The 55,963-nt window shown below is 75.1% G+C and carries 37 protein-coding genes; 24 read left to right on the forward strand and 13 right to left on the reverse strand.

From position 1 onward, the window contains the following. On the reverse strand, positions 1 to 881 hold an 881-nt coding region (locus tag ACLQ2U_RS29205; protein ID WP_425754115.1), incomplete at its 3' end, for an FG-GAP repeat domain-containing protein. A gap of 340 nt (positions 882 to 1,221) precedes the next feature. On the opposite strand from ACLQ2U_RS29205, the gene ACLQ2U_RS29210 reads away from it, so the two are divergent. Continuing rightward, positions 1,222 to 3,069, forward strand: a complete 1,848-nt coding sequence (locus ACLQ2U_RS29210) for an acyl-CoA dehydrogenase (protein ID WP_425754116.1) — start codon at positions 1,222 to 1,224, stop codon at positions 3,067 to 3,069. 42 nt (positions 3,070 to 3,111) lie between these two features. Here the strand turns inward: ACLQ2U_RS29210 and ACLQ2U_RS29215 are convergent, their stop codons facing one another. The 3 genes from ACLQ2U_RS29215 to ACLQ2U_RS29225 form a co-directional block, all read right to left on the reverse strand. Further along, on the reverse strand, positions 3,112 to 4,794 hold the full coding sequence (locus ACLQ2U_RS29215; RefSeq protein ID WP_425754117.1) for a long-chain-fatty-acid--CoA ligase: 1,683 nt from the start codon (positions 4,792 to 4,794) through the stop codon (positions 3,112 to 3,114). A 115-nt stretch (positions 4,795 to 4,909) separates the two neighbouring features. After that, positions 4,910 to 5,623 (reverse strand): spermidine synthase, encoded by a 714-nt coding sequence (locus ACLQ2U_RS29220; RefSeq protein WP_425754118.1) that lies wholly within the window; start codon positions 5,621 to 5,623, stop codon positions 4,910 to 4,912. A 247-nt stretch (positions 5,624 to 5,870) separates the two neighbouring features. Further along, positions 5,871 to 6,473, reverse strand: a complete 603-nt coding sequence (locus ACLQ2U_RS29225) for a class I SAM-dependent methyltransferase (protein WP_425754119.1) — start codon at positions 6,471 to 6,473, stop codon at positions 5,871 to 5,873. Positions 6,474 to 6,542: 69 nt separating this feature from the next. Between ACLQ2U_RS29225 and ACLQ2U_RS29230 the strand changes: the two genes are divergently transcribed. Further along, positions 6,543 to 7,235, forward strand: coding sequence for a hypothetical protein (locus ACLQ2U_RS29230; protein WP_425754120.1), 693 nt, complete (start codon positions 6,543 to 6,545; stop codon positions 7,233 to 7,235). A gap of 78 nt (positions 7,236 to 7,313) precedes the next feature. Then, the gene (gene eccB, locus ACLQ2U_RS29235; protein WP_425754121.1) at positions 7,314 to 8,699 is read left to right on the forward strand and encodes a type VII secretion protein EccB; all 1,386 of its coding nucleotides are present in this window, start codon (positions 7,314 to 7,316) and stop codon (positions 8,697 to 8,699) included. 40 nt (positions 8,700 to 8,739) lie between these two features. On the opposite strand, the gene ACLQ2U_RS29240 is transcribed toward eccB, so the two are convergent. From ACLQ2U_RS29240 to ACLQ2U_RS29255, 4 genes are all read right to left on the reverse strand, one after another. After that, a complete protein-coding gene (locus ACLQ2U_RS29240) occupies positions 8,740 to 9,345 on the reverse strand; it encodes a class I SAM-dependent methyltransferase (RefSeq protein WP_425754122.1) in 606 nt (201 codons plus the stop codon). A 271-nt stretch (positions 9,346 to 9,616) separates the two neighbouring features. Then, the gene (locus ACLQ2U_RS29245; protein WP_425754123.1) at positions 9,617 to 10,483 is read right to left on the reverse strand and encodes a carbohydrate ABC transporter permease; all 867 of its coding nucleotides are present in this window, start codon (positions 10,481 to 10,483) and stop codon (positions 9,617 to 9,619) included. Beyond that, a complete protein-coding gene (locus tag ACLQ2U_RS29250; protein ID WP_425754124.1) occupies positions 10,483 to 11,442 on the reverse strand; it encodes a carbohydrate ABC transporter permease in 960 nt (319 codons plus the stop codon). The genes ACLQ2U_RS29245 and ACLQ2U_RS29250 overlap by 1 nt, the downstream gene beginning before the upstream one ends. Next, positions 11,439 to 12,833 carry an ABC transporter substrate-binding protein gene (locus tag ACLQ2U_RS29255; RefSeq protein WP_425754125.1) on the reverse strand — a complete coding sequence of 465 codons (1,395 nt, stop codon included), beginning with the start codon at positions 12,831 to 12,833 and terminating at the stop codon, positions 11,439 to 11,441. The genes ACLQ2U_RS29250 and ACLQ2U_RS29255 overlap by 4 nt, the downstream gene beginning before the upstream one ends. 116 nt (positions 12,834 to 12,949) lie before the next feature. Between ACLQ2U_RS29255 and ACLQ2U_RS29260 the strand changes: the two genes are divergently transcribed. From ACLQ2U_RS29260 to ACLQ2U_RS29270, 3 genes are all read left to right on the forward strand, one after another. Then, positions 12,950 to 13,987 carry a zinc-dependent alcohol dehydrogenase gene (locus ACLQ2U_RS29260; RefSeq protein WP_425754126.1) on the forward strand — a complete coding sequence of 346 codons (1,038 nt, stop codon included), beginning with the start codon at positions 12,950 to 12,952 and terminating at the stop codon, positions 13,985 to 13,987. Position 13,988: 1 nt separating this feature from the next. Next, positions 13,989 to 14,807 (forward strand): sugar phosphate isomerase/epimerase family protein, encoded by an 819-nt coding sequence (locus ACLQ2U_RS29265; protein ID WP_425754127.1) that lies wholly within the window; start codon positions 13,989 to 13,991, stop codon positions 14,805 to 14,807. 107 nt (positions 14,808 to 14,914) lie between these two features. After that, a complete protein-coding gene (locus tag ACLQ2U_RS29270; protein WP_425754150.1) occupies positions 14,915 to 16,213 on the forward strand; it encodes an MGH1-like glycoside hydrolase domain-containing protein in 1,299 nt (432 codons plus the stop codon). Positions 16,214 to 16,222: 9 nt separating this feature from the next. On the opposite strand, the gene ACLQ2U_RS29275 is transcribed toward ACLQ2U_RS29270, so the two are convergent. After that, positions 16,223 to 16,501, reverse strand: coding sequence for a hypothetical protein (locus tag ACLQ2U_RS29275; RefSeq protein ID WP_425754128.1), 279 nt, complete (start codon positions 16,499 to 16,501; stop codon positions 16,223 to 16,225). A 154-nt stretch (positions 16,502 to 16,655) separates the two neighbouring features. On the opposite strand from ACLQ2U_RS29275, the gene ACLQ2U_RS29280 reads away from it, so the two are divergent. The 10 genes from ACLQ2U_RS29280 to ACLQ2U_RS29325 all read left to right on the forward strand — a co-directional run bounded on the left by ACLQ2U_RS29280 (position 16,656) and on the right by ACLQ2U_RS29325 (position 45,347). After that, a complete protein-coding gene (locus ACLQ2U_RS29280) occupies positions 16,656 to 17,066 on the forward strand; it encodes a DUF2267 domain-containing protein (protein ID WP_425754129.1) in 411 nt (136 codons plus the stop codon). Positions 17,067 to 17,398: 332 nt separating this feature from the next. Beyond that, a complete protein-coding gene (locus tag ACLQ2U_RS29285) occupies positions 17,399 to 20,872 on the forward strand; it encodes an AMP-binding protein (RefSeq protein WP_425754130.1) in 3,474 nt (1,157 codons plus the stop codon). Continuing rightward, complete coding sequence (locus ACLQ2U_RS29290; RefSeq protein ID WP_425754131.1) at positions 20,869 to 24,141, forward strand: thioesterase domain-containing protein; 3,273 nt, start codon at positions 20,869 to 20,871, stop codon at positions 24,139 to 24,141. The genes ACLQ2U_RS29285 and ACLQ2U_RS29290 overlap by 4 nt, the downstream gene beginning before the upstream one ends. After that, on the forward strand, positions 24,138 to 26,441 hold the full coding sequence (locus tag ACLQ2U_RS29295) for a lantibiotic dehydratase (RefSeq protein ID WP_425754132.1): 2,304 nt from the start codon (positions 24,138 to 24,140) through the stop codon (positions 26,439 to 26,441). Before ACLQ2U_RS29290 ends, ACLQ2U_RS29295 begins: the two co-directional genes overlap by 4 nt. Continuing rightward, complete coding sequence (locus ACLQ2U_RS29300) at positions 26,438 to 29,959, forward strand: amino acid adenylation domain-containing protein (RefSeq protein WP_425754133.1); 3,522 nt, start codon at positions 26,438 to 26,440, stop codon at positions 29,957 to 29,959. Before ACLQ2U_RS29295 ends, ACLQ2U_RS29300 begins: the two co-directional genes overlap by 4 nt. Before the next feature lie 11 nt (positions 29,960 to 29,970). After that, positions 29,971 to 35,439: an SDR family NAD(P)-dependent oxidoreductase gene (locus tag ACLQ2U_RS29305; protein ID WP_425754134.1), complete on the forward strand. Its 5,469-nt coding sequence runs from the start codon at positions 29,971 to 29,973 to the stop codon at positions 35,437 to 35,439. 26 nt (positions 35,440 to 35,465) lie between these two features. Further along, positions 35,466 to 36,419, forward strand: coding sequence for a TauD/TfdA family dioxygenase (locus ACLQ2U_RS29310; protein WP_425754135.1), 954 nt, complete (start codon positions 35,466 to 35,468; stop codon positions 36,417 to 36,419). Continuing rightward, a complete protein-coding gene (locus ACLQ2U_RS29315) occupies positions 36,419 to 36,607 on the forward strand; it encodes an MbtH family protein (RefSeq protein ID WP_425754136.1) in 189 nt (62 codons plus the stop codon). The genes ACLQ2U_RS29310 and ACLQ2U_RS29315 overlap by 1 nt, the downstream gene beginning before the upstream one ends. Continuing rightward, positions 36,604 to 39,726 (forward strand): non-ribosomal peptide synthetase, encoded by a 3,123-nt coding sequence (locus ACLQ2U_RS29320; protein WP_425754137.1) that lies wholly within the window; start codon positions 36,604 to 36,606, stop codon positions 39,724 to 39,726. The genes ACLQ2U_RS29315 and ACLQ2U_RS29320 overlap by 4 nt, the downstream gene beginning before the upstream one ends. Beyond that, entirely contained in the window at positions 39,726 to 45,347 is a 5,622-nt protein-coding gene (locus ACLQ2U_RS29325; protein ID WP_425754138.1) for an amino acid adenylation domain-containing protein, read from the forward strand. The genes ACLQ2U_RS29320 and ACLQ2U_RS29325 overlap by 1 nt, the downstream gene beginning before the upstream one ends. Before the next feature lie 62 nt (positions 45,348 to 45,409). Here ACLQ2U_RS29325 and ACLQ2U_RS29330 read toward each other — a convergent pair whose 3' ends face one another. Together ACLQ2U_RS29330 and ACLQ2U_RS29335 are read right to left on the reverse strand one after the other, a co-directional pair. Beyond that, entirely contained in the window at positions 45,410 to 46,654 is a 1,245-nt protein-coding gene (locus ACLQ2U_RS29330; protein ID WP_425754139.1) for a hypothetical protein, read from the reverse strand. A 37-nt stretch (positions 46,655 to 46,691) separates the two neighbouring features. Further along, positions 46,692 to 47,207, reverse strand: a complete 516-nt coding sequence (locus ACLQ2U_RS29335; RefSeq protein ID WP_425754140.1) for an NUDIX hydrolase — start codon at positions 47,205 to 47,207, stop codon at positions 46,692 to 46,694. Between the two features lie 52 nt (positions 47,208 to 47,259). Between ACLQ2U_RS29335 and ACLQ2U_RS29340 the strand changes: the two genes are divergently transcribed. Then, positions 47,260 to 47,997: a class I SAM-dependent methyltransferase gene (locus ACLQ2U_RS29340; protein ID WP_425754141.1), complete on the forward strand. Its 738-nt coding sequence runs from the start codon at positions 47,260 to 47,262 to the stop codon at positions 47,995 to 47,997. A 32-nt stretch (positions 47,998 to 48,029) separates the two neighbouring features. Here the strand turns inward: ACLQ2U_RS29340 and ACLQ2U_RS29345 are convergent, their stop codons facing one another. After that, positions 48,030 to 48,452, reverse strand: coding sequence for an OsmC family protein (locus tag ACLQ2U_RS29345; protein WP_425754142.1), 423 nt, complete (start codon positions 48,450 to 48,452; stop codon positions 48,030 to 48,032). 149 nt (positions 48,453 to 48,601) lie between these two features. Between ACLQ2U_RS29345 and ACLQ2U_RS29350 the strand changes: the two genes are divergently transcribed. Then, positions 48,602 to 49,096, forward strand: a complete 495-nt coding sequence (locus tag ACLQ2U_RS29350; RefSeq protein WP_425754143.1) for a type II toxin-antitoxin system PemK/MazF family toxin — start codon at positions 48,602 to 48,604, stop codon at positions 49,094 to 49,096. 87 nt (positions 49,097 to 49,183) lie between these two features. Continuing rightward, positions 49,184 to 50,212, forward strand: a complete 1,029-nt coding sequence (locus ACLQ2U_RS29355; RefSeq protein WP_425754144.1) for a phosphotransferase — start codon at positions 49,184 to 49,186, stop codon at positions 50,210 to 50,212. A 1-nt stretch (position 50,213) separates the two neighbouring features. Here ACLQ2U_RS29355 and ACLQ2U_RS29360 read toward each other — a convergent pair whose 3' ends face one another. Continuing rightward, positions 50,214 to 50,864, reverse strand: a complete 651-nt coding sequence (locus ACLQ2U_RS29360) for a GGDEF domain-containing protein (RefSeq protein WP_425754145.1) — start codon at positions 50,862 to 50,864, stop codon at positions 50,214 to 50,216. A gap of 254 nt (positions 50,865 to 51,118) precedes the next feature. On the opposite strand from ACLQ2U_RS29360, the gene ACLQ2U_RS29365 reads away from it, so the two are divergent. The 5 genes from ACLQ2U_RS29365 to ACLQ2U_RS29385 all read left to right on the forward strand — a co-directional run bounded on the left by ACLQ2U_RS29365 (position 51,119) and on the right by ACLQ2U_RS29385 (position 55,419). After that, positions 51,119 to 51,358 carry a DUF397 domain-containing protein gene (locus ACLQ2U_RS29365; RefSeq protein ID WP_425754146.1) on the forward strand — a complete coding sequence of 80 codons (240 nt, stop codon included), beginning with the start codon at positions 51,119 to 51,121 and terminating at the stop codon, positions 51,356 to 51,358. 185 nt (positions 51,359 to 51,543) lie between these two features. Next, positions 51,544 to 52,377, forward strand: coding sequence for a helix-turn-helix domain-containing protein (locus ACLQ2U_RS29370; protein ID WP_425754151.1), 834 nt, complete (start codon positions 51,544 to 51,546; stop codon positions 52,375 to 52,377). Positions 52,378 to 52,544: 167 nt separating this feature from the next. After that, positions 52,545 to 53,600 (forward strand): LacI family DNA-binding transcriptional regulator, encoded by a 1,056-nt coding sequence (locus tag ACLQ2U_RS29375; protein ID WP_425754147.1) that lies wholly within the window; start codon positions 52,545 to 52,547, stop codon positions 53,598 to 53,600. Between the two features lie 2 nt (positions 53,601 to 53,602). Further along, on the forward strand, positions 53,603 to 53,806 hold the full coding sequence (locus ACLQ2U_RS29380; protein ID WP_425754148.1) for a hypothetical protein: 204 nt from the start codon (positions 53,603 to 53,605) through the stop codon (positions 53,804 to 53,806). Between the two features lie 128 nt (positions 53,807 to 53,934). Then, on the forward strand, positions 53,935 to 55,419 hold the full coding sequence (locus ACLQ2U_RS29385; RefSeq protein ID WP_425754149.1) for a serine/threonine-protein kinase: 1,485 nt from the start codon (positions 53,935 to 53,937) through the stop codon (positions 55,417 to 55,419). Positions 55,420 to 55,963 lie beyond the last annotated feature (544 nt).

A 55,963-nucleotide genomic window follows, 5' to 3' on the forward strand; every position in this document is an offset into this window, starting at 1 on the left:
CCGTTGGTCAGGTACCAGGTGGAGTTGCCGGGGCGGAACACGCCGACGGTGTCCTTGCCGTCGTTGTTCCAGTCGCCCGCCACCGGAATGTCGCCCGACGGGCCGTGGCCGAACTTGAAGACGCTGGTCGCGACTCCGCTGTTGGTGTCGCGCAGGTAGAACGTCGAGTTGCTCGGGCGGAAGACGCCGACGGTGTCGACACCGTCACCATTCCAGTCACCCGAGATCGGAACGTCCTCGAGGCGAGCGCCCGCAGAGTTCCAGAGGGCGTCGACGATGATCTGTGCGTCCGGCGCCTGAACCTGGTACTTGCTGGGGTAGGCCGACACCTGCACCCTCTGGCAGACATCGCCGATCGCGGCGGTGGCCCAGGTGCCATTGGGGTACTTGTCCTCCATGGCGTTGAGGAAGGCATTCGTGGCCCAGGTCGGGTTGAGCCGCTGAGCGCGGGTGCCCCACCATTCCTGCTGTTGGAACAGACCAAGACTGGTGTGGTCCACCTCCTCGCTGATGTTCTGCAGATGAGTTTCGACGATCACGGTGGTGACCGCGATGACAGCGGCGCGCGAGGCGAGGCCACGTGCTCGTACCGCCTCGACCACCTCCCTTGCGCAGGAGACGCGGTACGCCGTCAGGTTGTTCCGCATATCGGAATTCAGCTGCGGATTCAGCTGGGTAGCGAGGGCCGCATCGGTTGCGGTGGGGCCGTCGGGATCACAAGGGTCCGTCTGGTACAGCGCGTTCACCGAGGCGAGGGCCGGCGGCAGGTCCGGCTGCTCGCCGACTTCGGCGCCGAATGCGGGGGACGCTCCCAACAGTGCGGTCGTGGCCAGCGCGACCGTGGCGCAGAGGGGCGCTACTTTCGAGAGAACGTTGTTCACCAGTGGTAATCCATTCGCCGAGGACCTCCAACTACAGGCCCGGGTCCCACTGACCGGGCTTGTGCCCTAGAGGCTCCTGCACGCCCCTTACGAGGGGCTGAAGCATGACTTTCAGGACCGATCCCGTACCTGGCCGGCACAGCCGGCGCCGCCGTGCCGGCTACAGCGAGTGACGCCTCTCGGCGGCGTCAACAGGAGCAGCAGTCGCGCTGCAAAGTCAGCCCGCTATCAGAGACCAGAGGCGGCGGAAGGTGCGCCGGCCGGCCCGATCAGCCAGGATGACCTCCGGGAGGCCGTCGCCGGGCTGCGCCGCGGCTGACCGACCGATGGAAGGAGAGCCGTGTCGTCCACCCTGCTGTCCCGGCGTGACCTGCGCTTCCTGCTCCACGAGTGGCTGGACGTGACCCGGTTGACCGAGCGCCCCCGCTACGCCGAGCACTCCCGGGAGACCTTCGACGACGTCCTCGACCTCGCCGAGCGGGTCGCCACCGAGCACTTCGCCCCGCACAACCGGGCCGCCGACACCACCGAGCCGACCTTCGACGGCCGCCGGGTGCACACCATCCCGCAGGTCAAGGCGGCGTTGGACGTGTTCGGCCGGACGGGGCTGCTGGCCGCCAGCCTGGACTCCTCCGTCGGCGGGATGCAGCTGCCGCACGTGGTCTCCGCCGCCGCCTTCGCCTTCTTCCAGGCCGCGAACGTGGGGACGTCGGCGTACCCGTTCCTCACCCTGGGCAACGCCAACCTGCTGCTCACCCACGGCAGCGCGGAGCAGATCGACACCTACGTCCGGCCGATGGTCGAGGGCCGGTTCTTCGGCACGATGTGCCTGTCCGAGCCGCAGGCCGGCAGCTCGCTGGCCGACATCACCACCCGGGCCGAGCCGCAGGACGACGGGACGTACCGGCTCTTCGGCACCAAGATGTGGATCTCCGGCGGCGAGCACGAGCTGGCTGGGAACATCGTCCACCTGGTGCTCGCCCGGATCCCCGGCGGTCCGCCCGGGGTCAAGGGGATCTCCCTGTTCATCGTGCCCAAGGTCCTGGTCGGAGCGGACGGCACGCTCGGCGCGCGCAACGACGTGGTGCTGGTCGGCCTCAACCACAAGATGGGCTACCGGGGCACCACCAACACCTTGCTCAACTTCGGCGAGGGGGTGCACCGCCCGGACGGGCGCCCCGGCGCGGTCGGCCACCTGGTGGGGGAGCCGCACCAGGGCCTCGCCCAGATGTTCCACATGATGAACGAGGCGCGCATCGGCGTCGGGGCCGGCGCCACCGCGCTCGGCTACACCGGCTACCTGAAGTCCCTGGCGTACGCCCGCCAGCGCCCGCAGGGCCGCCCCGCCACCGACAAGGACCCGACGGCGCCGCAGGTGCCGATCGTCACCCACCCCGACGTGCGGCGGATGCTGCTGGCCCAGAAGAGCTACACGGAGGGTGCGCTGGCGCTGGTGCTCTACTGCGGACGGCTGCTCGACGAGCAGAAGACCGCCCCGGCCGAGGCGGACCGGGATCGCGCGCACCTGCTGCTCGACATGCTCACCCCGATCGCGAAGAGCTGGCCGTCGCAGTGGTGCCTGGCCGCCAACGACCTGGCCATCCAGGTGCACGGCGGCTACGGCTACACCCGCGACTACGACGTGGAGCAGCACTGGCGGGACAACCGGCTCAACCCGATCCACGAGGGCACCCACGGCATCCAGGCGCTCGACCTGCTCGGCCGCAAGGCCACCATGCGCGGCGGGGCCGGCCTGGCCCTGCTGTTGGAGACGATCGGCGCCACCGTGAGCCGGGCCGGGAAGGCCGACGGGGAGGCCGCCGTGCTGGCCGGGCAGCTGGGCGCCGCGGTGGACCGGATCGGCGCCACCACCCGCCGGCTCTGGAGCGCCGGCGACCCGGCGCTCGCCCTGGCCAACGCCAGCGCCTACCTCGAGGCCGTCGGCCACGTGGTGATCGCCTGGATGTGGCTGGAGCAGCTGCTCGCCGTCGACGCGGCGACCGGTCCGGTGGCCGTCGGCGACAGCGCGCCGACGTCCCGGCACGGCGCGGACACCAGCTTCTACGCCGGCAAGCGCCAGGCGGCGCGGTACTTCTTCCGCCACGAACTGCCCCGCACCGCCGCCCAGTTCGACCTGCTGGACAGCCTGGACCGGACCACGCTGGACATGCGCGACGACTGGTTCTGAGCGCGTTGGGCCGTCGTCGCGCGGGCGGCGGCCCGGTGCGGTTCAGCCCTCGGCGAGCAGGCGGTCGCGGACCTCGCGGCGCAGGATCTTGCCGATCTGCGAGCGGGGCAGGTCGTCGACCACCACCACCCGGCGCGGCACCTTGTAGGCGGTGAGGTGCTCCCGGCAGGCCGTCCGGATGCCCTCCGCGTCGGTCGTGCAGTCCTCGTGCAGCACCACCGCGGCGACCACCTCCTCGCCGCCGTGCCCGCCGGGCAGGCCGACCGCGGCGGCCTCGCGTACCCCGGACACCCGGCGCAGCGCGTTCTCCACCTCGGACGGGTAGACGTTGAAGCCGCCGGTGATGATGAGCTCCTTGATCCGGTCGACCACGCTGACGAAGCCGTCCGGGTCCATCACCACGACGTCGCCGGTCCGCAGCCAGCCGCCGGGCAGCAGCACCGCCGCGGTCTCCTCGGGGCGGTTCCAGTAGCCGGAGAAGACCTGCGGGCCCCGGATCAGCAGCTCGCCGGCCTGCCCGGGGGCGCGGTCCCGGGGCGGGTCCTCGGGGTCGACGATGCGGACCTCGGTGGACGGGAACGGTACCCCGACCGTGCCGGGCCGGCGGGCGGGGGAGACCGGGTTGCCCAGCGCCACCGGCGAGGTCTCGGTCATCCCGTACCCCTCGACGAGCAGGCCACCGGTGACCGACTCCCACAGCTCCACGGTGGACGGCGGCAGGGCCATCGCCCCGGAGATCGCGTACCGGGCCGAGGTGAGGTCGACGCCGCGCTCCCGGGCTGCGGCGGCGAGCCGCTGGTAGATCGGCGGGACGGCGGGCAGGAACGTCGGTGGGCGGCGGCGTACCCCGTCCAGGGTCTGGTCGAGGTCGAACCGAGGGAAGAGCACCAGCGTGGCCCCGATGCTCACCGAGAAGGTCAGGCAGAGCGTCAGCCCGTACGCGTGGAACAGCGGTAGGACCGCGTACACCGTCTCCTCGCCGTCGCGCAGGCCGGGCACCCAGGCGCGGCCCTGCGCGGCGTTGGCCCGCAGATTGCGGTGGGTCAGGACGGCGCCCTTCGGCGTCCCGGTGGTGCCCCCGGTGTACTGCAGCAGCGCGGTGTCGTCGGCGCCCGGCGCGGGATGGTCGTCGGCCAGCGGAGCCGCGGCGGTCAGCAGGTCGTCCCAGCGCAGCGCCCCCGGCGCCGGGGACGTCATCGCGGCGCGGGTGGCCCGGACCTTCGGCAGCGGCAGCCGCAGCGCCCACCGCTTGACCCGGGGCAGCGCCCGACTCAGGTCCACCGCGACCACCGTCTCCACCGCGCCGACGCCCCGCACCAGCGGCGCCACCTTGTCCCAGGCCACGGCCACCCGGGCGCCGTGGTCGGCGAGCTGGTGGCCCAGCTCCTGCGGGGTGTAGAGCGGATTGTGCTCGACCACCACCGCGCCCAGGCGCAGCACGGCGTAGAAGGCGACCACGTGCTGCGGGCAGTTCGGCAGCACCAGGGCCACCCGGTCGCCCGCGCCCACGCCGAGCCGGCGCAGCGCCTCCGCGGCCCGGGCCACCTGGCCGTCCAGCTCGGCGTACGTGGTGGTGGCGCCGAAGAAGTCCAGCGCCACCCGGGGACCGAACCGGCGCGCCGCGGCGCGGAGCAGGTCGACCAGCGACTCGTCCGACGGCGCGATGGTGGCCGGCACGTCGGGCGCGTAGCTGCGCAGCCAGGGCCGCTCGGCGGTCAGGTCCATCAGTCTCCCCTCGCTGTCACCGTGGCGTGCCGCACCCACCGGGCCGTACGCCACGGTCCAGCCTAATCTACGGGCCGGTAACCTACGGTGGCGTAAGTGCCGGTGGGGAGCGGCTTCACCGCCGGGCGACGTAGACGGTGTTGGCCGATTCGCCGCCGGTCAGCGGGTTGGCGAACCGGACGACGTGGGCCTGCCAGGTCGGGAACACCTCGGCGAGCACCCGGCCGAAATCCTCGTCCGGCGGGTCGTCGGACCAGAGCGCGAAGACCCCGTCCGGGTGCAGCAGGTCGGCGAGGCGACGCAGGCCGTCGGGGGTGTAGAAGGCGGCGTGGCTGGGATGCAGGACGTTGCGGGGGGAGTGGTCCACGTCCAGCAGCACCGCGTGGAAGCGGCGGTCGGGGGCGTCCGGGTCGAGGCCGTCGCCGCCGGCCACCGCGGCGAAGAAGTCGGCCCGGACGAACCGGGTACGCGGGTCGACGGCCAGCCCGGCGGCGAAGGGGAGCAGTTGGCGCCGGTGCCAGTCGATGACGTCCTCGATCGCCTCGACCACCACCAGCGACCGCACCCGGGGGTCCTCCAGCGCGGTCCGGGCGGTGTAGCCGAGGCCGAGCCCGCCGACCACCACGTCGAGGGCGTCGCCGGCCAGCGGCGCCAGCCCCAGCCGGGCCAGCTCGATCTCCGCCACCGGGAAGAGACTGGACATCAGGAACTCGTCGTCGAGCTTCACCTCGTACACGTCGACGTCCACCGCCGGGTCGTGCCGCCGGCGCAGGCTGATCGCGCCGATCGGGGTCTCCCGCCAGGCCAGTTCCTCGAATCGTGCGCCCACCCGGCCGCCTCCCTGCCGTCGCCGTCCGTGCGGGATGCTACCGGTGCGCCCGCCGGCGGCGCGGATTTCCGGCGCAGTCCAAGCAGGGCAACCCGATCCGCCTCATCCTGCGCCCCTGACCGAGGCCCGGCCCGGCCGGTGATGGGCGGGCGGGATGGGCCCGAGCCACGCCATGGACCTGATGACGTGGACGAATCAGCCGGCCGGGGTCGGAGTCCGGGCGGCAGTGGATCCGCCGTCCCGCCGGTCAGGCCGGCTCGGTCGCCACCACCAGCGTGTCGAGCGCATCCACGGTCGTCCCGTCCACGGTGACCGGCCGGCGGACCGTACCGGCCCGCTCCAACCGCAGCCAGTCGAGCCCGTTGACCACCGCCTCCGGGGTCAGCAGGAGCTCCGGGTCCCGAGGGCCGCCGACGCCACCGTCGAGGTTGGCCCGGTCGTGTCCGACGACGACGATCGTGCCGCCGGGTCGCAGCGCCGCCCGCGCCCCGGCCAGCGCCGTCGCGAACTGGGCCGGCGGCAGGTGCAGGTAGGCGATCAGGACCAGGTCGTACCGGCCGGGCTCGGGGACATCCGTGGTGACGTCCGCGACCCGCCACCGCACCGGTACGCCCCGACGCGCGGCGAGCTCCCGCCCCCGCGCGACCGCGACCGGGGAGAAGTCGACCGCGGTAACCCGCCAGCCGTGCGTGGCCAGCCAGACCGCGTTGCGGCCCTCCCCGGCGGCGAGATCGAGCGCGTCACCCGGGGGCAGGTCGGTGACCGCCTCGACCACGAAGCGGTTCGGTTCGGCGGTCCACACCAGCTCCGCCGAGGCGGCGTACCGGGCGTCCCAGTCGTTGCTGTCCACCGTCCGGTTATACGCCACCCGGCGGAAACCCCGATGCGGCCCGTGCGGTGGCCGGGAAGGATGGCCGCCGTGACGGGGGATGACGGCGGCTCGGCGCACCAGCGGCGGTTCGACGCTGCCATGACCCGGACGCGGCGGCTGACCATGATCCCGGTGCTGGAGCGCTGGTCGTACGCCTGTCCGTACTGGCCGGTAGAGCCGGGTGGGTTCCTCGTCCCGGTGCCCCGCCGTCCGACGCCGGCGCAGGTCGGCACCGTGGTGTGGGCGCTGGTCGGGCCGGGCGTCACCGCCGACGACCTGTCGACGTCGGCGGTGGACGCGACCGGGGCGGTCGAGGAGTACCTCACGGGCGACAACGGCTACGCCGCCGGCGGCCTGCGGGTGACCGACGGGGAGGTCGTCGTCGACCCGGGCTGCTGCGTCGGCCTCGACGAGTGGCGCGACTGGCGGGAGGCGCTCGACGGGCACGTGCCCTACCTCGGCCACGACCCGGACGTGCTGCTGGAACACCGCGGCCCGGTGCTGCGGCTGTGGAAGAGCCGCGACGAGCTGCCGGCCGGGGCCGTTCCCCGGCCGGACGAGCAGTACCTCGACATCCCGCGCGACGTGCTTCCCCAGCTGCTCCGCTCCGTCCAGCAGGACCTGACCGGCTTACTCACCGCGCTCCTGCCGTGGGCGCGGGACACCGTCCCCGATCTCGCCGGTCCGCTCGTGGCCTCGGTGGACGAGCGGCTGCGCATCAGCGCGCCGCTGGACGTGTGAGCCGCCGGCGACGCAGGGTCTCCGGGACATAGACGGAACGCATATCCTGTGCGGCGACGAATCGCCGGAAGGGACACCATGCCGTCGCGGCAGGATCAGCTCCACTCGTACCAGTTCACCGTCCAGCGGGCGGTCGCCGCGCTGGTCATGCGGGAGACCGATCCGGCGCGGTCGCCGTTCCGCCGGCTGGCCGGCGCCGGCCTGGCCAGCGTCCTGGTGGCGGCGATCGGGCTCGGTGGCTCCGCCCTCTACGGCCTGTTCGCCGGCGGCGGTACGAAGTGGCGCGCCGCCGGTGCGGTGATCGTCGAGAAGGAGTCCGGCGCCCGCTTCGTCTACCGCGAGGGCAAGCTGCACCCGGTGCTCAACTACGCCTCGGCACTGCTGATCATCGGGGCGGAGCGGTCCAGCACCGTGCTGGTCTCCCGCCGCTCCATCGAGGGCGTGCCGCGCGGGCTGCCGCTGGGCATCGCCGACGCGCCGGACTCGCTGCCCGCGCCGGGGCGGCTGTCGACCGCCCAGTGGACGGTCTGCTCGGTGACCCCGGCTGCGGCGGACCGGTCGGCCCCCCGGTCGGCCCTGCTGATCGGCCGGGACGCCACCGGCGGGCGGGCGCTGGGCGAGGAGGGCCTGCTGGTCCGGCATCCGGACGGCAGCCTGCACCTGGTGTGGCACCAGCGGCGCTACCTGCTGCGCGACACCAGCCGGGTGCTGGCGGCGCTGGCCGCGACCCGGGAACGGGCCGTGCCGGTGGCGCCGGCCCTGCTCAACACGCTGCCCGCGGGCGTCGACCTGGCCCCGCCGGCCCTGCCTGACCTCGGGAAACCGTCCGTCCAGGTCGCCGGTGCCGCCGTCGGCGACGTCTACCTGGTCCGCAACTCCGGCGGCGGCCGGCAGTACGCCGTCGCGGCCCGGGACGGCCTCGCCGGCATCACCGAACTGCAGGCGGCGTTGCTGATGGCGCGTACCGGCCAGGGTGAGCCGGATCCGGTCACCCTCGGCCGGTTCGCGGCGCTGCCGAAGCTGCCGGATCTCGTCCCCAGCGGTCCCACCGCGCCGCCCTCCTCGCCGCCCCGCCTGGCCGGGGTGGACGGCGGCGGGCTGTGCAGCGGGGTCGGCGACGACGGCGAGGTCAGTGCCGTCCGGATCGGCGCCGCAGTGCCGGACCTGCCCGCCGCCGCCCGCACCGGCGGGCAGGGACGGGGCGCGCTCGCCGACCACGTGGTGGTCGAGCCCGGCGGTGGCGCGGTGGTCGAGTCGGTCGCCGCGCCGGGCGCGACCGGCGGCGCCGTCTCCGTCGTCACCGACCTGGGCCGGCGGTACGTGCTGGCCGAGGGCGACGTGCTCGGCATGCTCGGCTACCGCGACGTGAAGCCGGTCCGGCTGCCCGCCGGGCTGGTCAGCCTGGTGCCGGCCGGTAGCACCCTGGACCCGGCCGCGGCCCGGGTCGTCGCCGCCCCGGCCTGACCGGTCGGCCGGCCCGACGAACGGCCCCCGGAGACCCCGGTCAGCGAGCCGGGCGGCGCAGCACGCTGACCGCGAAGTCCGCGTCGTCCCGCCAGGGCCGCAGGTCCCAGGTGGCGAAGCGCTGCTCGGGACGCAGGCCGGCGCTGACCGCGTCGGCGTCGAAGTCCTCGATCCGGTATCCCCGGTCGGTGCCGAAGCCGACCAGCACCACGCCGTCGGGCGTCAGGTGCGCGCCGATCCGGGCCAGCACGTCGCGTTCGGTGCCGGGGGCGACGAAAGCCATCACGTTGCCGGCCACCACGGCGGCGTCGAACGGTTCCGGCTCGCCGGCCGCGGCCAGGTCCAGCTCGGCCAGGTCGCCGACGAGCCAGAGCGGGCCGGGGTGGTCGGCGCGGGCGGCCTCCACCAGGGCCGGGTCGGCGTCCACCCCGACCACCCTGTGGCCGCGGGCGGCGAGCGCGGCGCCGACCCGGCCGGTGCCGCAGCCGGCGTCGAGGATCCGTGACCCGGGCGGCACCATCGCGTCCACCAGGCGGGCCTCGCCGGCGAGGTCCGCCCCCTCGGCGGCGAGTTTGCGGAAGCGGTCGATGTACCACTGCGAGTGCCCGGGACCGGTCTCGGTCGTCCAGCGGGTCGGGTTGGTCATGCCGCCACGGTAACCGGCGGTCCGGCGGCCGTCCCGGCGGTCAGCGCAGCCGGGCTACGGTGACGAACTCGTATGAGGTGGTGCTGACGCACCTCCGGCGTACCCGCGCATGGCACGCCACCGGCCTCCCCGTACCCGCCGACGCGGGCTCCCAACAGATGCTGCGGACGACGCGGCCGATCGGCACCCCCCAATGATCACGTGCTTCGTCGGGTGTGGGTCACCGGGACGGACGGTGACCGGCGTACGGCCACCGCCCGTCCGGGTTCGGTCAGCCCTTCTCCGCCCCCGCGGTGAGCCCCTCGGTGAGCAGTCGCTCGCTGGCGAAGAAGAGGATCACGATGGGCAGGGTGAGGATGACCGAACCGGCCATCAGCACGGTCTTGGGCACCTCGACGCCGTCGGCGAGCAGCGACAGCCCGAGTGACACCGTCCACCGGTTCGGCTTGTCGACCAGGAAGAGCAGGGCGAAGAGAAACTCGTTCCAGGCGATCATGAAGTCGTAGAGGGCGACCGCCATGATCGACGGGGCCGCTAGGGGCAGGCTGACCCGGCGGATGATGCCGAGCCGGCCGGCGCCGTCGATGGCGGCGGACTCCTCCAGGCTGATCGGGATGGTCTCGAAGTAGTTCTTCAACATGTAGACCGAGACCGGGAGGGTCTGCGAGATGTAGACCAGCACCAGCCCGAACAGCGACCCGCGCAGCCCGGCCCGGGTGAAGACCACGAAGAGCGGGATGGCGATGACGATGGACGGGAACAGGTAGACCGCCAGGAACAGGAAGTTGACCTGCCGCCGGCCGAAGAACCGCAGCCGGGAGACCGCGTACGCCCCGGGGATGGAGACCACCAGGGTCAGCAGCGTCGCGGCGATCGCGACGATGGCGCTGTTGCGAATGAAGGTGAGGAACCCCTGGCCGCCGTCGTCGGCGGCCTTGAGGACCTCGGTGTACGTGGCGACGGTGAACTCGCCGATCGGCACCCACAGCGAGCCGGGATCGAGCAGCAGCCGCTCGATCGGGCGCACCGAGAGCACCAGCATGTACCAGAACGGCAGCACGGTGATCACCAGGAACGCGGCGATCACCAGCCGGCGCAGCCAGCGCAGGGCCACCGTCTCGATCATGTCGCGGTCCATCACGCCTCCTTCCGCGCGGTGAAGAAGCGCAGGTAGATCACCACGAACACGATCAGCACCACGGCCAGCACGACCGCCTGCGCCGCCGCCGCGCCGATGTCGGTCCGGGCGGTGAGGAACTGGTAGACCCGGACGCTGACCACCTCGGTGCCGGCGGAACCGCCGGTGAGCAGGTAGACGTCGTCGAACTTGTTGAACGTCATGATGAACCGCAGCACCGCCAGCAGGGCGATCACCGGTAGCAGTTGCGGCAGCAGGATGTGCCGGAACCGCTGGGTCGGGGTGGCGCCGTCCACCCGGGCGGCCTCCTCCAGCTCACCGGGCACGGCCTGGAGCCGGGCGAGCAGGAACAGGAACGCGAACGGGAAGTAGCGCCAGGCCTCGAAGGCGATCACCGTCCAGAGCGCGGTCGAGTCCTGGGACAGGAAGGGGATCGGCGCGTCCCAGCCGAGGAACCGCCGGCCCCAGTCGTTGACGATGCCGAGCTGCGGGTCGAGCATCACCTGCCAGACGAACGCCACCGCGACCACCGGCGCCACGTACGGCAGCAGCATCGACGCGCGGACCAGGGTGCGGCCCCGGAACGGGCGGCGGACCACCAGCGCCGCCGTCAGGCCGATCAGGATCGACCCGAAGGTGCCGCCGACGCTGTAGACGAGGGTGGTCCAGAGGGTGTCGGCGAAGCCGGGGGTGTGCAGCACCCGGTCGAAGTTGCTCAGCGTCAGCTCGCCGAAGAGGCCGGTCTTGCGCAGGGTGGCCAGGCGTACCCGTTGGAAGGCCAGCACCACCGTCCAGACGATCGGGATGCCGATCACCGCGACCACGACGAGCAGGGTCGGGGCGACCAGGGCGAGGCCGGCCCGGGACTCACGGCGGCGCAGGGTGAGCGGGCGTCGACGGCCGGGACCAGGCCGCTCCCGTACGGGGGAGCGGCCGGTCTCCGGCGCGGCGGTGGTCAATTGACGCCCGCCTTGATCGCCTCGACGTCCTTTCTGGCCCGTGTGGCGGCCGCCGCGGCGTCGGACTTGCCGCCCACCACGTCGGCGAGCGCCTTGGGGACGGGGAGCTCGCCGAGGATCGCCCCGACCAGCTTGCCCTGGCCCTGCTGCAGCCCCCAGCGCTGGAAGGTGTCCGGGCTCTTGCGGAGGTCGGCCAGCACTTCGTCGCCGTACACCTCGGACAGCGGCTTCTTGGCGTCCACCCCGGCCCGGCTGGTGTTCCAGGCGGTGAGGAACTTCTCCTTGTCGTCGGCGGTGCCCTTGCGGACCGGGAAGCGCCCCTCCGGGGACATGCCGAACCAGCGCGGGTAGCCGTCGGAGAGCATGTACTCCACGAAGGACTTCGCCGGGTCGGCGGCGGCGCCGTCGAGCACCGCCCAGGAGCTGATCTCGCCGTACTGGGCCGGCTCGGTGCCGTTGGGGCCCTTGATCGCGGTGACGAAGCCGCTGTTCTTGGCCAGCCAGGTCGGATCCTTCGCGCACTGCGGGCAGGTCGGCTTGGCGTCGTTGCGCAGCCCGGCCAGCTCGTCCAGGATGAACGGCGACCAGATCAGCATGGCGGCCTTGCCGGCGAAGTAGGTGGCCCGGGTGGTGTCCACGTCCTGCGCGCCCTTGACCGAGTGCTGGCGCATCAGGTCACCGTAGAAGCGGAACGCCTCGACGCACTCCGGCGAGTCCAGCTTCACCGCCCCCGAGTCGTCGGTGAGCTGGCAGTTGTTGGCCAGCGCCAGGTGCTCGAAGGTCTGCTGGGTGAAGACGTCACCGGGCGCGGTGGCCGCGGTGATGCCGGCGACGCCGCCGGTGTTCAGCTTGGTCGCGGCGGCGGTGATCTTCTCGTACGTGTCGGGGGCCGGCAGGCCGGCCGCGTCGAAGAGGTCCTTGCGGTAGACCAGCAGCTGCCCCCACCCGTCGCTGGGCACGGAGAGCTGCTTGTCGCCGTCGGAGCTGAGCTCCAGGGCCCGGGGGGAGAAGGTGTCCCGCCCCAGGGCGTCGACGATCTGCTTGTTGGCGTCGGGATGGAGCAGCTCGTTGCCGGCGAGGGTCTGGATGCCGGCCAGCGAGACCGAACCGACCACGTCGGGCAGGTCGCCGGCGGCGGCGCTGGAGGCGATGAGGGACGGGAACTGGTCCTCGTTGACGGTGACCAGGTTGACCTTCACCCCGGTTTTCGCGGTGAAGTCGGCGATGATCGCCTTGGTGGCGGTGACCCGGTCGGCCACGTCCTCCAGGCTCCACACCGTTATTTCTGAACTGTCGCTTTTGGACTCGTCGTCGCTGCAGGCCAGCAGGCTTACCCCGGTTACTGCGAGGATCAGGGTGGCGGCCAGCATCCGCATCGGAGGGGATGACATCGGTGGCACTCCTCTCGAAGGGTACATGACGGATTCAACGTGCTGGATTGATCAATTACAAGACATATAGCGATTTTTTGTTAAGATTGAGCCCGGCACTTCCCGGGAGTGACGCCATGGGCAACTGGGTTGTCTCTCTGGCCGGGCCGCGGCGCGTCAGCCTCGAGCCCTGCCCCTCCGATCCGCTCGGCCCGGGCCAGGTGCGGGTCCGCACCTGCTTTTCCGGCATCTCCGCCGGCACCGAGCTCACCCTGTTCCGGGGCAGCAATCCCCGGCTCAGCAAGGACTGGGACGACGTCAGCCGGATGTTCGTCCCCCGCCAGACCCCCGTGCCGTACCCGCTGGTCGGCTTCGGCTACGAGGAGGTCGGCGAGCTCCTCGAGGTGGCGCCGGACGTGGCCGACCGCGATCCCGGCCAGCTCGTCTGGGGCATCTGGGGACACCGGGCGGAGGCGGTCCTACCGGCCGGCGCGGTCACCCCGCTCGCCCCCGGGCTCGACCCGCTCGCCGCCGTCTTCGCCCGCCCCGGCGCCATCGCGCTCACCGCCGTCCTCTCCGCCGACCTGCACCTCGGCGACTGGGTCGGAGTCTTCGGGCAGGGCGTCATCGGGCTGCTCGCCACCCGGCTCGCGGCGCTCTCCGGGGCCCGGGTGGTCGCGGTGGACCGGGTGTCCACCCGGCTGGCCATGGCCGCCCGCCTCGGCGCCCGGATCACCGTCGACGCCGGCGCCGAGTCGGCCGCCACCGTGCTGCACGGTGCCACCGACGGTCGCGGCGCGGACGTCTGCCTGGAGCTGTCCGGGGCGTACCCGGCGCTGCACGAGGCGATCCGCGCCACCACCCACGCCGGCCGCGTCGTGGCGGCCGGCTTCTACCAGGGCCAGGCCGACGGGCTCGGCCTCGGCGAGGAGTTCCACCACAACCGGATCCAGCTCGTGGCGGCCCAGGTCTCCGGACCCGCCCCGGCGCCCGGCCTGGCCGGCCGGTGGACCGGTGCCCGCATCGCCCACACCTTCATGGAGCTGGTGGCCGAGGGCAGCGTCGACCCGCTGCCGCTGGTGAGCCACGTCGTGGACGCCCGCGCGGTGGCCGACGCGCTGGCGTTGCTCGACCGCGGTGCCGATGACGTCCTACAAGTCGTACTGAGGTTCTGACATGTCCATCCCCCTCGCCTGCCAGGAGCAGCTGCTCCCGGGCACCAACCTGTCCCAGAAGTGGGCCCTCGCCGCCGCCCTCGGCTACGACGGCATCGAGCTGCGCGGCCGGGGCGACCTCGCCTTCGCCCGCCGGCTGCCGGAGCTGCGCCGGGCCCGCGCCGAGGGCGTGGTCATGCCGACCGTCTGCGTCGAGATGGACCACTTCATCGGTGACTTCGACCCGGAACGCTCCCGGGACGCGGTGGCCAACCTGCGCTCCCAACTGTCGGTGATCGCCGAGCTCGGCGGGATCGGCGCGATGACCCCCGCCGCCTGGGGGATGTTCTCCCGCCGGCTGCCGCCGTTCGAGCCGCCCCGCCCGCCCGCCGGCGACCGGCAGGTGCTGGTCGACGCCCTGGGCGCGCTGGGTGAGCACGCCCGGGCCGAGGGGGTCAGCCTCTTCCTGGAGCCGCTCAACCGGTACGAGGACCACATGGTCAACCGCCTCGACGAGGCGGTGGTGCTCTGTGCCGCCGTCGGCCTGCCCTCGGTACGGGTGGTCGCCGACACCTTCCACATGAACATCGAGGAGGACGACGTGCCCGCCGCGCTGCGCGCCGCCGCGCCGTACCTCGGGCACGTCCAGGTCAGCGACTCCAACCGGTACCAGCCGGGCGCCGGGCACCTGGACTGGCCGGCGATGGTCCGGACCCTGCTGGAGATCGGCTACTCCGGCTGGCTCGCTCTGGAGTGCCGGCTGCGCGCCGATCCGGTCCGTGCCCTCCAGCAGGCGGCGACCGTGCTGCGGCACGCCCAGCCCAGGCAGGCGGCCGCGTGAGCGCCGGGCCCGCCGGCCGGTCCGGCGCCGGTGTGCACCCCCCGGTCGGTGGTCTCGGCACCGCCCCGCGCGCCGCCGGGGCGCCCCCGCCGGGTCGCGGCGAGCGGATCGCCACGCTGCGCCGGCTCGCCCTGGCCACCCTGGACGGCAACTGGGAGCACGACCACACCGTGCCGTCGCGGACCCTCTACCCGCACCAGTGGAGCTGGGACTCGGCGTTCATCGCGATCGGGCTGGCCCACGTCCGGCCCGACCGCGCCTGGCGGGAGCTGCGTACCCTCTTCGCCGCCCAGTGGGCCGACGGGCGGGTGCCGCACATCGTGTTCAACCCGGCGCTGCGGGTCGGGTCGTACTTCCCCGGGCCGGAGTTCTGGGACTCGGCGGTCGCCGACGCCGCCCCGGCCGCCGCCACCTCCGGCCTGGTCCAGCCGCCGGTGCACGCCCTGGCGGCCTGGCTGGTGCACCGCCGGGCCCCGTCCGAGGCGTCGGTGCGGGAGCTGCGCTGGCTCTACCCGCGACTGGTGGCCCAGCAGCGCTACCTGACCGGCCAGCGGGACGTCGGCGGCGCCGGGTTGGCTGCGATCGTGCACCCGTGGGAGTCCGGCCTGGACAACAGCCCGGCCTGGGACGCCCCGATGGCGGCGGTGCCCGCCAACGCCGACGTGATGCGGGCGTACCGCCGGCACGACACCGTGCACGCCGACGCCGCCCACCGCCCCACCGACCTGGACTACGCGCGGTACGTCGCGATCGTCGCCGCCTACCGGGGACACGCCTACACCGACGCCGGGCTGGCCGGGCGGCACCCGTTCCTGGTGGAGTGCCCGCTGGTCAACGCGGCGCTGGGCGCGGCCGAGCACGCCCTCGCCCGGATCGCCGTGGTGGTCGGCGCGGATCCGGGACCGCACCAGGACCGGGCCGCCCGGATCACGAGGGCCCTGGTCGACCGGCTCCAGGACCCGGTCACCGGCGCGTTCCATCCGCGCGACCTGCGCACCGACCAGCTGATCCCGGCCCGTACGGTGCTCGGGCTGATGCCGCTGATCCTGCCCGACCTGTCCACCCGGCAGGCCGAGGCGGTGGTGGCCGAGGCGTGCTCCGCGCGGTTCGGCCTGGCGGCCCGGATGGACCGTCCGCTGCCCAGCCACGACCGGACCGCGCCGGACTTCGAACCGCTGCGCTACTGGCGCGGTCCGAGCTGGATGAACACCAACTGGCTGCTCTGGCGAGGGCTGCGCACCCACGAACGGCCCGACCTGGCCGCCGGTCTGCGGGAGTCCATGCTGGAGCTGGCCGCCACCGCCGGCTGCCACGAGTACTTCCACCCGGACACCGGCGCCGGCCTGGGCTCCCCAGCCTTCAGCTGGACGGCCTCCCTCCTCCTGGACGCCCTCGCCGAGGAGTGAGCCGGAGGGTCAGGCGATGCCGGCGGGAGTGGTGGTGGCGGCGCGGAGAGCGGCCAGCGGGGCGTCGTCGACGGCGTAGCCGAGCGCGTCGACGACCTCGACCACGCCGCTGACCTGGGCGGCGAGGCGCAGCGCCAGGTGCACGGTCAACCAGCGGTCCAGCTGGCCGGCCACCTCGCGCTGGCCGCGGCCGGGATGTCCGCCGCCGCGCTGGTCACCCGGTGCTCGCCGGGGTGGTCGACCGCGCGGATCCCGGGCGCGGACGGCGCGCGGGAAGGCGACGGTCACGAGCCGGCGGGGCGACCGGACCGGCCGGGGGCGGCCGACCGGGGGGTCGGCGGCGTCGGCGGGGGACTGAACCGGCGCCGTTTGCGCCGACCCGGCCCGGGTAACCGCGACCGGTGTCCGGCGCGCCGCGCGCCGCGCTGGGAAGGAGGGCGAGGTGCGGTTTCCCCACTTCGTCGCCGCGGTGGCCCGGCGGGCCGAACTGCCACCGGAGACGGCCGCCGCGATCGCCCGGGCCGCGCTGCTGACGGTGGCGCAGCGGGTCAGCGCCGGGGAGACCGGCGACCTGGCCGCCCAACTGCCGGACGACCTGAGCGGCTACCTCACGGCTCCCACGTCCGGGGACGCGGCCGGTGGGGGGGAGAGGTTCGGGCCGGTCGAGTTCCTCCGGCGGGTGGCCGAGCGGGCCGGGGTGGAGCCGGCGACCGCACAGGTCGGGGTGCGGGCGGTGTTCGCGACCCTGCGCGAGGCGGTCACGGTCGGCGAGTTCCAGAACCTGATCGCACAGTTGCCGAAAAGTTTCACCAGGGACGTCGATACGGGGACACCGCCGCCGTACGATCGGTGACGTCCCGGCGACCCCGGGCAGCCGTACTGAGCTGCCGTTAAGTGTCCGACCGAGGTGGAAAATCGCCGGCCTGCAAGCTCTTGCACCGCAAAATTACCCGCCGGTACACGCCTAGGCTGATACTCCTCTTCGCGCCAGGGGGATGATCGGCCGATTTTCGACACCCGATCACCGCCGCGTTCTCGGCCCTTCGGGTCGACTCCGATCGATGGTCTCCTTCCCCAGGCATCGAGGCATATCCTGCTTCCATTGTGAAGTCCTGGGGGGGATCATGATCACAGCCGTCGATGCCTGCGCATATGTCCACATGGGAGTGAGACCCGCTTCCTGACATGGCGCTACCGACGATCATCCACACGTTCGCGGACGTCGCCGCCGCTCGACCCGAGCGACCGGCGATCCTCGGCGAGACCCACGAGGTCAGTTACGCCGCGCTCGCCCGGGCCGCCGGGGGGCACGCCGCCGCGCTCGCCGCCACCGGCGTCCAGGCCGGCGACCGGGTCGCCCTGCTCACCGGGCACGGCGCACCCACCGTCGCCGCGATCCTCGGCACCCTCGCCGCGGGATGCGCGTACGTGCCGCTGGACCCGGGGTTCCCCGTCGACCGGCTGCGGCACATGCTCGCCGCCGCCGAGGCCCGCGTGCTCGCCTGTCCCGCCGCGCACCGGGACCTGGCCGAGACGCTGCGCGCCGGCCGGTCGGACGTCCGCGTGCTCGTCCTCGACGAGGCCGCGTCCGCGCCGCTGCGCCCGGTGCCCGTCGACCCGGACGCGCCCGCGTACGTGCTGTTCACCTCGGGCTCCACCGGGATGCCCAAGGCCGTCGCGCAGACCCACCGCAACCTGCGGCACGTCGTCGACAACCAGATCCGCACCCTGTCCATCGGCCCGGACGACCGGCTCAGCCTGCTCGCCTCGTTCAGCTTCGACGCGGCCATCCCGGACCTGTACCCGGCGCTGCTCACCGGCGCCGCCGTCGTCCCGGTCGACCTGCGGCGGCACGGGCTGGCCCACACGGTGGAGCAGTTGGCGCGGCACCGGGTGACCGTCTACCACTCCACCCCGACCGTCTACCGGTTCCTGCTCGACATCCTCGGCGAGCGCCGGATCGACTCCGTGCGGGTGCTGCTGCTCGGCGGCGAGCAGGCCACCGGGGTCGACGCCGCCCGCGGCCGGGACCGGTTCGGGCCGGGCTGCGTCCTGGTCAACGGCTACGGCGCCACCGAGATGACGTTCGCCGCCCGGCACACCCTGCCGCTCGCCGCGGCCGACCCGACGGCCACCGGGCCGCTGCCGATCGGCAGCGCGCTGCCCGGGTACGAGCTGCGGCTCACCGACGCCGGGGAGATCGTGGTCCGCAGCCGGCACCTGGCCCCCGGCTACCTCGGCCAGGACAGCGACCGGTTCGCCGTCGACCCCGACGGCGAACCGACCTACGCCACCGGCGACCTCGGCGAACGGCTGCCCGACGGCGCGCTGGTCTGCCTCGGCCGGCTCGATCGCCAGGTCAAGGTGCGCGGCTTCCGGGTCGAGCTGACCGAGATCGAGGTGGTGCTCGCCGCCCAGCCGGGCGTCGCTGCCGTCCGCGCCGTCGCCCGCGACGGCGAGCTGCTGGCGTACGCGACGCCGGCCGGCGGGTCCCTCGACCCGGCGGCCCTGCGCGACGCGCTGGCCCGACGGCTGCCGGAGTACGCCCTGCCCGGCGCGGTGGTCGTGCTGGACGCCTTCCCGCTCACCGTGACCGGCAAGATCGACGAGCGGGCGCTGCCCGACCCGGCGCGGGACGTCCCGGCCGGGCAGGAGCCGGCCACCGACACCGAACGCGCGGTGCACGACATCTGGTGCGCCGTCCTCGGCCGTGCCGCGGTCGGCCGCGACGAGACCTTCTTCGACGCCGGCGGCCAGTCCCTGCTGCTCAACCAGGTGCAGCAGCGCCTCGCCGCGCGGTTCGGGGTGACGCTGCCGATGGCGCGGCTCTTCGCCCACCCCACCGTGGCGGCGCAGGCCCGGCTGCTCGACGCGCCGGCCACCGTGCCGCCCGCGCCGACCCTGTCCACGCCGGCCACGCCGCCGGTCGCCGGCCGGGAGTACACCGGCGACGAAATCGTGGTGGTCGGGCTGGCCGGACGCTTCCCCGGCGCCCCGGACGTGGCCACCTTCTGGTGGAACGTCTGCGCCGGGGTCGACTCGGTCCACGACTACTCCGACGCCGAGCTGGCCGCCCTCGGCATCGGTCCGGGCCTGCGCGCCGACCCCCGGCACGTCCGGGCCGCCGGCCGGCTCGACCGCGTCGCCGACTTCGACGCCGAGTTCTTCGGGATGGGCGCGCAGGAGGCGGCGCGGACCGATCCGCAGCACCGGCTCTTCCTGGAGACCGCGTGGGAGGCCCTGGAGGCCGCCGGGCACGACGCGGCCCGCTTCCCCGGCCTGATCGGCGTCTACTCGGCCACCTCCGCCAACCGGTACTTCCTGTTCCACCTGATGGACAACCCGGCAGTGGTGGGGGAGGTGGACCCGGACGACTGGGAGGCCCGGCTGATCGGGCGGCAGTTCACCGACCACCTGCCCGGCCAGGTCGCGTACCGGTTGGGGCTGACCGGGCCGGCCGTCGCGGTGCAGAGCGCCTGCTCCAGCTCGCTGGTCGCGGTCTGCCTCGCCGCGCAGAGCCTGGCCGACTACCAGTGCGACATCGCCCTCGCCGGCGGGGTCAACGTCACCTGGCCGCGCTACCGGCACACCCCGGGCGGCCTGGCCTCACCGGACGGCCGCTGCCGCGCCTTCGACGAGGCCGCCGCCGGCTCCGGCTTCGGCTCCGGGGTCGGCGTGGTCGCGCTGCGCCGGCTCGCCGACGCCTGGGCCGACGGCGACCGGATCCACGCGGTCCTGCCCGGCTGGGCGGTGACCAACGACGGCCCCGACCGGGCCGGCTTCGCCGTGCCCGGCCCCGCCGGCCAGGCCGCCGCCGTGGCCAACGCCCTCGCCGCCGCCGAGGTCGCGCCCGGCGAGGTCCGCTTCATCGAGGCCCACGGCAGCGGTACGCCGCTCGGCGACGCCATCGAGGTCGCCGCGCTGCACGAGGTGTACGGCGGGGCCGCGCCCGCCGAGTCCTGCGCGCTCGGCTCGGTCAAGACCAACATCGGCCACCTCGACGCCGGCGCCGGCATCGCCGGGCTGATCAAGACGGTGCTCGCCGTCCGCCACGGGCTGATCCCGCCGAACCTGCACTTCACCCGACCGCACCCGGAGATCGACCTGGCCGGCGGCCCGTTCTACGTCCCGACGAAGGCGCGCGACTGGCCGGAGGGCCCGCGCCGGGTCGCCGGGGTCAGCTCCTTCGGGCTGGGCGGCACCAACGCGCACGTGGTGGTGGAACAGCCGCCCCCGGACGAGCCGCCGGACGTCCCGCCGGCGGCCGCGCAGCTGCTGCCGGTCTCGGCGCGTACCCCGCAGGCGCTGCGGGAGGCGCTGACCCGGCTGCGGGCCCACCTGGCCGGCGCCGCCCCGGCGCTGCCCGAGGTCGCGGCCACCCTCGCCCTCGGCCGGCGGCCCTTCGCCTGCCGCGCCGCGGTGGTCGCCGTCTACCCGGCCGGCGCGGTGACGGCGCTGGACGAGCTGCTCGACACCGGCGCCGGGGTGGCCGGCGCCCCCGGCGAGCTGCGCGACCTGGCCGTGCGGTGGGTGTCGGGCCGGGACGTCGACTGGACCGCGCTGCATCCCGAGGGCGGCGTGCGCCGCACCGGACTGCCCGGTTACCCGTTCCAGCGCCGGCGGCACTGGATCGATCCCCCTCAGAAAGGCGCGCGGTGAACTGGTTCGTCTCGCCCGGAAGCCGACCACAGGCGCCGGTGCAGTTGTTCTGCCTCCCCTACGCCGGTGCCGGTGCGAGCGCCTTCCGCCGGTGGCCGGAGGGGATCGGCGCGGGCGTCGAGGTGCTGCCGGTGCAGTTGCCCGGCCGGGAGAACCGGATCAGCGAGGATCCGGCGTTCGCCGTCGCCGCCGTCGCCACCGCCATCGCCGACCGGGCCGACCGCCCGTATGCGATCTACGGCCACTCGATGGGCGGCCGGGTCGGCTTCGAGGTGGTCCGCGAGCTGCGCCGCACCGGCCGGGCGTTGCCGCTGCGGCTCTACGTCGGCGGCGCCCGCGCCCCGCACGTCACCGCGCCGAGCCTCTTCGACGGTCTGTCCATGGTGGATGACGACGAGCTGCTGCGCCGGCTCGGCGACGGCGGTGGCCTGCCGGCCGAGCTGCTGGCGCACCCCGAGCTGGTGGAGCTGCTGCTGCCGCTGCTGCGCGCCGACTTCGGTCGGGTGGACAGCTACCGCTACCTCCCGGGGGACCCGCTGCCGGTGCCGATCGTCGCGTTCAGCGGCCGGCGTGACCGGGCGGTGAGCCGGGAGCAGAGCGCCGCCTGGGCGGAGCACAGCGCCGCCGGGCTCACCCTGCACGAGATCGACGGCGGGCACTTCTTCCTGCACGACCGGCTGCCCGAGCTGCTCGCCGCGATCCGCGTCGACCTGGCGGGGGCCCTGGAGACCGGCACGGCCGGCCGCACCGGGGCGCCGGGCCGGACGGCCACCGGCGCCGCCGGCCCGGTCGTACCCGCGAAGGGAGCCGCCGTGACGACGACCGGCGCGGGCCCGGTCACCGGCACCGGCGCGGGCCGGGCCGCCGCCCGGGCCGGCGGGCACCGGGTGCCGCTCGGCGACACCGGCTGGTCGGTCTGGCGGGACGCCATCCTGCGGACCACCGGCTTCCCCGCCGACGGGCTGGAGCTGTTCTCCGCCCCTCGGGCCGCCGCCGCGGCCGATCAACTGCTCGCCACCGGCGCCGACGTCGCGCAGTTCGACAAGGAGTTCGACGAGGCCGTCCGCGCGTCCGCGCACCGGCTCAGCGAGCTGGCCGGCGACCCGCTGCTGCGCGAGGCGGTCACCTGGCAGAACCGGGGCGTGCTGGTCGCGCTGGACGGCCTCGTGCGCGGTGGCGGCGACGCGGCCCGCAACGTGCGGCGCCGGGATCGGGAGCGGGCGCTGCTGAAGTACTGGCAGCGGTACTGCGGCAAGAACGAGACGGTCGGCTTCTTCGGGCCCAGTTGCTGGATCACCCTCGACCCCACCCTGGCGCGGACCGCCGAGGTGCGGCCCGGCCCGACGCTGACCCGGCACCGCTGGGTCCGGTTCGAATCCTGGGCGCTGAGCGCGTACGCCGAGCGGATCGGCGCCGACCTCGCGGTGCGCCGCTGGTGGCCGCCGGTGCTCGCCGCCCACCTCAGGCTGCGCGACCGGACCGTGCTGCGGCCCGGCCGACCACCGGTCACCCTCTCCCCGGTGGAGGCCGCGCTGCTCGGCGCGGCCGACGGCCACCGTCCCGCCCACCAGCTGGTGACCGACCCGACGATCGGGCTGCGCCGGCCGGAGGACGGCTACGCGCTGCTCGACCGGCTGGTCGAGCGGGAGCTGGTCACCTGGGACCCCGCACTGCCGGTGAGCCCGGCCGCCGAGGAGGTGCTCGGGGCCCGGATCGACGCGATCGGCGACGCCGGGCCGCGGCAGGCGGCGCGGGCCGGGTTCGACCGGCTCCGCGCGGCCCGGGACGCGGTGGCCGCCGCGGCCGGCGACCCGGACCGGCTCGCGGCCGCCCTCGACGCGCTCGACGCGACGTTCACCGAGCTGACCGGCCAGCCGGCCCGGCGCCGGGCCGGCCAGATGTACGCCGGCCGGACCCTCTGCTACGAGGACACCAGCCGCGACCTCGAGGTGCTCTTCGGGGCGCCGCTGCTGGCCGGGATCGCGGCCCCGCTGGACGTGCTGCTGCGGGCCGCCCGATGGATGGTGACCGCGCTGGAGGAGGCGTACGGGGCGGTGTTCCGGGAGCTCTACGAGGAACTGCGGGCCGAGGCCGGCGCCGGCCCGGTGGCCCTGTCCGACCTGTGGTACCTGGTCCAGGGGCTGTTCTGGGGCACCGGGGACCGGCCGGTCGACGCGGTCGCCGCCGAGTTCGCCGCCCGCTGGGCGGGGTTGTTCGGGTTGGACGCGCTGCCCGCCGGCACCACCGAGGTGCGGATCCCGGTCGCCGCGCTCGCCGAGCGGGTCGCCGAGGTCTTCCCAGCCGCCCGTCCCGACTGGTCAAAGGCCACGATCCACAGCCCCGACCTGCAGATCTGCGCGTCGGACGCGGACGCGCTGGCCCGGGGCGACTGGACCGTCGTCCTCGGTGAGCTGCACGCCGCGTGGTCGTCGTTCGACTGCGAGGTCTTCACCCCGTCGCATCCCGACGTGGAGCAGCTGCGCGCCGGGCTCGCCGAGGACCTCGGCCCGCGGCGGATCCGGCTGCTCTTCCCGGACGACTGGCTGCGCCGGACCAGCCGCACCGCGGAGGCGCTGACCGGGCCGACCGACCGGCAGCTGGCCTTCCTCCCGGCGCCGGGTGCCGACCCGGACCGGGTGCTGCCCACGGTCGACCTCACCGTCGCCGACGCCGACGGCCGGCTGACGGCCACCGCCGGGGACGGGCAGCGCTGGTCGCTGACGGAGGTCTTCGCCGAGCTGCTCAGCGCCCATGCCGTGGACGGGTTCAAGCTGGTGGCCGCGGCCCCGTACACGCCCCGGATCGTCCTGGACCGGCTGGTGGTCGCCCGGCAGACCTGGCGGACCACGGTGGGGGAGTGCGGCCTGGGCGACGTCACCGGGGAGCGGGACCGCTACCTGGCGGTCCGCGCCTGGCGCCGCCGGCTCGGCCTGCCGGAGCAGGTGTACGCCAAGCTCGGCACCGAGACCAAGCCCTGCTTCGTGGACCTGACCAGCCCGGCGTTCGCGAACATGTTCTGCGCGATGGTCCGCGCCGCCCGTACCGATGGCGGCGACGGGACGTCGCTGGTGGTCAGCGAGATGCTGCCGACCCCGGCCGACGCCTGGGTGCCGGACGCGGCCGGCCGGCGCCACCTCAGCGAGCTGCGGCTGCACATCGTGGACGCCGCCGAGGACCCTCCGGGCACCTCGCCGCCGGGAGCCGGCGAGGTGCCCGGAGCCGGCGAGCTGGCCGGGGCCGGCGTCGCGGAGCGGGAGGAGGCCCGATGAGCCACCGTATCCCCCTCGGCGACACCGGCTGGTCGGTCTGGCGCGACGTGGTGCTGCGCACCGCCGGGTTCCCGGCCGCCGGGCTCGACCGGTTCGCCGCCCCCGAGGCGGCCGTCGCCGCCGACGCGCTGCTCGCCGGCGAGGTCTCCACCGAGGTCTTCGAGAAGGCGGTCCGCGAGGCGCTGGCGGACGGGTCCGCGGCGGCGGGGGAGATCGCCGCCGACCCGCTGGTCCGCGAGGCGGTCACCTGGCAGAACCCGGACATGCTGATCGCGCTGGACGGGCTGCTGCGGACCGACCCGGCGGTGCGCAACGTCCGCCGCCGCAAGCGCGAGCTGAGCCTGCTGCGCTACTGGCAGCGCTACTGCGGCAAGGCCGAGACGATCGGCTTCTTCGGCCCGGTCTGCTGGGGCACCCTCGACCCCGCCGACCCGGACACCCGGCTGCGGCCGGGGCCGGGCCTGGTCGCCCGGCGGCAGGTCGTCTTCGAGGCGTGGGCGCTGATGGCGTACGCCGACCGGCTCGCCGCCGACCTCGCGGTGCGCCGCTGGTGGGCGCCCGTCCTGCCGCCGCACCTGACCGTGGAGGGCCGGCGGCTGTGCCGGCCGCTGCACCCGCCCGTCGAGCTGTCCGCCGCCGAGGCGCGGCTGCTGGCGTACTGCGACGGGCGTACCCCGGCCGGCGCCCTGGCGGAGCGGGCCCGCGCCGCGGGCGACGTGCGGACCGCGGCCGACGCGTTCCTGGCCATGGACCGGCTGGTCGAGCGCGGCCAGCTGACCTGGGACGCGGCGCTGCCCAACAGCCCGGACGCGGAGCGGGTGCTGCGCCGCCGGATCGCCGTGATCGGCGACCCGGCGGTCCGCGCCGAGGTGGCCGCGGGCTTCGACGGGCTCTGCGCGGCCCGCGACGCGGTCGCCGCGGCCGCCGGTGACCCGGACCGGCTCGGCGCGGCGCTCGAGGCGCTCACCGCGGAGTTCACCGCGGTCACCGGCCGGCCCGCCACCCGGCACAGCGGCCAGATGTACGCCGGCCGCACCGTGCTGTACGAGGAGACCGGGCGGGACCTCGACATCACGGTCGGCGCCGCCGTGCTCGACGCGCTGGCCGCTCCGCTGGCGATCGTGCTCCAGGCCGCCCGCTGGCTCACCGCGGAGATCGGGGCGGGCTGTCAGCGGATGCTCGCCGAGCTCCACGACGAACTGCGCGCCGACGGCCCGGTGCGGCTGGCCGACGTCTGGGCCCTCGCCCAGGCGATGCTGCTCACCCCGGACGGTCCGGTCGCCGCGGCGACCGCCGGCTTCACCGCCCGCTGGGCCGAGCTGTTCGGGCTGCACAGCGTGCCACCCGGCCAGGCGGAGCTGCGGCTGCGCAGCGCCGACCTGGCCGAACGGGTTGCCACGCTCTTCGCCGCCGACGCGCCCGGCTGGCCGTCGGCCCGGATCCACAGCCCGGACGTGCAGGTCGGCGCGGCCAGCGTGGACGCGCTCAACCAGGGCGAGTTCCTGCTCGTCCTCGGTGAGCTGCACCCCGCCTACGTGCCCTTCGACAGCGCGGTGCTCACCCCGTTCCACCCCGACCCGGACGCGCTGCGCGCCGGGCTCGACGCCGACCTGGGACCGGCCCGGATCCGGGTGCTCTACCCGGAGGGGTTCCCCCGGCAGACCACCCGCACCACGCACGCCCTCACCGGCCCGGACGACCGGCAGCTCGGCATCGACACCGCCCGCGGCGCCGACGTCGACCGGCTGGTGCCCGCCACCGCGGTCCGGGTGGAGCGGGTCGGCGACGAGCTGACCGCCGTGCTGCCCGACGGGGGCCGCTGGCCGCTGGTGGAGATCTTCGCCAACCTGCTCGGCTCCCTGCTGCTGGACAGCTTCAAGCTGCTGGACCCGGCCCCGTACACCCCCCGGATCACCATCGACCGGCTGGTCGTCGCCCGCCGCACCTGGCGGACGACGGTCGGCGCGAGCGGGCTGGCCGGCGTCGTCGGCGAGCCGGAACGGTTCCTCGCGGTACGCCGCTGGCGGGTCCGCCTCGGGCTGCCCGAACGGGTCTTCGTCAAGGTCGGCACGGAGGTCAAGCCCTGCTTCGTCGACCTGACCGGCCCGCTGTACGCCCAGTCGCTCTGCGCCATGGTCGACGCCGCCGCGAAGAGCGGACCGGACGTCGCGCTGGTCGTCGGCGAGCTGCTGCCGGAGCCGGCGGAAGCCTGGGTGACCGACATCGAGGGCCGCGGTCACGTCAGCGAGCTGCGCCTGCAGATCACCGATCCAGCGACCTACCGGGGAGTGAACGGGTGACCGACATCCTGTCCATCGGCGCCGCGCACGGGGAGTCACTGCCCTGGCCGGACGCCACCCTGGCCGACCTGATCGTCGATCGGGCCGCCCGTACCCCGGGCGCGGTCGCGGTCCGCCAGTGGGACGACCGGCTCACCTACCGGGAGCTGGTCGGGCGGGCGGCCGGGGTGGCCGCCGCGCTGCGGGCGCGGGGCGTCGGACGGCAGACCCGGGTCGGCGTCTGCGGCGAGCGCCGGCCGGACCTGGTGGTCACCGTGCTCGGGGTGCTGCTCGCCGGCGGCTGCTACGTGCCGCTGGAACCCGGCGGCCCGCGCCGGCGGCTGCGGGAGATCGCCCGGGACGCCGGGGTGTCCATCGTGGTCGGTGACGCGGCCGGGGCGGAGTTCGGCGACCCGCCGGGCGTCGAGACGCTCGGGCTGCCCGGGCCGGCCCCGCTGGCGCCTTGCCCGGCCCTCCCCGGCGACCCCGCGTACGTGCTGTTCACCTCGGGCTCCACCGGGCGGCCCAAGGGGGTGCTGACCACCCACCGCAACGTGGTCGAGTTCGTCACCGGCTGCGCCGCGCTCAGCGGCGCCGACGCCGGGGTGCGCAGCCTCGGCATCGCCTCGCTCGGCTTCGACGCGGCCACCATGGACCTGTTCGTCCCGCTGCTGCTCGGCGGCGCGGTGCAGCTGCTCGGCGCGGACGACCGCGCCGACCCGGCGCGGCTGGCCCGGTTCATCGCCGCGCACGAGGTCAACTGGGGCTTCATCACCCCCACCGTGCTCGCCATGCTCGACCCGGCGGAGCTGCCCGGCTGGCGGGTGGTGCTCTGCGGCGGCGAGGCGGTGCCGGCCGAGCTGGCCGCCCGCTGGGCCCCGGGCCGCCGCTTCCTCAACGGGTACGGCCCGACCGAGACCACCGTGCTCGCGGTCAGCGGCGAGCTGACCGGCGCCGAACGGGATCCGGTGCCGATCGGCTCTCCGCTGCCCAACCACCGGGCGTACGTGGTCGACGCCGAGCTGCGCCCGGTCGCCGTCGGCGAGACCGGGGAGCTGCTGGTCGGCGGCCCCGGACTCGCCGACGGCTACCTCGGCCGGCCCGCGCTCACCGCCGAACGGTTCGTCCCGGACCCCTTCACCGACCGGCCCGGCGAGCGGCTGTACCGCACCGGCGACCTGGTCCGGCAGGACGCGGACGGCCGGATCGTCTACCTCGGCCGTACCGACCGGCAGGTCAAGATCCGGGGGCAACGGATCGAGCTCGGCGAGATCGAGGCGGTCCTCGGCGACCATCCCGAGGTGCGCCAGGTGGCGGTGGAGGCGGTCGCCGCGCCGGCCGGCACCGAGCTGGTCGCGTTCCTCACCCCCGCCGACGCGCCCGACGGCGAGGCGCTGCGCGCGTACGCCGGGCCCCGGCTGACCGCGGCCATGCTGCCGGCTCGGGTGCTGCGCCTGGCCGAGCTGCCGGTCAGCCCGACCACCGGCAAGCTGGACCGGCCGGCGCTGCGCGCCCTGGCCGCCGCCCGGCCCGACGCGACGGCCCACCGGCCGGCCGTCGGGGCCGACGACGGTGACCCGGTCGCCGCGACGGTGGCCCGGGTCTGGACCCGGCTGCTCGGCGCCGCCCCCGCGCCGGGCACCGACTTCCTCGCCGCCGGCGGCAACTCCATCGCCGCGATGCGCCTGGTCGCCGTGCTCCGCGCCGAGCTGGGCCGGCACGTCGACACCCGGGACGTCTTCGCCGGCCGGACCCTGGCCGGGCTGGTCGACCGGATCCACGCCGCCGCCCCGGCCGTGGGCGAGGGGCTGACCACCGGCAACCCGCCCACCATCTCCCCGCCGCAGCGTCGACTGTGGTTCGTCGACCAGCTCGCACCGTCCAGCACGCCGTACAACATCGCCGTCGCGCACCGGCTCCGCGGCGAGCTGGACACCGCCGCCCTCGGCGCCGCGCTGCGGGCCGTCGCCGAACGGCACGACGTGCTGCGCTGGCGGATCCCGCAGACCGGCGGCGTGCCGTACGCGGTCTGCGAGGAACCGACCGACGTGGCGGTGCCGGTGGTGGACCTGACCGGCAGCGCGGACGCCGACGGTGAGCTCTCCGCCATGCTCGCCGCCGGCGCCGCGCACGCCTTCGACCTGGCCACCGGGCCGCCCTGGCAGGTGACCGTCTACCGGCTCGGCCCGGGCGACCACGTGCTCGCGGTCACCCTGCACCACGCGGTCTTCGACGGCTGGTCCGAGGCGATCCTCTACGCCGACCTCGCCACCGGGTACGCCCAGGCGGTCGCCGGCCGCACCCCGAAGCTGCCGGCGCTGCCCGCCACCTACGCCGACTACGCGGTCTGGCGGGCCGACCGGGACCGGCGGCGGGGCGCCGACGACCTGGCCTGGTGGGTCGAGCACCTGCGCGCCGCGCCGACCGTGCTGGACCTGCCCCGGGACCGGCCCCGCCCGGCGGTGCAGACCTACGCCGGCGCGGAGGCGGCCGTCGTGCTGCCCGAGGCGACCGACCGGGCGGTCCGCGAGCTGGCCGCGCGACGCGGCACCACCGTGGCCGCGGTGCTGCTCGCCGGCTTCGGCGAGCTGCTCAGCCGGCTCACCGGCGGCGACGACCACGTGGTCGGCGCGATCGTCGCCGACCGGCGGCTGGCCGCCTTCGACGACGTGGTCGGGTTCTTCATCGACACCGTGCCGGTGCGGGTCCGCACCCGCGGGGTCAGCTTCGCCGAGCTGGTCGACCGGTGCGCCGCCGAGCTGCATGAGGCGACCGCCCACCCGGGCGCACCGTTGGAGCGGATCGTCGAGGCCCTCGGCGTGGGCCGGGACACCGCCCGCGCGCCGCTGGTGCAGGTGCTGTTCAACGTCCTCAACTTCGCGCCGCCCCGACTGGCGCTGACCGGGCTGCGCGGCGAGCCGGTCCCGGTGCCGAAGCCGGGATCGCCGTTCGACATCACCGTCTACGTGGTGGAACGGGCCGGCCGGTTCCGCGTCGAGGTGGTCCACAACCCCGACCTGTTCGACGCCGAGCGGATCGAGGCGCTGCTGGCCGACCTGGTGGCCCTGGTCGGCGCGCTGGCCGCCGCCCCGGACGAGCCGGTCGGCGCGGTGGCCGCCGAGCTGCCCCGGCCCACCGTCCGGGTGGCGCAGCTCGGCGCGATGACGGTCGCCGCCACCGAGCAGGCCCGGCTCCCGGTCTCCGCCGGCCCGGACGCCTTGACCGACACCGAGGAGCTGATCGCCGGCATCTGGCGCGAGGTGCTGGAACGCGACCGGGTCGGGGTCGCCGAGAACTTCTTCGACATCGGTGGCCACTCGCTGGCGCTGGCCGCGGTGCACGCCCGGCTGACCGCCGCCACCGGCCGCTCGATCCGGATGCTCGACCTGTTCCGGTACCCCACCGTCCGGGCGCTCGCGGCCAGCCTCGACGGCGCCGCCGAGCGCCCGGAGCTCGCCCGCGCCGCGCTGCGGGCCGCCGCCCGACGCAGCCGTACCCGCCGTACCCCACCCCGCCGCCCCGGCGGCTCCGCGGAATGAAGGACACCGGAATGGACAACGCGATGGACGCCGACCGCCCCGCCGACGACGGCATCGAGCCGATCGCGATCGTCGGCCTGGCCGCCCGCCTGCCCTGCGCGGCCGACCTGCGGCAGTTCTGGCGCAACCTGGTCGACGGCGTCGAGTCGGTCACCGAACTCAGCCGCGAGCAGCAGCTCGCCCGGGGCGTCAGCGTGGAGGAGGTGGACGACCCCGGCTGGGTCGACCGGGCGCCGCTGGTGGACGGCTACGACGAGTTCGACGCCGAGCTGTTCGGGATGACCGCCCGCGAGGCGGAGACCACCGACCCGCAGCACCGGCTGTTCCTGGAGACCTGCTACACCGCGCTGCAGGACGCCGGGTACGACCCGGGCCGCTACGACGGCGCGATCGGCGTGTACGCCGGCACCGGCGGCACCATCTACCTGAACCGGCACGTGCTGCGCAACAAGCGGATCGGCGGCAACCCGCACGGCACGGTCTCCGTCGCCACCGGCAACTCGCCGAACTACGTGGCGACCAACGTGTCGTACCGACTGGACCTGCGGGGGCCGAGCCTGACCGTGCACACCGCCTGCTCCACCTCGCTGGTCGCCTTCCACCTGGCCTGTGAGGCGCTGCGCAACGGCGAGTGCGACATGGCGCTCGCCGGCGGGGTCAACATCGAGCTGCCGCACGCCGGGTACCTCGGCATGGACGGCTTCACCTCGCCGGACGGCCGGTGCCGGCCGTTCGACGCCGCCGCCAACGGCACCGTGTGGGGCAGCGGCGTCGGCGTCACCCTGCTCAAGCGGCTCTCCGACGCGATCGCCGACGGCGACGCGATCCGCGCGGTGGTGCTCGGCAACGCGATCAACAACGACGGCGCCGGCAAGGTCGGCTTCACCGCGCCCAGCATGGACGGTCAGATCGAGGCGATCGCCCAGGCCGTCGGGATGGCCGGGATCGACCCGCGGACCATCAGCTACGTCGAGGCGCACGGCACCGGCACCGCGATGGGCGACCCGATCGAGGTGGCCGCCCTCACCGCGGTCTACACGAAGGACACCGACGACCGGGGCTGGTGCGGCATCGGGTCGGTGAAGTCCAACATCGGCCACCTCAGCCAGCCCTCCGGCATCGTCGGCGTGATCAAGACGGTGCTGGCGATGGAGCACGGGCTGATCCCGCCGACCATCAACTACGAGACGCCGAACCCGGCGATCGAGTTCGCCGAGACCCCGTTCTACGTGGCGAACACCCTCACCAAGTGGGACACCGGCAGCGGTCCGCGCCGGGCCGGGGTCAGCTCGTTCGGCATCGGCGGCACCAACGCGCACGTGGTGCTCGAGGAGGCGCCGGCGGCGTACCGGACCGACCGGCGGGTCCATCCGGCGCAGCTGCTGCACGTCTCGGCGAAGACCGCCACCGCGCTGGACACCGCCGTGCTGGGCCTCGCCGAGCACCTGGCCGGCACCACCGACGGCGGGCCGGACCTGCTCGCCGACGTCGCGCACACCCTGCGGGTCGGTCGGCAGGAGTACCCGCACCGGATCGCCGTGGTCGCCACCGACCTGCCCGACGCGGTGGCCGCGCTGCGGACGCGGCGCCGCCGGCAGAGCGGCGTCGTGGACGGTCCGGCCCCCCGGGTGGCCTTCCTCTTCTCCGGTCAGGGCTCGCAGTACGCCGGGATGGGCGCCCAGCTCTACGCCGACGAGCCGGGCTTCGCGGCCGTTGTCGACGAGTGCGCCGAGCTGCTCCGCCCCGAGCTGGGCCTGGACATCCGCGACCTGATCCTCGGCCGGGCCCCGGAGGCGGGAGCGCAGCTCACCGAGACCCGCTACACCCAGCCCGCCCTCTTCGTCGTCGAGTACGCCCTGGCCACGCTCTGGCAGCGGGCCGGGGTGCGGCCGGCCGCCATGATCGGCCACTCGATCGGCGAGTACGTCGCCGCCACCGTCGCCGGGGTGCTCACCCTGCCCGACGCGCTGCGGCTGGTCGCCGCGCGCGGCCGGCTGATGCAGTCGATGCCGCCCGGCGCGATGCTGGCCGTCCCGTTGGACGAGTCGGTGGTCGCCGGGCAGCTGCCCGACGGCGTCTCCGTCGCCACCGTCAACGGGCCCGGCACCTGCGTGGTGGCCGGCGCACCGGACGCGGTCGCCGCCTTCGCCGACTCGCTCACCGTCAAGAGCAAGGCGCTGCGCACCTCGCACGCGTTCCACTCGCCGATGATGGAGCCGATCCTCGTCGAGTTCACCGCGCTGATGGCGTCGGTGACCCTGTGCCCGCCGGCGATCCCGTTCCTGTCCAACGTCTCCGGCACCTGGATCACCGACGCGCAGGCCACCGACCCGGCGTACTGGGCCGCCCACCTGCGCCAGCCGGTGCGGTTCGGCGCCGGCGTGGCCACGCTGCTCGCCGAGGGCACCTGGGCGCTGGTCGAGTGCGGCCCCGGCCGGCAGCTGGCGAACCTGGCCCGGATGCAGGTCGCCAAGGGCTCCCCGGCGCAGCGGGCGCTGGTCCCGCTGGGCAGCCTGCCCGGGCCGGGCGAGCCGACCGGCGACCTGGCCACCCTGCTCGGCACCGCCGGCGCCCTCTGGTGCGCCGGGATCGCCGTGCGGCTCGGCGCCGACTCGCACGCCCGCCGGGTGCCGCTGCCCACGTACCCCTTCGAGCGCCGCCGCTACTGGGTCGACCCGGACCCGGTGGAGCAGGTGGCCGCCGCGCCGGCGCAGACCGGACCCCGGCCGCTGCCGGAGTGGTTCGCGGTGCCGGTCTGGCGGCAGGCCGCGCCGCGGTCCCGGGTCGCCCCGCTCGGCCGCTGCCTGGTCCTGGTCGACGGTCCGCGCGGTGAGGCGCTGCTGACCGCGCTGCGCGCCGCCGGGGACGAGCCGGTCGAGGTCCGCCCGGGAGAGCGGTTCGAGGAGGTCGACGGCGGCTGGCGGCTGCGCCCCGGCGCGCGCGAGGACTACGACGCCCTGGTCGCCGCGCTCGGCGCCGACGACGTACCGGACCGGTTGGTGCACGCGTTCACCCTGGACGGCGAGCCCACCGGCGCCGACGTCTCCGCAGCGTGGGCGGCGCAGGACCGGGGCTTCTTCAGCGCGTTGCACCTGGCCCAGGCGCTCGCCGGCGCCGGGCTGACCGCCGAGGAGCGGACGCTCACCCTGGACCTGGTCACGGCCGGCATCGGCGACGTGCGTGGCGACGACCTGGCCCGCCCGGAGCACGCCACCCTGGCGGGCCTGGCCCGGGTGCTGCCGGTCGAGCTGCCCGGCCTGACCGTCCGGCTGGTCGACGCCGATACGGACGCGGCGCTGGTGGCCGAGCTGCGGGCACCGGTCGACCCGGAGCACATCGAGGTGACGCTGCGCCGCGACCGGCGCTGGGTCACCGGGTACGAGCAGGTCACCGTCGACGCCGAGGGCGAGCCCGGCGCCCTGCGCGAGGGCGGCCGCTACCTCGTCACCGGCGGCCTGGGCGGCATCGGCATCACCCTCGCCGAGGACTTCGCCCGGCGGTCCCGGGCGAAGCTGGTGCTGCTGGCCCGCTCCGGCCTGCCCCCGCGCGAGCAGTGGGACGACCACCTCGCGGTGCACGGCGGCGCGCCGACCGACCGGGCCGGCCGGGCGATCGCCGCGATCCGCCGGATGGAGGCGGCCGGCGCCCAGGTGCTGGTGCTCGCCGCCGACGTCACCGACCCGGCCGACCTGCGCCGGGTACGCGCCACGGTGGAGGCCGAGTTCGGCGGGCTCGACGGCATCGTGCACGCCGCCGGTCTGCCCGGTGGCGGCATGGCCGAGGTCAAGGAGCGGGCGGAGGCGGAGCGGGTCCTCGCCCCGAAGCTCGCCGGCACCCTCGCCCTCGCCCAGGTCTTCGGCGACCTGCCGCTTGACTTCGTGGTGCTCTGCTCCTCGATCACCGCGGTGATCGGCGGCTTCGGCCAGGTCGACTACTGCGCGGCCAACAGCTTCCTCGACGCGTACGCGCGGGCCGGGGCCGGCTTCCGGGCGCCGGTGGTGTCGCAGAACTGGGGCGGCTGGGCCGAGGTGGGCATGGCCGCGGAGAGCAGCGCCCCGGCCGGCTTCCGGGCGCTGACCCGGGACTCGGTCACCACCGCCGTCGACCACCCGGTGCTCACCGCCAAGGTCACCGGGCCGGAGGGCACCGTGCTGCACGGCCTGGTCTCCGCGAGCACCCACTGGATGCTCGACGAGCACCGGATCGGCGGGGTGCCGGTGGTGCCGGGCACCGCCCATCTGGAGTCGATCCGCGCCGCGGTGGCCGCCGCGCTGCCCCCGCCCGCCGAGGGCGCCGCCGTGGAGCTGCGCGACGTGGCCTTCCTGGAGCCGTTCTCGGTGCCGGACGGCTCGGTGGCGCAGTACCGGGTGGCGCTGAGCACCGCCGAGGACGGGTCGACGGACTTCGTCGTGCAGAGCCTCGCCGCCGGTCAGCTGCGTACCCACGTCCGGGGTTCGGCCGGCTGGACCGCCGAACCGGCCGCGCCGGCCGCCGACCTGGCCGGTGTGGTGGCCGACGCCCGCCGGGTGGACGACGACTCGTCGTTCGGCCGGGGCCGCACCAGCATGCTGACCTTCGGGTCGCGCTGGCACGCCCTGGCCGCCCACCACCTGGCCGCCGGGGAGGAGGTGGCCCGGATCGAGGCGCCCGCCGAGGTGGTCGGCGACCTGCCGGCCTGGGGGCTGCACCCGGCGCTGCTCGACGTGGCGACCGCGTTCGGCCGGGGGCAGGGGTCGGGCGCCTACCTGCCGCTGTCGTACGGGCGGATCGTGGTGCGCGCGCCGCTGCCGCAGCGGTTCCTCAGCCACCTGCGGCACCACGACGGCGGCACCGACGAGGTGGTCTCCGCCGACCTGACCCTGGTCGACGACGAGGGGCGGGAGATCGTCGCGATCAGCGACTTCGTGCTGCGCCGGGTCGACCAGGGCGCGGTGACCGGCGGGCTGACCGACTCCGCCCCCGGCCCGACCGCCGAGGTCGCGCCCACCGGCCCGACCGAGGACATCCGGCCGGTGGACGGCGCCGAGGCGTTCCGCCGCAGCCTCACCGCGGGCCTCGGCGCGCAGGTGGTGATCACCACCCGCGCCGTCGAGGACATCCGGCGGCGGGCCGGCCGGGTGACCACCGGCAGCCTGGAGACGGAGACCGAGCCGGCGGTGTCCGCGCCGGTCACCGCCGGCGGTGGCTCGGCGGCGCCGGGCACCGAGCTGGAGGCGACCATCGCGCAGGTCTGGCGGGACGGTCTCGGCGTACCGGTGGTCGGCGTGGACGACGACTTCTTCGCCCTCGGCGGCAACTCGCTGGTCGCGGTGCAGCTGATCGCCGCGATGCGCAAGGCGACCGGGGTCCGGCTGCCGATGCGCAGCCTCTTCGAGACCCCCACCGTCGCCGGCCTGGCCGCCCGGATCGAGGAGCTGCGGGCCGCGGCCGGCGCCGAGGAACCGGCCGCCCCCACCATCCCGCGACTGCCTCGCACGTGACGACGAAGGACAGGAGAACAGAGCACATGAGCGACACGATCGCCACGCTGCCGGTGGTCATCGAGAACGACGGCAGAACACTGACCGACCTCATCGACGCCCGCCGCGTCGAGCTGCGCGCCACCCTGGCCGAACACGGCGGGCTGCTCTTCCGCGGCTTCGACGTCGGCGGGGTGGACGGCTTCGACCGGGTCGTCCGCAGCCTCTCCGGCGAGCCGCTGACCTACACCGAGCGCTCGTCGCCCCGGCACGCCATCAAGGGGAAGGTCTACACCTCGACCGACTACCCGCCGGACGAGGAGATCTTCCTGCACAACGAGAACTCGTACCAGGCGCGCTGGCCGCTGACGCTGTTCTTCTACTGCATCACCCCGCCGGACACCCTCGGCGCCACCCCGCTGGCCGACGTCCGCCGGGTGTACGAGGGGATCGACCCGTCCGTCCGCGAGGAGTTCGTCCGGCGGCGCTGGATGTTGGTCCGCAACTTCCATGCCGATTTCGGCGCCCGCTGGCAGGACGTGTTCGACACCGAGGACCGCGCCGAGGTCGAGGCGTACGCGGCGGCGAACCGGATCGGTCTGGAGTGGATTGGCCGGCACGGGCTGCGGACCCGGGCGGTGCGGGACGTGGTGCACCACCGGCCCGGCTCGGACACCCCGCGCTGGTTCAACCACGCCACCTTCTTCCACGTGAGCAGCCTGCCGAAGGACTACCAGGAGGGGCTGCTCGACATGTTCGGCGCCGAGGGGCTGCCGGCGAACACCTACTACGGCGACGGCGGCGAGATCCCGGCCGACGTGATGGACCACCTGCGGGCCGCGTACCGGGCGGCCAGCGTCCGCTTCGACTACCGGCGCGACGACGTGGTGGTGGTCGACAACATGACCGCCGCGCACGGCCGGGAGCCGTTCACCGGCCCCCGCCGGATCGCCGTCGCGATGGCCGAACCGCACACCCCCGAGAGCAACGGAGCGAACTGATGGCCGAACCCCGATTCCTGGTCGTGCGCAACGACGAGGAGCAGTACTCGATCTGGTCGGCCGACCGGGAACTCCCCGCGGGCTGGTACGACGGCGGCTTCGCCGGCGCCCGCGAGGAGTGCCTCGCGCACATCGACACCGTCTGGACCGACATGCGTCCCCGCTCGGTACGTGAGGCCGCGTCATGAGCGACGTACGCGAGTGGACCTTCCCGGCCTCGTTCGCCCAGGAACGGGTGTGGCTGGCCAACCAGCTCGACGCCGGCTCGCCGGTCTACAACGTCTCCAACCCGTGGCCGTTCCCGGCCGGGCTGGACGCTGACGCCGCCAACGAGGTGTTCGACCAGGTCGTCGCCCGGCACGAGGCGCTCCGCACCCACCTGCGGGTCGACGACGGCACGCTGGTGCAGGTGGTCCGCGCCCACCAGCCGGTCCGACTGCCCACCGAGGACCTGAGCGGCCTGCCGGAGCAGGAGCGGTCCGCGCGCTTCATCGCCCTGCGCACCGAGCTGGCCCGGACGCCGATTCCGCTGGACGCCCCGCCGCTGTGGCGGGCCCGGCTGGTCCGGCTCGACGACATCTGGGCGCTGGTCTTCGTGGTGCACCACGCCGTCTTCGACAGCCACTCGGCGGTGCTGTTCACCTCCGAACTGGCCGCGTTCAGCCGGGCCGCGCTGACCGGCGGGCCCGCCGACGTGCCCGAGCTGCCCATCCAGTACGCCGACTTCGCGGTCTGGCAGCGCGGCCAGCTGACCGGCGCGGAGCTGGACCGGCAGCTCGCCTTCTGGACCGGCCACCTGGCCGGGGCGCCGCCGGTGACCGGCCTGCCGCTGGACCGCCCCCGCCCGGCGCAGCTCGGCTTCGCCGGCGACGAGGTGCACTTCACGCTCCCCGACGGGCTGTTCGACCGGATCGGTCGGCTCGCCGTCGACGCCACCGCCACCCCGTACATGGTGCTGCTGGCCGCGTTCACCGCACTGCTGTCCCGGATCTCCGGCGGCGGCGACGTGGTGGTCGGCGTCTCGACCGCCGGCCGGGACACCCCCGAGCTGACCCCGCTGATCGGCATGTTCGTCAACCCGGTGGCGCTGCGCTGCGACGTCGCCGGCGACCCGACCTTCGGCACGCTGCTCGACCGGGTCCGCGACGGCCTGGTGGACGCGATGGAGCACGGGCAGACCCCGTTCCAGCGGATCGTCGACGCAATCGCCCCGCACCGCGACCCGTCGGTGCAGCCGATCTTCCAGACCGCGCTGAACTTCATTCCCGACTCCGGGCTGGACCCGGTGGAGCTGGGCACCACCAAGGACGACCTGGCCTTCGACATCACCACCACGGACGGCCGGCTGGTGTACCGCACCGAGCTGTTCGACCGGGCCACCGCCGAGGCAGTGCTCGCCCGGTACCTCCGGCTGCTCACCGCGGCCGTCGCCGCCCCGGACCGGCGCGTCTCGGAGCTGCCGCTGCTCGACGACGCCGAGCGGGACCTCGTCCTGGGCGCCTGGGTCGGCGGCGAGGCGGCCGGCCCACCGTCCACCGTGGTCGACGAGGTGCAGCGGCAGGCCACCGCCACCCCGGACGCCACCGCCCTGGTCTACGACGGCGTCACGCTGACCTACGCGGAGCTGAACGCCGCCGCCAACCGGCTCGCCCGGGTGCTGGTGGCCCGCGGCGCCGGCCCGGAGACCCGGGTAGCGCTGGCGCTGCCCCGCTCGCCGGAGCTGGTGGTGGCGATCGTCGCGGTGCTCAAGTGCGGCGCGGCGTACGTACCCGTGGACACCGCCTACCCGACCGGACGGATCGCCTACCTGCTGGAGGACGCCGAGCCGGCGCTGGTCCTCGCGCTGCCGGAGACCGCCGCGCTGGTGCCGGCGGGCGCGCTCGTGCTCGACGGGGAGGTCGGCGCCGACCGCGCCGACGCCGACCTGACCGACGCCGACCGGACGGCACCGCTGCGTCCGGAGCACCCGGCGTACGTGCTCCACACCTCCGGCTCCACCGGCCGGCCGAAGGGCGTGGTGGTGGAGCACCGGGCGGTGACCGCCTACCTGGCCTGGGCCCGGGACACCTACCCGGGGCTGGCCGGCACGGCGCTGCTGCACTCGCCGGTCTCCTTCGACCTCACCGTCACCGGCCTGCTCGGCCCGCTCACCGCCGGCGGCACCGTCCGGCTGGCCGCGATCGACTCCCCGGCCGCCCGGGTGGGCGGGCCGCCGACCTTCCTCAAGGTCACCCCGAGCCACCTGCCGCTGCTCAACGCCGACCTCTCCCCGACCACCGACCTGGTGATCGGCGGCGAGGCGCTCAGCGGCGAGCAGCTGGAGAGCTGGCGGGCCACGCACCCGGACGTGGCGATCATCAACGAGTACGGCCCGACCGAGGCGACCGTCGGCTGCGTGGCCGCCCGGATCGCGCCGGGGGAGCCGGTGGCCGCCGGCCCGGTGCCGATCGGCCGGCCCGCCGCCGGTACCCGGGCGTACCTGCTCGACGCCGCGTTCCAGCCGGTGCCGCGGGGCGTGGTCGGTGAGCTGTACGTCGCCGGCGCCCAGCTGGCCCGCGGTTACCTGCGCCGGCCCGGTCTCACCGCCGAGCGCTTCCTGCCATGCCCGTACGGCCCGCCGGGGCAGCGGATGTACCGCACCGGGGACCTGGCCCGGTGGCGCGCCGACGGCACGCTGGACTACCTGGGCCGCCGCGACGACCAGGTCAAGGTGCGCGGCATGCGCATCGAGCTGGGCGAGATCGAGGCGGCGATGCTGGCCCACCCCGAGGTCCGCGAGGCGGCCGTGGCCGTCCGCGCCGACTCGGGGGAGCCGGCGCTGATCGGCTACCTGGTCGGCGCCGCCGACCCCGCGGCGTTCACCGCCGCGCTGGCCCGGGAGCTGCCCGCCCACCTGGTGCCGGCCGCGTTCGTCCGGCTCGACGCGCTGCCGCTGACCCCGAACGGCAAGCTGGACCGGGCCGCCCTGCCGGCCCCGCCGGACACCGTGGCGACCGACGGCTACGTCCCGCCGCGCACCGACGCCGAGACCCTGGTGGCCGAGGTGTACGCCGACATCCTGCGGGTGGACAAGGTCGGCGCGCTGGACGACTTCTTCGCCCTGGGCGGCAACTCGCTGCGCGGCATGCGGGCGATGGCCCGGATCCGCGCCGAGGTGGACGTCGAACTGCCGATGCGGGCGCTGTTCGGCAACCCGGTGGTGGCCGACCTGGCCGCCCAGATCGAAGGCCTGATCGCCGCCGAGCTCGACGGGCTCTCCGACACCGAGGTCGCCGCGCTGCTGGCGGCGGACGAGGGAACCAGCTGATGACGGACCTGAAGGATCCGGCCCGGGAGGCGGCCCGGCAGGCGTTGATCGCGAAGCGACTGCGCCAACGCCGGTCCGCCGCCGGGTCGCGGATCACCCCCCGGCCGACCGGCGCCGAGGTGCCGCTGTCCTACGCCCAGGAGCGGGTCTGGTTCATGGACCAGCTCGCGCCGGGCGAGGCGGCGTACCACATCGCCGTGCCGCTGCGGGTGCGCGGACCGCTCGACGTCACGGCGCTGCGCGCCGCCCTGGCCGCGCTGACCGCCCGGCACGAGTCGCTGCGCACCCGGTTCCCGGCCGACGCCGACGGCCGGCCCACCGTGGTCGTCGCGGACACCGTCGAGGTGCCGCTGACCATCGTGGACGCGCCCGACGAGGCGGCCGCGCAGGCGCTCGTCGACGCGGCCGCGGCCGAGCCTTTCGACCTGGCCGACGGCCCGCTGCTGCGCGCCCTGCTGGTCCGGCTCGCCCCCGACGACCACGTGCTCTTCCTGAGCAAGCACCACATCGTCGGCGACGGCTGGTCGGTGGACGTGCTGCTGCGCGACCTGATCACCCTCTACGGGGGCGGTGAGCTGCCCACCCTGCCGATCCAGTACGGGGACTTCGCGTGCTGGGAGGCGCGGGAACTGGACGGGCCGCAGGCCCGCGCGCACGTCGACCACTGGAAGCAGCGGCTGGCCGGGATCACCCCGCTGGAGCTGCCGCTGGACCTGCCCCGCCCGGCCACCCAGACCCATCGGGGCGACTTCGTCGAGTTCACCGTGGACCGGGAGGTCACCAACCGGCTCGCCGCGCTCACCCGGGCCGCCGGGGGCACCCTGTTCATGACGCTGCTCGCCGCGTACCAGGTGCTGCTGGCCCGGCACGCCGGGCAGGACGACTTCGCCGTCGGCGCCTCGGTCGCCGGCCGGTCCGCGCCGGAGCTGGAGAACGTGGTCGGCATGTTCATCAACATGCTGCCGCTCCGCGCCGACCTGGCTGGCGACCCGACCTTCACCGAGCTGCTGGAGCGCACCCGGCGCGGCGTGCTGGACGGCTTCGAGCATGCCGAGGTGCCGTTCGCGAAGGTGGTCCACGAGCTGGGCCTGCCCCGCGACGTCAGCCGGTCGCCGGTGTTCCAGGCCATGTTCGTGCTGCAGAACTACGAGATGGGGCGGTTCGCCGGGGTCTCCGACGCCGCGGGCGTGACGTTCGACTGGACCCCGATGGAGCTGCGGGCCACCCGGTTCGACTTCGAGCTGCACGCCGTGGAGGTGCCGGACGGGCTCTGGGGGAAGCTGGTCTTCAACACCGACCTGTTCACCCGGGACACCGTCGAGCGGATGGCCCGGCGGTGGACCACCCTGCTGCGCTCGGTCGTCGCCGCCCCCGACACCCCGGTCTCCGCGCTGGACCTGCTCCCGGCCGCCGAGCGGGAACTGCTGGCCGGCTGGAACGACACCGCCGCCGCCTTCCCGGCCGCCGAGACCCTGCACGGGCCGATCGAGGAGCGGGCCGCCCGTACCCCGGACGCCGTCGCGGTCACCATCGACGGCCGATCGACGACGTACGCCGAGCTGAACGCCGCCGCCAACCGGATCGCGCACCGGCTCCGCACGGCCGGCGTCGGGCCGGAGGTCCTGGTCGGGGTCTGCGCCGAACGGTCGGTCGAGCTGGTCGCCGGGCTGCTCGGCGTGCTCAAGGCCGGCGGCGCCTACCTGCCGCTGGACCCGGAGTACCCGGCCGACCGGCTGGCGTTCATGGTCGCCGACGCCGACGCCCCGGTGGTGCTGGTGCAGCAGCACCTGCGCGACGTGCTGCCGGAGACCGGCGCGTCGGTGCTGGCCCTGGACGACGCCAGCGTCTGGGCCGACCGGCCCACCGCCGACCCGGCCCCGACGGCGGGCCCGGAGCACCTGGCGTACGTCATCTACACCTCCGGCTCCACCGGCCGGCCGAAGGGGGTGCCGAACACCCACCGGGGCATCGTCAACCGGCTCGATTGGATGCAGAAGACCTACCGGCTCGGCGCCGACGACGCGGTGCTGCAGAAGACCCCGGCCAGCTTCGACGTGTCGGTGTGGGAGTTCTTCTGGCCGCTGCGCGAGGGCGCCCGGCTGGTGCTGGCCCGGCCCGGCGGGCACAAGGACGCCGGCTACCTGCGCGACCTGCTGGTCGCCGAGCGGATCACCACCGCCCACTTCGTCCCGTCGATGCTGACCGTCTTCCTCGCCGAGGACGGGATCGAGGCGGCGACCGCGCTGCGCCGGGTGATCTGCTCCGGCGAGGAGCTGCCACTGCCCACGGCGGTGGACTTCACCGCCCGGCTGCCCTGGTGCGGCCTGCACAACCTGTACGGCCCGACCGAGGCGGCCATCGACGTCAGTTCCTGGCACTGTGACCCGGCCGTGCTGGCCGGGCTGACCGGCGTGCCGATCGGCGCGCCGATCGGCAACCTGCGGCTGCACGTGCTGGACGCCCGGGGCAACCCGTGCCCGGTCGGGGTGGCCGGCGAGCTGCACATCGGCGGTGTCGGACTGGCCCGCGGCTACCACCGTCGGCCGGCGCTGACCGCCGAGCGGTTCGTGCCGGACCCGTTCGGCGGCGAGCCCGGCGCCCGGCTCTACCGCACCGGCGACCTGGCCCGCTGGGTGGTCGCGCCGGCGGCGGCCGGGGCGGCTGCCGGCGTACCCGCGGGCCCGGCCGGGCCGGCGGCCACGGCGACCGGCCCGACGGCGGGGAGCGCCGACCCGGCCGGCCGGGGCGGCGGCGACGTGGCCGGCCGGCCGGACGGCGTCATCGAGTTCCTCGGCCGGATCGACCACCAGGTCAAGCTGCGCGGCCTGCGGATCGAGCTGGGCGAGATCGAGACCGCGCTGCGCGAGCAGCCGGAGGTGGCCGAGGCGGCGGTGGTCGTCCGGGAGGACTCCCCGGGCGACAAGCGACTCACCGCCTACCTGGTGGGGGCGGCCGAGCACGCGGCGTTGAAGGCGGCGCTGAAGGAGACCCTGCCGGAGTACATGGTGCCGGCGGCCTTCGTCACCCTCGGCGCCCTCCCGCTCACCCCGAACGGCAAGCTCGACCGCGCGGCGCTGCCCGCCCCGGTGGTCACCCGCGAGGCGTCGGTGGCGCTGGTCGAGCCGCGCGACGACACCGAGCGGCTGCTCGCGGGGATCTGGTCGGAGGTGCTGGGCGTGCCGACGCTCGGCATCGACGACGACTTCTTCGACCTGGGCGGGCACTCCATGCTCGCCACCCAGGTGGTGGCGAAGATCCGCAAGGCGGAGCACGGCGGCCGGGCGGTCGGCGTGATGGACCTGTTCCAGCAGCGGACCATCCGCGAGCTGGCGGCGTTCATGTCCGGCGTCGCCGGCGAGGAGGGCCCGCGCCGGCTGCTCTACGAGCTGACCAGGCCGATCCCGGCCGCCCAGCGGGTGCTCACCTACGTCTGCGTCCCGTACGGCGGCGGCAGCGCCATCGTCTACCAGCCGCTGGCCGACGCGCTGCCCGACGGCCACGCCCTCTGGTCCCTGGCGATCCCCGGCCACGACGTCGGCCTCTCCGAGGACGCCCTTCCCTTCGACGAGCTCACCAGCCGGGTCGCCGAGGAGATCCTGGAACGGGTGGAGGGCCCGCTCGCGCTCTATGGCCACTGCGGCGTGGGCAGCGCGATCGTCGCCGAGGTGGCCCGCAAGGTCGAAGCGGCCGGCCGGGCCCTGGAAGCGCTCTACATCGGGGCAATGTTCCCGTTCGCCCGCCCGAAGGGCGCGTTCGCGGCACTGCGCAACCGGCTGGAGCGGCTGCGCAGCAACCGGCACTACGCCAGCTGGCTCAAGTCGATGGGCGTGGACACCGACGAGCTGGACCCGGAGCAGGCCGACCGGATCATCAGCAACATGCGGGCCGACTCCCGCGCCTCGGAGGAGTACTTCACCGGCCTGCTGGACCGGGGCGCGGCGAAGCTGCGCACCCCGATCATCTCGGTGGTCGGCTCCGAGGACCCCGTCACCGACTACCACACCGAGCGGTACGCGGAGTGGCAGTTCCTCAGCGACACCCTCGGCCTGGTGGTGCTCGACCAGGCCGGGCACTTCTTCCTCAAGTACCGCGCGGAGGAGCTGGCCGAGATCGTCACCCGGGTCCACCCGGACGTGGTCGCCGGCGACGTCTCGGCGCTCACCCCGCAGGCGCGCGGCGAGGACGCCGGCTGGGCCCTGACGGACCGGCAGCGGATCGGCGTCCAGGGCCGGGCGGAGCAGGCGGTGGTGAAGCCGAGCATGGCCCGGTTCGTCGCGGTCACCGTCGGGCAGCTGGTCTCCAGCACCGGTTCGGCGCTGACCGCGTTCGCCCTGCCGATCTGGCTGTTCACCCGGACCGGGTCGGTGGCCGACCTGGGCCTGCTCTGGGCCCTGGCGTTGATCTGCGGCGTGCTGACGCTGCCGGTGGCCGGCGCGATCACCGACCGGGTCAGCCGGCGGCGGATCATGATGATCGCCAGCTGCACCGCCGGGACGATCCAGCTGGTGCTCGCCGCGCTGCTCTGGACGGACAGCCTCGTCCTCTGGCACATCTACGCCCTGGTGGCGATGAGCCAGATCGCCGGGTCGTTCCAGCGGATCGCGTTCCAGTCCGCGGTGCCGCAGCTGGTGCCGAAGCGCTTCCTCGGCCACGCGATGGGCATCACCCAGCTCTCCACCGGTGTCGCGATGTTGCTGATGCCGGTCTTCGCGGCCGGCCTGCTGGCCGCGATCCAGCTCAAGGGGATCCTGCTGCTCGACGTGGCGAGCTACCTGGTGGCGGTGCTCACCCTGGCCGTGGTCCGCTTCCCCGACCTGCTGGGTTGGCGGCCCCGGGAACGGCTGCTGGTGGCGATCGCCAACGGGCTGCGCTACTCCTGGCAGCACAAGGGCTTCCGGCTGATGCTCGGCTACTTCGCGCTGGGCAACATCTTCCTCGCCCCCGCGCTGGTGCTGACCACGCCGCTGGTGCTCTCCTTCGGCACCGCCACCCAGGTCGCGCAGGTGGCCCTGGCCGAGGCGCTCGGCGCGGTCGCCGGCGGTGTGCTGATGTCGCTCTGGGGCGGCCCTCGCCACCGGCGGATGATCGGCGTGCTGCTCGGCAACCTGGGCACCGCCATCGGCTGCGTGCTGATCGGCCTGGACGCCTCGGTGGCGATGATCTGCATGGGCGCCTTCTGGCTGGCCATGGCGATGACCACCGCGCAGTCGATCTACGCCACCATCGTGCAGGTCAAGGTGCCGCAGCGCTTCCACGGCCGGGTGTTCAGCCTGAACCAGACCATCTCCTGGTCCACCCTGCCGATCGGGTTCGCGCTGCTCGCGCCGGCGGCCACCGCCCTGTTCGAGCCGATGCTCGCCCCCGGCGGGTCGCTCGCCGGGTCGGTGGGCGCGGTGATCGGCACCGGCCCGGGCCGCGGCATCGGCTTCGCGTACGTCTGCTTCGGGCTGGCGCTGGTCCTGATCACCCTCGGCGGATTCGCGATCCGGATGCTGCGCCGGTTCGACATCGAGGTGCCGGACTCGCTGCCCGACGACCTGATCGGCGCGCAGGAGCGGCAGCGGCGACTGGCCGCCCGGGCCGCGGCGCGGGAGGGGGAGCGGGAGCCGGTCGCGGCCTGAGGCGACCACGCGGGGACCTCCGACCGCCGGAGGTCCCCGCGTCGTCCCGGTCGACGCAGCGGTCAGAACGCCTCGGGCGGGTCGGCCCGGTCGGTCTCCGCCGGCTCCTCCGGCTCGGCCACCCAGGCCGAGAAGACCGGCACCCCGTGCCACGGCCCGGTCCCGCCGCCGCGCCGGTCGGTGGTCACCGCGACCACCGCGTACGGGTGGCCGAAGCGCAGCTCCGCGGTCCGCACGAGACCCTCCGGCGGCATGCTGGTCAGCGCGAACGCGCCGGTGACCGCGGCCGCCTCGAAGCCGTACCGGCCGTAGCGGGCCATCGCCGCCTGGCGCGCCTCCACGCCCAGATCCGCCTCGCCGAGCAGCCCGGCCAGCGCCCGGGACACCGCCGGGAAGCCGAGACCGGGCGCGGTCAGGTCGTGCTCGTCCCGCGCCGACCAGCAGGGCAGCACGGCGCTGTGCCGCTCCTCCCGGCCGTTCCGCGCCCGGGTGGGTGCCCGCTCCTCGCGCAGCGTCCAGAGCGGCCCCTCGCCGAGCGGCAGGTCGAACAGCGACCGGCGCCCGGCCGGCTCGGCGTCCTCGTCGATCGCCGCGCCGCTCACCTCGTACGCGGCGGCCAGCACCTCGGCCGGCGGCACCCCCGGGTCGGCGGCCACCGACACCACGGCCAGCCCGGCCCCGTCGCGCTCCACCGCCGACGCCCGGTGCACCGCGACGTCGCCGGCCGCGCCGGCGGACGCGATCCAGGCCCGGTGCCCCCGCGCCGGGGTACGCAGCACCTGCTCCAGCCGGCCGGCCCAGGCGCTGCCCGCGCCGAGCGCCCCGGCCGGGGCGAGGTCGAACGGGTCGGCCCAGGAGATCCGGGTCGCCAGGGCGCTGGCCAGCGCCAGCACCACCCGGGGCGACACGGTCAGCGGGAACCGTTCGATCAGGCCCAGGGTGTGCTCCCGCGCCCACGCGTCCAGCTCCGCCTGCTCCGGCAGCGGGCCGGTCGCCGTCGCGCGGGGCAACCCGGCCCGCCAGTCGGCCAGCCCGGTGTCGTACCCGGGCCGGTGCCAGACGGCGGTGGCGGCGGGCACCAGCGGGTGCGGCCGGTCCAGCAGCGCGGCGGCCGTCGCGGCCGCGGCGTCGGCGTCGGTGCCGAGGACGTCGTCGAGGTCGGCGCGGACCGGGCCGGCCGCGGCCGGTGCGGCCAGCGCCAGCAGCAGCCAGGCGCCGAGCGGGGATGCGACGTGGTGCCGGTCGCCGATGTCGGCGTGCAACCGGGCCGCGTACCGGGCCAGCGGGGCGTACGGGGTCGTCGTCATGCCCTCAACTGTGCCCACCGTCGGCCCGGTCGGCATGTCAGGAGAAGAGTTCGAACGGCTCATCGATCTCCTCGCCGGCCAGGAACGGGGTGAGCAGCCCGGGCAGCCGGCCCGGGTAGAACCGCTCACCGCTGGCCACCACCTCGTCGGCCGCCCACCAGCGGAACCCGAAGTAGTCCTCCACCTCGTAGTCGAGCCGCTGGGCGCCGTCGACGTCCGGGCCGGGCACGTCGAGCCGTACCGTCATCACCACCTCGTCCTGGACGTGACGCCGCCACCGGTGGATGAAGCTGGCCCGCCGGCGCCAGGACGGCGGGCCCAGGCGGTCCGCGGTGACCACGATGCCGGTCTCCTCGCGCAGCTCCCGCACCGCCGTCTCGGCGTACGTCTCGCCCGGGTCCATGCCGCCGCCGGGCAGCTCCCACCAGGTGCCCAGCCGGGGATGCTCCGGGTCGCGGGTGTGGAACAGCAGGATCCGGTCGTCCCGGTCGCGGACCACCAGCCGGACGGCGGTGCGTTCGACGACCGGTAGGTCGTCCGGCAGCTCGATCATGGGTCTCCTTCCCGCGCCCCCGTCGGACTCAGCCCGGTGACAGGATGGGGGCGTGACGGACGTCTTCGGTGAGGTGGCGGCCAGCTACGACGAGGCTCGACCGGGCTATCCGGCCGCCCTCGCCGATGCCATCCTCGCCTATCACGGTGGGCCACCGACCCGGCTGGTCGAGGTGGGCGCCGGCACCGGGCTCGCCACCGCCCTGCTGGTCGGGCTGGGCGCCCCGATGACCTGCGTCGAGCCGGACCCGCGGATGGCCGAGGTGCTGGCGGCCCAGTTCCCGCAGGTCGACGTGGTGGTGTCCCCGTTCGAGGAGTGGCCGCCGCCGCCCGGCGGGGTGCCGATGCTGGCCTGTGCGATGGCCTGGCACTGGCTGGACCCGGCCACCCGCACCCGGCGGGCCCGCGACGCGCTCACCCCCGGCGGCACCCTGGCCGTCTTCGCCCACCGGTACGCCTACGTCGACCCGGCCCAGGCCGCGGCGATCGAGGCGGCCTTCGAGTCGGCCGACCCGGTCCGGCACCGGGACCGCCCGGAGGACTGGCTCCACGCCGACATCGCCGACAGCGGGCTCTTCAGCGACGTCCGGTCGGTGTCCTTCCGCCGGGCGGTGCCGCTCTCCACCTCGGCCTACCAGCGGCTGGTCGCCACCTTCTCGCCGCAGCTCAAGCGCCCGCCGCAGCTGCGGGCCCGGGTGCTGGCGGCGGTCGGCGCCACGGTGGACGGTTTCGGCGGCACGGTGACGCTGGACCTGCGCACCACGCTGGTGCTGGCCCGCCGCCCGGCCTGACCGGGCAGGCTCCGTCGGCTCGACCGGGCCGGTCAGGCGTCGGTGCCGATCAGGTCCGCGTGGCCCAGCCGGACCGGCGTGCCCTGGCGCAGCGAGCCGGGGATCTCGGCGATCGCGTCCACCCGGTCGACCAGCTCGCGCAGCCGCCCGGCTGGCGCGTCGCCCTCGACCCGCACGTCGTACGAGATCTCGGTCGAGACGGCCGGGTCGCCGGCGAAGTCGCCGCGGACCGTCACCTCCACCCGACGCAGGTCGATCCCGGCCGTCAGCGCCTCGCGGAACAGGTCGTTGGAGACGCAGCCGGCGACCGCCAGGTAGAGCAACTGCCCGCCGTTGAACCCCAGGCCCAGCCCGCCGGCGTCGGCCGGCCGGTCCACGACCAGCGTGAACGCGCCCGCCGAGCCGACTGCGGTCGGCCGGTCGGGCAGGCTCCGGGTGCGTACCTCGAACGTCATCAGCCCACCTCCGACGGTCCGCGAGCAGGCCGATTCCACCACGCGGCGGCCGGCGCGCGCCTCGGCGGTTCAGTCCGATCCGGCGCCGATCGTCGACCGCCGCCGGCCGGGAAGGGCGGTCCGGGCGGCGGGGCGCTAGGCTGCCGGCCGTGGCAGGTCTGTTGAGGAACGTGGCCGCCCGGCTCGGCCGGGTGACCGGGGGCGCGACCGCGCCGGGGCGTACGGCTGGCCCGATCCCGGCCCAGGTGGCCCGTCGGCGCCAGGTCAGCGCCCTGCAGCGCCGGGAGCTGACGTACGCCCCGGAGCTGGACGGCCAGGCCGACCCGGGCGAGATCGTCTGGACCTGGGTGCCGTACGAGGACGACCCCCGGCAGGGCAAGGACCGCCCGGTGCTGGTGGTCGGCCGGCAGAGCCGCACGCTGTTCGGTCTGATGCTTTCCAGCCAGAGCGAGCGGGACGGCCAGCGGCACTGGCTGGCGCTCGGACCGGGAACCTGGGACCGGGACAACCGCCCCAGCTGGGTCCGCCTCGACCGGGTGCTCACCATGCGGGAGGACAGCATCCGGCGCGAGGGGGCGGTGCTGGACCGGGGCCGGTTCGACCGGGTCGGCCGGGCGCTGCGCGCCGGCTACAGCTGGCGCTGACCGTCGTTCCCCGCCCGGCCGCCGACCTGGCCGACGGTACGCGGAAACGGAGTCGCCGGCGGACCGGCCCGGTGGCATGGTGTGCCGGTGGACGACGCGGGCAGGCGGGTGGCGGACCGGGTCGGTGAGGACTTCGGCATCGACCTCGTGTCGGTGGAGCCGGTGGATCTCGGCGCGGACGAGGCGGCCGAGCTCTGGTGCGGCGGCACCGCCGACGGGGCGCGCTGGGCGGTGAAGCTGAGCGGCGGCGGCACGCCGGCCGGGCTCGTGGCGTCGGCGTGGCTGGCCGGGCGCGGGGTGCCGGGGATCGCCGCGCCGATGACCACCCGGGACGGCGCGCTCTGGGCCGGGCGGGACGGTCGGCGGCTCTCCGTCGTGCCGTGGGTCTCCGACCGGCGGGCGCTCGACGGCGGGATGGCGGCCGCCCACTGGCGGGCGTACGGCGAGGTGCTGGCCGCGGTGCACGCCACCCCGGTCAGCGACGACGTGACCCGGCTGCTGCCGGCCGACGACCACGCCCACCGGCCGGTCGCGGCGGCCGTGCAGGAGACCGGCCGCCGGGTGGCGGGGCCCGACGGGGCCGCCGACGACGTGGCCCGCGACGCCGCCCAGGCGTGGCGTGGCGCGGCGGACCTGGCGGCGGCGCTGCTGGCCGAGGCGGACGCGCTCGGCGCCGAGCTGCGGGACCGGCCGGTCGTCCCGGTGGTGTGTCACGGCGACCCGCACCTGGGCAACCTGCTGCTCGGCGCGGGCGCGGAGGTCTGGCTGATCGACTGGGACGACGCGGTGCTCGCCCCGCGCGAGCGGGACCTGATGTTCGTCACGGCGGGGGTGCTGGCCTTCGCCCCGGTCACCCCGCTCGAGCAGGCGGCCTTCTTCGCCGGGTACGGCCCGGTCGACCCCGATCCCGTCCGGCTCGCCTACCACCTCACCGTCCGGGCGCTGGACGACATCTCCAGCTGGACCGCGCAGGCCCTCGACCCCGGGTACGCCGACGCCGAGCGGGTCTTCGCCCTGCGGATCGTGCGCGGGTTGCTCTCCCCGGTCGGCCTGGTCACCCTCGCCGCGTCGGCGCTGCGCGACCTCGGTCGGCTCGACGCCTCCGCCGCGGGCTGAGTCAGCGCTCCGCGAGGCGGGTGGCGTCGAGCAGCTGCCGGGGTGAGCGGCGGCCGGCGACGCCCTTGGCCCGGTACATCGCCGCGTCTGCTCGGCACAGCGCCTCGGCGAGCTGGGTCGGGCCGGTGACCGGGGCGAGGCCGACGGAGGCGGTGATCCGCACGGTCCGACCGCCGAGCGGGATCGGGGCGGCCATCGCCTCGCGGAGCCGGCGGCTGGCATGGTCGATCCAGCGCCGGTCGACCGACGGGCTGCTGAGCAGGCCGGCGAACTCGTCGCCGCCGAGCCGGGCCACCAGGTTGTCCCCGGCGAAGGCGGCCAGCCGCTGGGCGACGCTGATCAGCACCTGGTCCCCGGCGGCGTGCCCGTAGCGGTCGTTGACCTGCTTGAAGTCGTTGAGGTCGAGCACCACGGCGATCAGCGGCTGCCCGCCGGGCTCGGTGAGCAGGGTGGCGGCCAGCCGGTAGAAGGCCCGACGGTTGGGCAGCCCGGTGAGGGGATCGTGGCTGGCCGCGTGCCGTTCGGCGGCAAGCTCGGCCTGGAGCTGGCCGAGCTTCGCCTCGGCCCGCAGCGCGCGGCGGCGCAGCTGCCACACCGAGGCCAGCGCCCCCGCCGCGGAGATGCCGGACGCGACGGTCAGCGGATCCGGCACGAGCCCTCCCTCGCGGCGTCGGCGCACGACCGGCGGCGCCGTGCCGGCCCGTCGTTTTCCCAGGTGGCTGCCCGGGTGAGGTAACCGAAAGTGAACGGATGGGTACCGCGCACGTGCGTTATCATGCTCGCTGTCCGATGCAGATGCAATAGCAGATGCACGTGCAGCAAGGCCCGATCCGCCCGTCGCGTAACGCTTCCCGCCACGGCACCGTCCACTCGCGACGCCGGACGCTCCTCACAGGAAGACGCCCCATGCAGCAGCCTCAGAACGGCGTGCCGACCACCCAGCTGCCCCCGCTGCGGTGGCAGAAGAGCCGGCGCAGCAACCCCAGCGGCAACTGCGTAGAGCTGGCGGAACTGCCCGGCGGCGCCGGCATCGCGGTGCGCAACTCGCGGCACCCGGAGGGTCCGGCCCTGATCTACACGGTGGACGAGGTCGCGGCCTTTGTCCTCGGCGCCCGGGACGGGGACTTCGACCACCTGATCGACTGAACTCGATCCCGTCCAGGGGACTGATCGTCCGTCCGGACTAGTTCACCTCACCGTCGGTCCATGGCATGCTTACACGTCGGCCGGGCGGGGGCCAGGCGACCGGCATGGGCGCGTACGCGGAGGGGCGGCACGTGACGATGGTTTCCGCCGACGGTGGTCCGGCGGCCGGGCCGACCGTGCTGCGCATGCTGCTCGGCGCCCAGCTGCGCCGCCTGCGCGAGGCCAGCGGGGTGACCCGCGATGGCGCCGGCTGGGAGATCCGGTCCTCCGAATCCAAGATCAGCCGGATGGAGCTGGGCCGGGTCGGCTTCAAGGAGCGCGATGTCGCCGATCTGCTCACCCTCTACGGCGTCACCGCCGCCGACGAGCGCGCGGCACTGCTCAAGCTGGCCCGGGACGCCAACAGCCCGGGCTGGTGGCACCACTACGGCGACGTGCTGCCCGGCTGGTTCCAGTCGTACCTCGGCCTGGAGGCCGCCGCCGCGATGATCCGCACCTACGAGGTGCAGTTCGTCCCCGGCCTGCTGCAGACCCGGGAGTACGCCCGCGCGGTCGTCCTGCTCGGACACCCGCAGGCCCCGGCCGAGGAGATCGACCGGCGGGTGGGGCTGCGGATGCAGCGCCAGCAGCTGTTGCACCGCGCCGACCCGCCGCAGCTCTGGGCCGTGGTCGACGAGGCCGCGCTGCGCCGGCCGGTCGGCGGGTCCGAGGTGATGCGCGGGCAGTTGACCGCCCTGATCGAGGCCACCCGGGCGCCGCACGTGCGGTTGCAGATCATCCCGTTCGACGCCGGGGGACACGCCGCCGCGGGCGGCGCCTTCACCATCCTGCGCTTCGGCGACGACGACCTGCCCGACATCGTCTATATCGAGCAGTTGACCAGCGCGATCTACCTGGACAAGCGCGAGGACCTGGACTACTACGCGGTGGCGATGGAACGCCTCTGCGTCGAGGCCGCGCCGCCGGAGCGGACGCCGGAGATCCTCACCCGGCTGCGCGACGAGCTCTACCCACAGTGACCCCTCGCCCGGGGTAGCGGCAGCACCCGCGCGTCGCCCGAAAGCGGCGTCGGCTCCGGCTGGCGCCGCTTTTCGCCGTCCCGTCCTTTTCGGTTGACCGGGGTGGTACCGGTCAACTAGTCTCTGAATCGATCCAGACTGAATCGATCCAGAAGGGGGTGGGGCGGGTGGCGTCCAAGCCGACCCTGCAGGACGTGGCGACCGCGGTGGGTGTCTCGCGCAGCACCGTCTCCAACGCCTACGGCCGCCCCGACCAGCTCTCGGCCGCGCTGCGTGCCCGCATCCTCGAGGCCGCTCGGCAGCTCGGCTACCCGGGGCCGAACCCCACGGCCCGTTCGCTGCGCCGGGGCGTGGTCGGCGCCATCGGCGTCCTGTTCACCTCACAGCTGTCGTACGCCTTCACCGACCCGTTCGCCGTCCGTTTCCTGGCCGGCGTCGCCGGGGCGGCCGAGCGGCACGGCACCAGCCTGCTGCTCGTACCGCTGCCGCCGGACACGGCGCAGGCCACGGTGGCCGTGGAGAACGCGGCGGTCGACGGCTTCTGCGTCTACTGCGTGGGCGACGAGAGCTCGGCCCTCGACACCATCCGCGGCCGGGGCCTGCCGTTCGTCACCACCGCGCCGCGCCCCGACGCCGGCGACGACCGGTACGTCGGGATCGACGAGCGGGCCGCCGCCCGGGCCGCCGCCGAGCACGTGGCCGGGCTCGGCCACCGGCGGGTGGCGCTGCTCGGCGACAGCGTCCTGCCGGACGCGCCACCCGGCCCGTTGCGACTGCCCACGGTCGACGACGCCCCGCACCCCACCACCCGGGGGCGGCTCGCCGGCTTCGCCGACGCGCTGGCCGCCAGCGGCGTCGGCTGGGCCGACCTCACGCTGCTCAACGCCACCGGGAACAGTCGCGCGGCCGGGGCGGCGGCGGTCGCCGACCTGTTCACCGGCGACGACCCGCCGACCGCGGTGCTGGCCTGCTCCGACCTGCTGGCCCTGGGCGTCCTGGACGCGCTCGGCGAGCGGGCCGCCACCGTCTCGGTGACCGGCTTCGACGACGTCGCCGACGCCGCCGCCGCCGGCCTCACCACCGTCCGCCAGCCGGCCGAGGAGAAGGGCCGGATCGCGGCCGCACTGCTGCTCGACCCGCCGGCGGACGCCGCCGCCGGGCACGTCCTGCTCCCCACCGAACTCGTCGTCCGCACCTCCACCCGTCCCGTTCAGAGGAGTTGACCATGGAACAGCCCACCGGCTTCACCCTTGCCCTCGACGCGGTCCACCGGCACGTCAACTCGGCCCGGCCGGACGCCCCGGTCCGGCCCGACCGGGTCCGCCGCGACCGTCTCGCCCCCACCCGGCTGGCCGCCGCCGGCGCCCTGCGCCGCCTCGCCGACCTGATGGAGCCCGCCCCCGCGCCCGCTCCGCCCTGCCGGTCCTGACCACCGCCGCCCGGGTGGCCTCGGCCACCCGGGCGACCCCCACAATCGGGGACAATAGACGACACGCGGGCAGCAAAAGGGCGCCACGGTTGGTGTCCGACCGGCTCGACCGGGCAGACTGAACCACCATGTCGCCGTTCACGCCCACGCTGCGGCTGCACGATCGGTACGTCCTGCGCGAGCGCATCGGCCTCGGCGGGATGTCCGAGGTGTGGCGCGCCGACGACGAGGTCCTGCACCGTCCCGTCGCGGTCAAGGCCCTCGCGGCGCAGCTCGCCACCGACCCTGAGCTGCGCGCCACCATCCAGCGCGAGGCGCGCGCCGCCGCCCGGCTCACCCACCCGCACGTCACCCAGGTGTACGACTACGGCGAGGCGCCGCTGCCCGGCGGCGCCGTGGTGCCGTACCTGGTGATGGAGCTGGTCGAGGGGCGCAGCCTGGCCGACCGGCTCACCGCCGGCCCGCTCGCCTGGCCGGAGGCCGTGCGCACCGCCGGGCAGGTGGCGGCCGCGCTCGCTGCCGCGCACCGGATCGGCGTGGTGCACCGGGACGTGAAACCGGCGAACGTCATGCTCACCGAGACCGGCGCCAAGGTGCTCGACTTCGGCATCGCCGCCCTGGCCGGCCCGCGCGCCCCGCTCGCCGGCCAGTCCGGCGAACTGATGATGGGCACCCCCGCCTACTTCGCCCCGGAGCGGATGACGCCCGGCCCGCCACACCCGGCCAGCGACGTGTACGCCCTCGGCGCGCTGCTCTACCGCAGCCTCACCGGCCAGGCTCCGCTGCCCGTGCAGACCTGGGAGGACGCGCTGGAGGTGCACGCCCGGCGCACGCCGGTGCCGCCGCTGCGGATTCCCGGCCTGCCCGCCGACATCGCCGAGCTGACCCTGGCCTGCCTGGCTGCCGACCCGGCCCGCCGGCCCGCCGCCGGGCAGCTCGCCGCCCGGTTCGGCGCCGGCCAGCCGGTCGAACCGGCCACCGCGCCGCTGCCCACGGTGGCGTCCGCGCACCCGCCCACCCTGGTCGACCGGTCGGCGGCCCGGCCGCCGACGCCCGGTGCCGCCGCCCCCGCCTCTGCCGAGCTGTCGTCGGGGCGGCACGGCCCGGGAAACCGGGTCGCGCCGCAGCGGTCCAACCGGATGCTGGGGGTGCTGGTCGCGGCCGGAATGGCGCTGATCGTCGGCCTGGTGGGTGTGCTCGCCCTCGACGACGATCCCGCCGCCGAGCGGACCCCGGCCGCGCCGTTCTCCGCCGCGCCGGTGGAGGACGAGCCCAGCACCACCGCGCCGGAGCCGACCGTCGACCCGACCACCGCCGCGCCGTCCCGCGGCGAGCGGCCCGCGCCCCGCACCGCGCGCGAACTCGCCGCCGACTTCGCCGCCGTGCTCGACCGGGCGGAGGCGGCCGACGACCTCGACCGGAAGACTGCCGAGGACCTGCGGGACAAGCTGTCGGAATTGGTGGAGAGCAAGCCCAAGGACCGGGTCAAGCGGCTGCGCGAGCTGGCCGAGAAGATCAGCGAGGGGGTCGAGCAGGACCGGATCGACGACGACACCGCGTCCGACCTGCGGGACCTGCTGGCCGCCTGGCCCCGGTCGCGGGGCGGCGACTGATCGGGCTCAGACCAACTCCACGGGGTCGCCCACCTCGACCCGGCCGCCCCGGACCGCGTACGCCCCGACACAGGGCTGCGGCCCGAGTGCGGGCAGCGCCCGCCGGGCCCGCACCACCGACGCCGCCGACGAGCTGGAGTTGGTGTCGGCGCGGGCCGGCGAGGGACGGGTGTACCGGGGGACCGTCTACCGCGGCGGGACCTGGGGCCGGGAGGCGGACTGAGGCCACTCCACGGCGTGCGCCCGGTTCGCGTCGGCGTGACCTGCTCGGGTCTCCGCCCGCGTCGCCCGGACCCTGCCTGGTCCACGGCCGAAGGCGCGGCGGGCGAGGGGACCCCGGTCGGTTGTGGTGGACGGGTGAGTGGGTCAGGTCGGGGGTGGGTGGTATGTCCGGCGTCCGCCCCGGTGGGGTCTTCACGTCGGTCGGGCGGGTCGGTCCGGAGTGTGGTCGAGGGTCGGGCATGACGGCGGTCCGGGTGTTCCGGTTGGGGGTTGGTGTCGGCCGTGTCCCGTGACCGGTGGCACGCTGGCGGCGGAATCGTCG

This window comes from Micromonospora sp. DT47 (assembly GCF_049844475.1).
GTDB lineage: Bacteria > Actinomycetota > Actinomycetes > Mycobacteriales > Micromonosporaceae > Micromonospora.

Bases quoted from the DNA above. Each gene is read 5' to 3' on its own strand.
- ACLQ2U_RS29330 (WP_425754139.1), bottom strand. From the start codon at position 46,654: ATGACGACGACCCCGTACGCCCCGCTGGCCCGGTACGCGGCCCGGTTG.
- ACLQ2U_RS29385 (WP_425754149.1), top strand. From the start codon at position 53,935: ATGTCGCCGTTCACGCCCACGCTGCGGCTGCACGATCGGTACGTCCTG.
- ACLQ2U_RS29265 (WP_425754127.1), top strand. From the start codon at position 13,989: ATGTCCATCCCCCTCGCCTGCCAGGAGCAGCTGCTCCCGGGCACCAAC.
- ACLQ2U_RS29285 (WP_425754130.1), top strand. From the start codon at position 17,399: ATGGCGCTACCGACGATCATCCACACGTTCGCGGACGTCGCCGCCGCT.
- ACLQ2U_RS29255 (WP_425754125.1), bottom strand. From the start codon at position 12,833: ATGTCATCCCCTCCGATGCGGATGCTGGCCGCCACCCTGATCCTCGCA.
- ACLQ2U_RS29370 (WP_425754151.1), top strand. From the start codon at position 51,544: ATGCTGCTCGGCGCCCAGCTGCGCCGCCTGCGCGAGGCCAGCGGGGTG.
- ACLQ2U_RS29335 (WP_425754140.1), bottom strand. From the start codon at position 47,207: ATGATCGAGCTGCCGGACGACCTACCGGTCGTCGAACGCACCGCCGTC.
- ACLQ2U_RS29260 (WP_425754126.1), top strand. From the start codon at position 12,950: ATGGGCAACTGGGTTGTCTCTCTGGCCGGGCCGCGGCGCGTCAGCCTC.
- ACLQ2U_RS29245 (WP_425754123.1), bottom strand. From the start codon at position 10,483: ATGGACCGCGACATGATCGAGACGGTGGCCCTGCGCTGGCTGCGCCGG.
- ACLQ2U_RS29240 (WP_425754122.1), bottom strand. From the start codon at position 9,345: ATGACCAACCCGACCCGCTGGACGACCGAGACCGGTCCCGGGCACTCG.
- ACLQ2U_RS29295 (WP_425754132.1), top strand. From the start codon at position 24,138: ATGAGCCACCGTATCCCCCTCGGCGACACCGGCTGGTCGGTCTGGCGC.
- ACLQ2U_RS29345 (WP_425754142.1), bottom strand. From the start codon at position 48,452: ATGACGTTCGAGGTACGCACCCGGAGCCTGCCCGACCGGCCGACCGCA.
- ACLQ2U_RS29325 (WP_425754138.1), top strand. From the start codon at position 39,726: ATGACGGACCTGAAGGATCCGGCCCGGGAGGCGGCCCGGCAGGCGTTG.
- ACLQ2U_RS29365 (WP_425754146.1), top strand. From the start codon at position 51,119: ATGCAGCAGCCTCAGAACGGCGTGCCGACCACCCAGCTGCCCCCGCTG.
- eccB (WP_425754121.1), top strand. From the start codon at position 7,314: ATGCCGTCGCGGCAGGATCAGCTCCACTCGTACCAGTTCACCGTCCAG.
- ACLQ2U_RS29320 (WP_425754137.1), top strand. From the start codon at position 36,604: ATGAGCGACGTACGCGAGTGGACCTTCCCGGCCTCGTTCGCCCAGGAA.
- ACLQ2U_RS29315 (WP_425754136.1), top strand. From the start codon at position 36,419: ATGGCCGAACCCCGATTCCTGGTCGTGCGCAACGACGAGGAGCAGTAC.
- ACLQ2U_RS29305 (WP_425754134.1), top strand. From the start codon at position 29,971: ATGGACAACGCGATGGACGCCGACCGCCCCGCCGACGACGGCATCGAG.
- ACLQ2U_RS29310 (WP_425754135.1), top strand. From the start codon at position 35,466: ATGAGCGACACGATCGCCACGCTGCCGGTGGTCATCGAGAACGACGGC.
- ACLQ2U_RS29380 (WP_425754148.1), top strand. From the start codon at position 53,603: ATGGAACAGCCCACCGGCTTCACCCTTGCCCTCGACGCGGTCCACCGG.
- ACLQ2U_RS29215 (WP_425754117.1), bottom strand. From the start codon at position 4,794: ATGGACCTGACCGCCGAGCGGCCCTGGCTGCGCAGCTACGCGCCCGAC.